The 56,211-nt window shown below is 70.1% G+C and carries 49 protein-coding genes, 1 tRNA gene and 1 riboswitch (2 of these 51 running past the window's edge); of the genes, 30 read left to right on the top strand and 20 right to left on the bottom strand.

The window, feature by feature from the left end:
- Positions 1 to 1,701: the 3' portion of a threonine/serine ThrE exporter family protein gene (locus ACTIMO_RS14260; RefSeq protein ID WP_448182816.1), read on the top strand. It extends 30 nt beyond the left edge of the window; 1,701 of the gene's 1,731 nt are visible here — the last part of the coding sequence; the start codon falls outside the window, past its left edge; its stop codon occupies positions 1,699 to 1,701.
- A gap of 18 nt (positions 1,702 to 1,719) precedes the next feature.
- Here ACTIMO_RS14260 and ACTIMO_RS14255 read toward each other — a convergent pair whose 3' ends face one another.
- Complete coding sequence (locus tag ACTIMO_RS14255; protein WP_448182815.1) at positions 1,720 to 2,358, bottom strand: uracil-DNA glycosylase; 639 nt, start codon at positions 2,356 to 2,358, stop codon at positions 1,720 to 1,722.
- 219 nt (positions 2,359 to 2,577) lie between these two features.
- On the opposite strand from ACTIMO_RS14255, the gene ACTIMO_RS14250 reads away from it, so the two are divergent.
- Together ACTIMO_RS14250 and ACTIMO_RS14245 are read left to right on the top strand one after the other, a co-directional pair.
- Positions 2,578 to 2,880 carry a DUF3263 domain-containing protein gene (locus ACTIMO_RS14250; RefSeq protein ID WP_055769498.1) on the top strand — a complete coding sequence of 101 codons (303 nt, stop codon included), beginning with the start codon at positions 2,578 to 2,580 and terminating at the stop codon, positions 2,878 to 2,880.
- A gap of 38 nt (positions 2,881 to 2,918) precedes the next feature.
- Entirely contained in the window at positions 2,919 to 3,542 is a 624-nt protein-coding gene (locus ACTIMO_RS14245) for a LytR C-terminal domain-containing protein (protein ID WP_448182814.1), read from the top strand.
- Between the two features lie 123 nt (positions 3,543 to 3,665).
- On the opposite strand, the gene ACTIMO_RS14240 is transcribed toward ACTIMO_RS14245, so the two are convergent.
- On the bottom strand, positions 3,666 to 4,295 hold the full coding sequence (locus ACTIMO_RS14240) for a TM2 domain-containing protein (protein ID WP_235498721.1): 630 nt from the start codon (positions 4,293 to 4,295) through the stop codon (positions 3,666 to 3,668).
- Positions 4,296 to 4,647: 352 nt separating this feature from the next.
- On the opposite strand from ACTIMO_RS14240, the gene groL reads away from it, so the two are divergent.
- The gene (gene groL / locus ACTIMO_RS14235) at positions 4,648 to 6,282 is read left to right on the top strand and encodes a chaperonin GroEL (protein ID WP_055769505.1); all 1,635 of its coding nucleotides are present in this window, start codon (positions 4,648 to 4,650) and stop codon (positions 6,280 to 6,282) included.
- A gap of 119 nt (positions 6,283 to 6,401) precedes the next feature.
- Here the strand turns inward: groL and ACTIMO_RS14230 are convergent, their stop codons facing one another.
- The 6 genes from ACTIMO_RS14230 to ACTIMO_RS14205 form a co-directional block, all read right to left on the bottom strand.
- Positions 6,402 to 6,692, bottom strand: coding sequence for a WXG100 family type VII secretion target (locus tag ACTIMO_RS14230; protein WP_055769507.1), 291 nt, complete (start codon positions 6,690 to 6,692; stop codon positions 6,402 to 6,404).
- Between the two features lie 63 nt (positions 6,693 to 6,755).
- The gene (locus ACTIMO_RS14225) at positions 6,756 to 8,297 is read right to left on the bottom strand and encodes a sensor histidine kinase (RefSeq protein WP_448182813.1); all 1,542 of its coding nucleotides are present in this window, start codon (positions 8,295 to 8,297) and stop codon (positions 6,756 to 6,758) included.
- A gap of 51 nt (positions 8,298 to 8,348) precedes the next feature.
- On the bottom strand, positions 8,349 to 9,059 hold the full coding sequence (locus ACTIMO_RS14220) for a response regulator transcription factor (RefSeq protein WP_055769509.1): 711 nt from the start codon (positions 9,057 to 9,059) through the stop codon (positions 8,349 to 8,351).
- Positions 9,060 to 9,118: 59 nt separating this feature from the next.
- The gene (locus ACTIMO_RS14215) at positions 9,119 to 10,774 is read right to left on the bottom strand and encodes a DNA repair helicase XPB (RefSeq protein ID WP_448182812.1); all 1,656 of its coding nucleotides are present in this window, start codon (positions 10,772 to 10,774) and stop codon (positions 9,119 to 9,121) included.
- Positions 10,767 to 13,181 (bottom strand): helicase-associated domain-containing protein, encoded by a 2,415-nt coding sequence (locus tag ACTIMO_RS14210; RefSeq protein WP_448182811.1) that lies wholly within the window; start codon positions 13,179 to 13,181, stop codon positions 10,767 to 10,769. The genes ACTIMO_RS14215 and ACTIMO_RS14210 overlap by 8 nt, the downstream gene beginning before the upstream one ends.
- A 98-nt stretch (positions 13,182 to 13,279) precedes the next feature.
- The gene (locus tag ACTIMO_RS14205) at positions 13,280 to 13,579 is read right to left on the bottom strand and encodes a hypothetical protein (RefSeq protein ID WP_055769515.1); all 300 of its coding nucleotides are present in this window, start codon (positions 13,577 to 13,579) and stop codon (positions 13,280 to 13,282) included.
- Positions 13,580 to 13,751: 172 nt separating this feature from the next.
- On the opposite strand from ACTIMO_RS14205, the gene ACTIMO_RS14200 reads away from it, so the two are divergent.
- From ACTIMO_RS14200 to ACTIMO_RS14190, 3 genes are read left to right on the top strand one after another with little or no spacing between them, the layout of a single operon-like run.
- Complete coding sequence (locus tag ACTIMO_RS14200; RefSeq protein ID WP_448182810.1) at positions 13,752 to 14,135, top strand: cold-shock protein; 384 nt, start codon at positions 13,752 to 13,754, stop codon at positions 14,133 to 14,135.
- Between the two features lie 9 nt (positions 14,136 to 14,144).
- Positions 14,145 to 14,819: a DUF3027 domain-containing protein gene (locus ACTIMO_RS14195; RefSeq protein WP_448182809.1), complete on the top strand. Its 675-nt coding sequence runs from the start codon at positions 14,145 to 14,147 to the stop codon at positions 14,817 to 14,819.
- Positions 14,820 to 14,853: 34 nt separating this feature from the next.
- A complete protein-coding gene (locus ACTIMO_RS14190; RefSeq protein ID WP_422391241.1) occupies positions 14,854 to 16,131 on the top strand; it encodes an MFS transporter in 1,278 nt (425 codons plus the stop codon).
- Between the two features lie 112 nt (positions 16,132 to 16,243).
- Here the strand turns inward: ACTIMO_RS14190 and serC are convergent, their stop codons facing one another.
- Positions 16,244 to 17,368, bottom strand: coding sequence for a phosphoserine transaminase (gene serC / locus ACTIMO_RS14185; protein WP_448182808.1), 1,125 nt, complete (start codon positions 17,366 to 17,368; stop codon positions 16,244 to 16,246).
- 249 nt (positions 17,369 to 17,617) lie between these two features.
- Between serC and ACTIMO_RS14180 the strand changes: the two genes are divergently transcribed.
- From ACTIMO_RS14180 to ACTIMO_RS14150, 7 genes are all read left to right on the top strand, one after another.
- A complete protein-coding gene (locus ACTIMO_RS14180; RefSeq protein WP_055769523.1) occupies positions 17,618 to 18,316 on the top strand; it encodes a metal-dependent transcriptional regulator in 699 nt (232 codons plus the stop codon).
- A gap of 233 nt (positions 18,317 to 18,549) precedes the next feature.
- Positions 18,550 to 18,718, top strand: a riboswitch (cyclic di-AMP (ydaO/yuaA leader).
- A gap of 5 nt (positions 18,719 to 18,723) precedes the next feature.
- A complete protein-coding gene (locus ACTIMO_RS14175; protein WP_448182807.1) occupies positions 18,724 to 19,611 on the top strand; it encodes an NlpC/P60 family protein in 888 nt (295 codons plus the stop codon).
- A gap of 23 nt (positions 19,612 to 19,634) precedes the next feature.
- Positions 19,635 to 20,531 carry an NlpC/P60 family protein gene (locus ACTIMO_RS14170; protein ID WP_448182806.1) on the top strand — a complete coding sequence of 299 codons (897 nt, stop codon included), beginning with the start codon at positions 19,635 to 19,637 and terminating at the stop codon, positions 20,529 to 20,531.
- A gap of 227 nt (positions 20,532 to 20,758) precedes the next feature.
- A complete protein-coding gene (locus ACTIMO_RS14165; protein ID WP_055769529.1) occupies positions 20,759 to 21,256 on the top strand; it encodes an HNH endonuclease in 498 nt (165 codons plus the stop codon).
- Positions 21,253 to 21,858: a molybdenum cofactor guanylyltransferase gene (mobA, locus tag ACTIMO_RS14160; protein ID WP_448182805.1), complete on the top strand. Its 606-nt coding sequence runs from the start codon at positions 21,253 to 21,255 to the stop codon at positions 21,856 to 21,858. The genes ACTIMO_RS14165 and mobA overlap by 4 nt, the downstream gene beginning before the upstream one ends.
- Before the next feature lie 16 nt (positions 21,859 to 21,874).
- Positions 21,875 to 22,159 (top strand): DUF6457 domain-containing protein, encoded by a 285-nt coding sequence (locus ACTIMO_RS14155; protein ID WP_055769533.1) that lies wholly within the window; start codon positions 21,875 to 21,877, stop codon positions 22,157 to 22,159.
- A complete protein-coding gene (locus ACTIMO_RS14150) occupies positions 22,156 to 23,415 on the top strand; it encodes a molybdopterin molybdotransferase MoeA (RefSeq protein WP_448182804.1) in 1,260 nt (419 codons plus the stop codon). The genes ACTIMO_RS14155 and ACTIMO_RS14150 overlap by 4 nt, the downstream gene beginning before the upstream one ends.
- 75 nt (positions 23,416 to 23,490) lie before the next feature.
- On the opposite strand, the gene ACTIMO_RS14145 is transcribed toward ACTIMO_RS14150, so the two are convergent.
- Positions 23,491 to 25,815 (bottom strand): FdhF/YdeP family oxidoreductase, encoded by a 2,325-nt coding sequence (locus ACTIMO_RS14145; protein ID WP_448182803.1) that lies wholly within the window; start codon positions 25,813 to 25,815, stop codon positions 23,491 to 23,493.
- 88 nt (positions 25,816 to 25,903) lie between these two features.
- Here ACTIMO_RS14145 and fdhD point away from each other — a divergent pair, with 88 nt between their 5' ends.
- Positions 25,904 to 26,731, top strand: a complete 828-nt coding sequence (gene fdhD, locus ACTIMO_RS14140) for a formate dehydrogenase accessory sulfurtransferase FdhD (protein WP_152816832.1) — start codon at positions 25,904 to 25,906, stop codon at positions 26,729 to 26,731.
- A 102-nt stretch (positions 26,732 to 26,833) separates the two neighbouring features.
- On the opposite strand, the gene ACTIMO_RS14135 is transcribed toward fdhD, so the two are convergent.
- Genes ACTIMO_RS14135 through ACTIMO_RS14125 form a run of 3 tightly spaced genes read right to left on the bottom strand, consistent with a single transcriptional unit; the run spans position 26,834 to position 29,121 of the window.
- Complete coding sequence (locus tag ACTIMO_RS14135) at positions 26,834 to 27,598, bottom strand: amino acid ABC transporter ATP-binding protein (RefSeq protein ID WP_448182802.1); 765 nt, start codon at positions 27,596 to 27,598, stop codon at positions 26,834 to 26,836.
- Positions 27,585 to 28,244 (bottom strand): amino acid ABC transporter permease, encoded by a 660-nt coding sequence (locus ACTIMO_RS14130; RefSeq protein WP_448182801.1) that lies wholly within the window; start codon positions 28,242 to 28,244, stop codon positions 27,585 to 27,587. Before ACTIMO_RS14130 ends, ACTIMO_RS14135 begins: the two co-directional genes overlap by 14 nt.
- A gap of 55 nt (positions 28,245 to 28,299) precedes the next feature.
- Positions 28,300 to 29,121: an amino acid ABC transporter substrate-binding protein gene (locus ACTIMO_RS14125; RefSeq protein WP_448182800.1), complete on the bottom strand. Its 822-nt coding sequence runs from the start codon at positions 29,119 to 29,121 to the stop codon at positions 28,300 to 28,302.
- A 218-nt stretch (positions 29,122 to 29,339) separates the two neighbouring features.
- On the opposite strand from ACTIMO_RS14125, the gene ACTIMO_RS14120 reads away from it, so the two are divergent.
- Positions 29,340 to 31,247, top strand: coding sequence for an ABC transporter ATP-binding protein (locus tag ACTIMO_RS14120; RefSeq protein WP_448182799.1), 1,908 nt, complete (start codon positions 29,340 to 29,342; stop codon positions 31,245 to 31,247).
- Positions 31,248 to 31,250: 3 nt separating this feature from the next.
- Here ACTIMO_RS14120 and ACTIMO_RS14115 read toward each other — a convergent pair whose 3' ends face one another.
- The 3 genes from ACTIMO_RS14115 to ACTIMO_RS14105 all read right to left on the bottom strand — a co-directional run bounded on the left by ACTIMO_RS14115 (position 31,251) and on the right by ACTIMO_RS14105 (position 32,458).
- A complete protein-coding gene (locus ACTIMO_RS14115; protein ID WP_448182798.1) occupies positions 31,251 to 31,664 on the bottom strand; it encodes an NUDIX hydrolase in 414 nt (137 codons plus the stop codon).
- Between the two features lie 57 nt (positions 31,665 to 31,721).
- A tRNA-Arg gene (locus tag ACTIMO_RS14110) sits at positions 31,722 to 31,798 on the bottom strand.
- A gap of 36 nt (positions 31,799 to 31,834) precedes the next feature.
- Positions 31,835 to 32,458 carry a hypothetical protein gene (locus tag ACTIMO_RS14105; protein ID WP_448182797.1) on the bottom strand — a complete coding sequence of 208 codons (624 nt, stop codon included), beginning with the start codon at positions 32,456 to 32,458 and terminating at the stop codon, positions 31,835 to 31,837.
- 139 nt (positions 32,459 to 32,597) lie between these two features.
- On the opposite strand from ACTIMO_RS14105, the gene ACTIMO_RS14100 reads away from it, so the two are divergent.
- The 7 genes from ACTIMO_RS14100 to ACTIMO_RS14070 all read left to right on the top strand — a co-directional run bounded on the left by ACTIMO_RS14100 (position 32,598) and on the right by ACTIMO_RS14070 (position 42,442).
- Positions 32,598 to 34,163, top strand: a complete 1,566-nt coding sequence (locus ACTIMO_RS14100; protein WP_448182796.1) for an alanine/glycine:cation symporter family protein — start codon at positions 32,598 to 32,600, stop codon at positions 34,161 to 34,163.
- Between the two features lie 117 nt (positions 34,164 to 34,280).
- Positions 34,281 to 36,770 (top strand): DNA helicase PcrA, encoded by a 2,490-nt coding sequence (pcrA, locus tag ACTIMO_RS14095; RefSeq protein WP_448182795.1) that lies wholly within the window; start codon positions 34,281 to 34,283, stop codon positions 36,768 to 36,770.
- 165 nt (positions 36,771 to 36,935) lie between these two features.
- On the top strand, positions 36,936 to 38,102 hold the full coding sequence (sucC, locus tag ACTIMO_RS14090; protein WP_055769551.1) for an ADP-forming succinate--CoA ligase subunit beta: 1,167 nt from the start codon (positions 36,936 to 36,938) through the stop codon (positions 38,100 to 38,102).
- A 10-nt stretch (positions 38,103 to 38,112) separates the two neighbouring features.
- The gene (sucD, locus tag ACTIMO_RS14085; RefSeq protein ID WP_055769554.1) at positions 38,113 to 39,015 is read left to right on the top strand and encodes a succinate--CoA ligase subunit alpha; all 903 of its coding nucleotides are present in this window, start codon (positions 38,113 to 38,115) and stop codon (positions 39,013 to 39,015) included.
- A gap of 279 nt (positions 39,016 to 39,294) precedes the next feature.
- The gene (locus tag ACTIMO_RS14080; protein WP_448182794.1) at positions 39,295 to 40,722 is read left to right on the top strand and encodes a sugar porter family MFS transporter; all 1,428 of its coding nucleotides are present in this window, start codon (positions 39,295 to 39,297) and stop codon (positions 40,720 to 40,722) included.
- A 75-nt stretch (positions 40,723 to 40,797) separates the two neighbouring features.
- Complete coding sequence (locus tag ACTIMO_RS14075; RefSeq protein WP_448182793.1) at positions 40,798 to 41,853, top strand: zinc-dependent alcohol dehydrogenase family protein; 1,056 nt, start codon at positions 40,798 to 40,800, stop codon at positions 41,851 to 41,853.
- Between the two features lie 133 nt (positions 41,854 to 41,986).
- The gene (locus tag ACTIMO_RS14070; protein WP_448182792.1) at positions 41,987 to 42,442 is read left to right on the top strand and encodes an SRPBCC family protein; all 456 of its coding nucleotides are present in this window, start codon (positions 41,987 to 41,989) and stop codon (positions 42,440 to 42,442) included.
- 45 nt (positions 42,443 to 42,487) lie between these two features.
- Here the strand turns inward: ACTIMO_RS14070 and ACTIMO_RS14065 are convergent, their stop codons facing one another.
- On the bottom strand, positions 42,488 to 43,585 hold the full coding sequence (locus ACTIMO_RS14065; RefSeq protein WP_055769559.1) for a VIT1/CCC1 transporter family protein: 1,098 nt from the start codon (positions 43,583 to 43,585) through the stop codon (positions 42,488 to 42,490).
- A 434-nt stretch (positions 43,586 to 44,019) separates the two neighbouring features.
- Here ACTIMO_RS14065 and ACTIMO_RS14060 point away from each other — a divergent pair, with 434 nt between their 5' ends.
- A complete protein-coding gene (locus ACTIMO_RS14060; RefSeq protein WP_448182791.1) occupies positions 44,020 to 45,747 on the top strand; it encodes a long-chain-fatty-acid--CoA ligase in 1,728 nt (575 codons plus the stop codon).
- Entirely contained in the window at positions 45,744 to 47,273 is a 1,530-nt protein-coding gene (locus tag ACTIMO_RS14055) for an AI-2E family transporter (RefSeq protein WP_448182790.1), read from the top strand. The genes ACTIMO_RS14060 and ACTIMO_RS14055 overlap by 4 nt, the downstream gene beginning before the upstream one ends.
- A gap of 172 nt (positions 47,274 to 47,445) precedes the next feature.
- On the opposite strand, the gene ACTIMO_RS14050 is transcribed toward ACTIMO_RS14055, so the two are convergent.
- Entirely contained in the window at positions 47,446 to 48,966 is a 1,521-nt protein-coding gene (locus ACTIMO_RS14050) for a sodium:solute symporter (RefSeq protein ID WP_448182789.1), read from the bottom strand.
- Between the two features lie 165 nt (positions 48,967 to 49,131).
- Here ACTIMO_RS14050 and ACTIMO_RS14045 point away from each other — a divergent pair, with 165 nt between their 5' ends.
- Positions 49,132 to 49,710 carry a cupin domain-containing protein gene (locus tag ACTIMO_RS14045; protein WP_152816845.1) on the top strand — a complete coding sequence of 193 codons (579 nt, stop codon included), beginning with the start codon at positions 49,132 to 49,134 and terminating at the stop codon, positions 49,708 to 49,710.
- Positions 49,711 to 49,715: 5 nt separating this feature from the next.
- Here the strand turns inward: ACTIMO_RS14045 and ACTIMO_RS14040 are convergent, their stop codons facing one another.
- Positions 49,716 to 51,524, bottom strand: a complete 1,809-nt coding sequence (locus ACTIMO_RS14040; RefSeq protein WP_055770672.1) for an APC family permease — start codon at positions 51,522 to 51,524, stop codon at positions 49,716 to 49,718.
- 397 nt (positions 51,525 to 51,921) lie between these two features.
- Here ACTIMO_RS14040 and ACTIMO_RS14035 point away from each other — a divergent pair, with 397 nt between their 5' ends.
- From ACTIMO_RS14035 to ACTIMO_RS14020, 4 genes are all read left to right on the top strand, one after another.
- On the top strand, positions 51,922 to 52,767 hold the full coding sequence (locus ACTIMO_RS14035) for a hypothetical protein (RefSeq protein ID WP_448182788.1): 846 nt from the start codon (positions 51,922 to 51,924) through the stop codon (positions 52,765 to 52,767).
- Between the two features lie 138 nt (positions 52,768 to 52,905).
- Positions 52,906 to 53,907: an agmatinase gene (speB, locus tag ACTIMO_RS14030; protein ID WP_448182787.1), complete on the top strand. Its 1,002-nt coding sequence runs from the start codon at positions 52,906 to 52,908 to the stop codon at positions 53,905 to 53,907.
- Positions 53,907 to 55,598 carry a thiamine pyrophosphate-binding protein gene (locus tag ACTIMO_RS14025; RefSeq protein ID WP_448182786.1) on the top strand — a complete coding sequence of 564 codons (1,692 nt, stop codon included), beginning with the start codon at positions 53,907 to 53,909 and terminating at the stop codon, positions 55,596 to 55,598. Before speB ends, ACTIMO_RS14025 begins: the two co-directional genes overlap by 1 nt.
- Before the next feature lie 72 nt (positions 55,599 to 55,670).
- Positions 55,671 to 55,874: a hypervirulence associated TUDOR domain-containing protein gene (locus ACTIMO_RS14020; RefSeq protein ID WP_422391264.1), complete on the top strand. Its 204-nt coding sequence runs from the start codon at positions 55,671 to 55,673 to the stop codon at positions 55,872 to 55,874.
- 52 nt (positions 55,875 to 55,926) lie between these two features.
- Here the strand turns inward: ACTIMO_RS14020 and ACTIMO_RS14015 are convergent, their stop codons facing one another.
- A protein-coding gene (locus tag ACTIMO_RS14015; protein WP_055769577.1) for a DUF3140 domain-containing protein crosses the window boundary here: on the bottom strand, positions 55,927 to 56,211 show its 3' portion. 60 nt of this gene lie beyond the right edge of the window; only the last 285 of its 345 coding nucleotides appear in the window; its start codon lies off the right edge, out of view — the gene reads right to left on this strand; the stop codon is at positions 55,927 to 55,929.

The following is a 56,211-nucleotide window of genomic DNA, read 5'->3' as shown; positions in this document are numbered from 1 at the left end:
CGATCGCCGGCCACCAATCCTTCGCCCGTGGCGGAGGCCCTGCCCGTGATCCGGCGCCCCTTCGACCCGACGGACGAGGAGAAGCGGAAGCTGGGTCGTGCGGCCGGAGAGGCTGCGGCAGCAGGTCCACCGGGGTCGGTGCAGCGGACGTCGCAGGACGGCGGTTCCAAGGGCGTCAAGGGTCGGACGCGCGCACCGTCGGACGGCAGGACCGGTCGGCAGGGGCGCCAGCGTCCGCCGGCCACCCGTCCCACGGACGCACTCCCCACCACGCCCCAGACCCTTCCGCCGTCGAGCCGGTCGAACGCCGCTGCCCGCAGCATGCTGCGCCGACTGGTGCAGGGCGAGGCCCCGCCCACCCAGGCCATGAGCATCGTCGAGCGCCTGGCCGGGAGTCCGTACGCGAACCCGATGATCCAGGCCGGCGGCCCGGATGCGAGCGCGCGGAAGGCTCTGGACTTCGCGCTCAACCTGGCCGAGACCATGTTCCGCTACGGGGCGGGAGCGCTCGAGGTCGAGACAAGCATCATCGCGGTGACGGCCACCTTCGGCCTGGACAACATCGAAGTGGACATCACCAACCAGTCGGTGGTGCTCAACTACTCCGCCGAGGGCCAGACGCCCACCACCGTGCTGCGCGTGGTCAGGTCCTGGACCAACAACTACGCGGGGCTGACAGCCATCCACCGGCTCGTGTCCGACATCGCGGACGGCGGTGTCTCCCGCACCGAGGCCGCCCAGCGCCTCGACGAGATCACGCACCGGCCCAAGCCGTTCCCCCGCTGGATGGTGACGGCCGCCTTCGGCATCTTCTCCGCAGCCATCGTCGCGTTCGTGGGCGGTACGCTCCTGGGCTCCCTCGTCGGCTTCGTCAGCTGCATCCTGGTCGATCTCGTCAGTCGCAGACTCGGCGAGTGGCGTGTGCCCGAGTTCTTCTCGGTCGCCACGTCCTCGGCGCTCGTGACGCTCATCGCCATGCTGTTCTGGTGGCTGCAGGTTCCCATCGCCCCGGCGTTCGTGGTGGTGGGAGGCATTCTGCTGCTCCTGCCGACGGGCCGGCTCGTCTCCGCCACCCAGGACGCCATCAACGGGTTCCCCGTCACGGCTGCCGGCCGGTTCCTCTCGGCCGTCCTCGTGTTCGCGGCCCTCGTCGCCGGGATCGCCGTCGCGCTCGTCGCCGGGAGCGCCCTGGGGATCCCCCCGCTCGAAGTCCTCGAATCCTCCGGCTCGCAATACCCCTGGCCCGTGGTGGCGGTCCTGATCTTCGTGGCGGTGGCGATGATCTGCATCGCCGAGCAGACGGACGTCAAGCTCGTGATCCCGACCTCGCTCGTGGCGGTCGCCGGTTACCTCCTGCTCATCGGGGCGACGTCCGCAGGTGTCGGGTACCGGCTCGCCCCCGCACTCGCAGCCGTGGTCATCGGGGCGCTCTCGCGCGTCGTCGCGCTCCGGCTCGGGGCGCCGCAGCTGGTGGTGGCCGTCCCTGCCGTCCTGTTCCTGTATCCCGGGCTGACCATCTTCCGGTCCATGTACATGCTCACGCTGGACGCCGACGTGGTCAACGACGGCGCCCTCGGACTCTTCAACGCCCTCACCGTGGTGCTCGCGATCGCGGCCGGCGTGGTCCTCGGCGACAACCTGGCGCGTCCCTTCACGCGCAAGCTCGGGTCCACCGAACGGCAGCGGAACCGGCGGCGCTGAGCGGTTCTCCCTCGCCCTTCAGATCCCGCTGCGGGTCCCCGTGGTGCGGGACCAGTCGACGGGACCGGCGCCCTGCTGCGTCAGGAGCTCGTTGGCGCGGGTGAAGGGCCGGGAGCCGAAGAAGCCGCGCGACGCCGAGAGCGGGCTCGGGTGCGCGGACTCGACCGTCGGCGTCGCGCCCAGCAGGGGCTTCAGCCGGAGCGCGTCCTTACCCCACAGGATCGCCACCAGTGGACCGCCCCGCGCGGCGAGGGCACGGACGGCGGCGTCCGTCACCTGTTCCCAGCCGAGCCCCCGGTGGGAGGCCGGTTCACCCGCGCGGACGGTCAGGACGCGGTTCAGCAGGAGCACTCCCTGCTCGGCCCACCCCGAGAGGTCCCCGGACGCCGGCACGCGGGCTCCGGTATCGGCGGAGAGCTCGCGGTAGATGTTGACGAGACTGCGCGGGATCGGCCGCGTCGCAGGATCGACGGCGAAGCTCAGGCCGACGGCGTGCCCTGCCGTCGGGTAGGGGTCCTGGCCCACGATGACCACACGGACGGCGTCGAGTGGGGTGCTGAAGGCCCGGAGGATGTCCCCTGGTTCCGGCAGGACGCGCTGCCCCGCGTCGAGATCGGCGGCGAGGGAGGTCGCGAGTGCGTGGAGTACCGGCTCCACGGGTTCGAGCGCCGCGACCGTCGGACGGGGCCGGCCCCGTCCGACGGTCGCGGCGGGGGGGCGGATCCACGGGAGGGAGGTCGAACAAGGTGCCGTCGTCGTGGGTCATGGATCCATTCTGGCCCGCCCGACCGGTGCCTCCCGCTCGAATGACACCGGTGTAATTCCCCACTACCATGGGGTGATGCATGTGCACTGTGACGGAAGGCGGTAGCAGACATGGCCGAGCCGCAGCGGCACGTCGATGACGGGCCGACCGAGGGCCGCACACTCGAACTGGGGGACCGCGAGCAGCGCATGCTCGCCCTCGAGCGTGAATGGTGGAAGTACGCCGGAGCCAAGGAGCAGGCCATCCGCGACCTCTTCACCATGTCCGCCACGCACTACTACCAGTTGCTCAACGCGCTCATCGACACCGAGGCCGCGTTGGCCCACGATCCGATGCTCGTGAAGCGGCTCCGCCGCCTGCGGTCGACCCGCCAGAAGACCCGGTCGGCACGCCGCCTGGGCGCGGACATCTAGACCACACCGGTCTCCACGAGCGAAGGACCCTCCCGCCCATGACAGAGCACCCGCGCGACGAGTTCGACAGGGTCCCGGAGACCTCGGAGCGCCAGGGTGTTCATCGTGAACGGCTCATCCCCGCCGGGTCGGGCGGTCTCGCCCTGAAGATCACCGTCGGGATCCTGGCCCTGCTGATCGGCCTCGGCGCCTATCTCATCCTGCCGAGACTCGGGCTCGTCGGTGGCGATGCTGCGGGAACTCCGGCAGCCGCCACGAGCCCCTCACAGGAGCCGGCAGTCGCCCCGTCGGGTTCCACAACGCCCGCCGACGGTGCCGCGGACGGCAACCCACCGACGGAGGCCGACGGCGCATCGACCTCCCCGTCGGACGACGACGAAGACGGCGTCGACCGGACCCGGACCGTCAACGTCCTCAATGGCACCGGCTCACCGGGACTCGCCTCGGTCGCCGCCGGACGCCTGGCCGAGGAGGGGTGGGGCTCGGTCCTCCCCGGGAACTGGGCGGGAGCCACCGTGGACTCGTCCGTCGTCTTCTACAACGGCGAAGAGCAGCGGATCGCCGCCGAAGCCGTGGCGGAGGACCTGGGGATCACGGATCTCGTCGACAGCGCCGACGTCTCGCCGGACGTCTCCGTGGTGCTCGGCCCCGAGTTCCGGTAGATCCACCGGGGAACCTCGAGGGTCCGCTCCAGGCACGCTCGCGTGGTCCGGGGTGCCGTGGACGACGGGTTCGTCGTCGGGACCACCCGCTCCGAGCGGCTGCGCCGCCCGGAGCCGTGAGGGTCAGTCCTTCAGCGGGATGCCCTGCGCGTCCCGGCGGAACTGCTCGGAGCCGACCAGGATCATGATGCCTTCGATGAGTCCCCAGATCCCCGCGGCGATGGCACTGAGCCCGAAGGTGAACAGGGCCCCGACGGTGGACATCAGGATCTGGATGACGCCGATCGTCGTGAAGCCGAGATAGAAGCGGTGGATCCCGAGCGACCCGAGGAGGATGCCGAGCACGCCAGCCACCACGCGGGACTTCTGCGGTGCGTAGGGCTGGCCGAACGGCCCCTGGTTGTAGCCGCCCTGGCCGTAGGGTGCCTGCGCGTAGGGCGCCTGCTGGTACTGGCCCTGGGGATAGGGTCCCTGCTGCTGCTGCGCGGGCGGGTACGGTGACGGGGCCTGGCCGTAGCCGGGCGAGGTGGTGCCGCCGTCGTATGTTGGCCGCGCGTCACCGGACTGGCCATAGCCGGGCGAGGTGGCGCCGCCGTCGTAGGCCGGCCGGACATCATCGCTCTGGCCGTAGCCGGGGTAGGGCGGCGTATACGGATCTGCCGGGGCCGGCACGCCTGCAGGCTCGCGACCCGTGCTTCCTGCGCCCTGCTCGTTGTGCTCCCCGTTGTCCGGGCCGGTTGCTGACGTCGACACGATGCCTCCCATGGCTTGTTGTCCGCCCAACCTATGCCCTGAGGGGAATCCGCGCTACGGCAGGCGCTGCCACCGGCTCGACCGGGCGGCGCGGAGGCGTCCGGGAGGCCCTGTGCGGGCGTCCCGACAGGTTGCACTCGGGGGGTGGGAGTGCTAATTATTGAGTTAGCACTCGCGCGCGCAGACTGCTAAGGATGCGCGTGGTGGGTGAAGCAGGCAAACCTCTGTGGTGGGGGTGGTGCCCCGGACGTGAAAGAGATCGTCCGAGTACTGCCCGGCCGTCGCGGGCACCACACGCAGGCAAGCATTCATGTGCTGAAATGCAACCGTCCCCGAAAGGACCTACGCCATTATGGCCAAGATCATTTCTTTTGATGAAGAGGCCCGCCGCGGCCTCGAGCGAGGCCTCAACATCCTCGCTGATGCCGTCAAGGTAACGCTCGGCCCCCGTGGCCGCAACGTCGTCCTCGAGAAGAAGTGGGGCGCCCCCACCATCACGAACGACGGCGTCTCCATCGCCAAGGAGATCGAACTCGACGATCCGTTCGAGAAGATCGGCGCAGAGCTCGTCAAGGAAGTTGCCAAGAAGACGGACGACGTCGCCGGCGACGGAACCACCACCGCCACGGTGCTCGCCCAGGCACTCGTCAAGGAAGGCCTGCGCAACGTCGCAGCTGGAGCGGACCCACTGAGCCTCAAGCGCGGCATCGAGAAGGCTGTCAAGGCCGTCACCGATGAGCTCCTCGCCTCCGCCAAGGAGATCGAGACCAAGGAGCAGATCGCCGCCACCGCCTCCATCTCGGCCGGTGACAAGCAGATCGGTGACCTGATCGCCGAGGCGCTCGACAAGGTGGGCAAGGAAGGCGTCATCACCGTCGAGGAGTCGAACACCTTCGGCCTCGAGCTCGAGCTCACCGAGGGCATGCGCTTCGACAAGGGCTACATCTCGGGCTACTTCGTCACCGACGCAGAGCGCCAGGAGACGGTCCTCGAAGACCCCTACATCCTGATCGTCAACTCGAAGATCAGCAACGTGAAGGACCTCGTCGCGGTCCTCGAGAAGGTCATGCAGTCCGGCAAGCCGCTGCTGATCATCGCCGAGGACATCGAAGGCGAAGCCCTCGCGACCCTCGTGGTCAACAAGATCCGCGGCACCTTCAAGTCCGTCGCCGTCAAGGCCCCGGGCTTCGGTGACCGCCGCAAGGCCCAGCTGGCAGACATCGCCATCCTCACCGGTGGCCAGGTCATCGCCGAGGAGGTCGGCCTCAAGCTCGAGACCGCCACGCTCGATCTGCTCGGTACCGCGCGCAAGGTCGTCGTGACCAAGGACGAGACCACCATCGTCGAGGGTGCCGGCGACGCCGACGCCATCGCCGGCCGCGTGGCCCAGATCCGCGCCGAGATCGAGAACTCCGACTCCGACTACGACCGCGAGAAGCTGCAGGAGCGCCTGGCCAAGCTGGCCGGCGGCGTTGCCGTCATCAAGGCCGGAGCCGCAACGGAGGTCGAGCTCAAGGAGCGCAAGCACCGCATCGAGGACGCTGTCCGCAACGCGAAGGCAGCCGTCGAGGAAGGCATCGTCGCCGGTGGCGGCGTGGCCCTCATCCAGGCCGGCGCCAAGGCGTTCGCCACCCTCGAGCTCACGGGCGACGAGGCGACCGGTGCGAACATCGTCCGCGTGGCCATCGACGCCCCGCTCAAGCAGATCGCCTTCAATGCCGGCCTCGAGCCCGGCGTCGTGGTCGACAAGGTCCGCGGACTGCCCGCAGGTCACGGTCTCAACGCCGCGACCGGCGAGTACGAGGACCTGCTGGCCGCCGGGGTCAACGACCCTGTGAAGGTCACCCGCTCGGCCCTGCAGAATGCAGCGTCGATCGCAGGCCTGTTCCTCACGACCGAGGCCGTCGTGGCCGACAAGCCGGAGAAGGCAGCTCCTGCCGGCGGCGGCGACGACATGGGCGGCATGGGCGGGATGGGCGGCTTCTAGCCCCCACCCACCGCTGATCGCACCTGCGCAGCACGAGAGGGCGGCACTCCCGGAAGGGGGTGCCGCCCTTTCTCGTTGCCGGTGCCGCGGCGTCGTGCTCCCGCGTGGAAGGGAGGGCGTCAGCTCATGAACATCCGGGCATTGCTCAGTTCCGCCTCCACGTACTGCTGCGTCGCAACGTTCAGCGCCTCGTTGATCCCGGTGAGGGATTCCTCGACCTGCTGCTGCGTGGCCCGCCACTGCACGATCAGGTGCTGGAAGTTGGTGGCGGCCTGGCCCGTCCAGAGGCCCTCGAGTTCCCGCAGGCCCGCCTGCATGGAGTTGACCTCTGCCTGAAGCCTGGAGATGGTGCCCTGGACCTGGCTGCTCTTCGCGGCCAGGCTGTCGGTGTCTACGTTGAAGAATGCCATGCTGTGCTCCCGTGTGCTCGCGCTTCCTTGACCCCCATGACGCTAGGGCAGGACGCTCCGGGATCAGGGGCCCTCGGGCCTCTTGTGGACAACCGGTCCGACGGGCGGCTCCTGTGGAGGAGAGAAGGCGTGCCGCTCGGCGGGTGCCTCCGAGGCGCCGGCCAGGGGCCCGCTGACCGCCGTACCAGCGGGGAGTTCCTGCCCGTGGTCCCCGGTGGGACCGGCTGGTGTGTGGGGCAGCCGGATGCTCAGCGTGGCGCCGCCGCCGGCCGTCTCCTCCAACCGCACCGTCCCGTCGTGCTGCGCGACCAGGGCCGCGACGATGGCGAGCCCGAGGCCCGTCCCGCCCGTCTCCCTGTACCGCGAGGAATCGGCGCGGTAGAAGCGTTCGAAGACCTTCGCGGCGTCATCCTCGGAGATGCCCGGACCGTGGTCGCGCACCTCGATGACGGAGTCGCTGTGTCCGTGCAGGACGGGCGCCACGCCGACGGCGATCTCGATCGGTGATCCCTCCGGCGTGTAGCGCAGCGCGTTGGTCATCAGATTGGCGATCACCTGGCGCAGGCGGGCCTCGTCACCTGCGGTCGGGGCCGATCGGGGGGTACCGCCGTCGAGCCCGATCACCGTGATGGAACGGTCGTGGGCCGTGGCACGGGCATCGAAGGCGGCGTCGTGGGCGAGCACCTTGAGATCCACGGGCCTGACCTCCAGGGGGCGCTGCTCGTCGATCCGCGCGAGGGTGAGGAGGTCTTCCACGAGTTGGCCCATGCGGATGGCCTCGCTCTCGATCCGGCCCATCGCCGCGGCGATGTCCTCGTCCTTCTGCAGGGCGCCGTGCCGGTACAGCTCCGAGTAGCCGCGGATCGTCACGAGGGGCGTGCGCAGTTCGTGGGACGCGTCGGAGACGAAACGCCGCATCTTCGTCTCCGACGCCGTGCGTGCGGCGAAGGCCCGCTCGATGTGGGAGAGCATGGCGTTCAGGGAACGGGAGAGGCGGCCGATCTCCGTGGCGGGCCGCTCGACGGCGACGCGCCGCGAGAGATCCCCGGCCGCGATGGCCGCCGCCGTGCGCTCGACGCGCGCCAACGGGGCGAACTGGCGGGTCACCGCGACGAACGCGATCAGGGAGGCGAGGGCCGTCGTGACGAGGCCGGAGGTGAAGATGATCTCGGTGGCCTCCTGCAGGGAGTCGTTGACCGTGTTCAGGCGCGTGGCGATCGCGACGTAGTTGTCCGCATTGCTGAAGGGGATGACGCGCACGCGCCAGTCCTGGCTCCCCTGTTCGGTGCTCGGGACGTCGAAGCCGTCCTGGTCGAGGTCGGCGATGCGCTCCCTGGTCAGGCCGGTGAGATCGGGCAGGTCGCCGCTGACGTCCGGCTGGTTCTCCGCGATGACCTGACCGTCCGCGTCGAGCAGCGCGCCGTAGTACCGCAGCACGGCGCCGTCCGACGTCTGCTCGGGCAGGTAGAGCTGGGCGGTGACGAGCCGGATGTTGTTCCCGAGTTCCTGGTCGAGGCGGTTCACCAGCCCGTCACGGAGGAGGGACACCGTGGCGAGGCCCGTGATGCCCACCGTGACGATCATGAGCAGCATGATGATCGCCACCAGCTGGGATCTGAGCGACGCCGCGCTCCACCGCTTACCCAAGGGGCAGCGCTACCGCTTGTCGGCGGTGCGGAGCAGGTAGCCCACGCCGCGCTTGGTCTGGATCAGGGCGACGGCGTCCGGGTTCCTGTCGATCTTGCGGCGCAGGTACGAGATGTAGGACTCGACGATCGAGGCGTCGCCGTTGAAGTCGTACTCCCAGACGTGGTCGAGGATCTGCGCCTTCGACAGGACACGGTTCGGGTTCATCATGAGATAGCGCAGCAGTTTGAACTCGGTGGGGGAGAGGTCGATGACTTCGCCTCCGCGCCTGACCTCGTGCGCGTCGTCGTCGAGTTCGAGATCGTCGACGCGGATCACGGCGTCGTCGTCCTCGAGGGGATGCGTCCGGCGCAGGACGGCGCGGATGCGGGCGACGACCTCGTCCAGGCTGAAGGGCTTGGTCACGTAGTCGTCACCGCCGACCGTCAGCCCGGTGACCTTGTCCTCGGTGTCGTCGCGCGCGGTCAGGAAGACCACGGGGAAGTGCCGGCCGGCGGCGCGCAGGCGCCGCGTGACGGTGAAGCCGTCCATGTCGGGCAGCATGACGTCGAGGACGGCGAGGTCCGGGTTGTGCAGTTCGGCGGCGGCGAGGGCATCGCGGCCATTACCGGCGGCGACGACCTCGAAACCCGCGAACCGCAGGGAGGTCGAGAGGAGTTCGCGGATGTTCGGTTCGTCGTCGACGACCAGCAGTTTCGCTTCGGGGCCAGTTTTCTTCACGCACACAGTATCCGCAGGTTCCCTGTGAGTTGTCTGGACCCATCCTGCGAGCAACCTGCTCACTCACTGGGCTTGGTGTCACCGAACGACGCCGCATCGAGGATGCGATAGGCATAGCCCTGCTCCGCCAGGAAGCGCTGGCGCTTCGCGGCGAAATCCTGGTCGAGGGTGTCGCGGGCGACCACGGTGTAGAACCGGGCCGCGCGCCCGTCCGCCTTGGGCCGCAGGAGCCGCCCGAGCCGCTGGGCCTCCTCCTGCCGGGAGCCGAAGGACCCCGAGACCTGGATGGCGACCGACGCCTCGGGGAGGTCGATGGAGAAGTTCGCGACCTTGGACACGACGAGCACATGGATCTCCCCGGACCGGAAGGCGTCGAACAACCGCCGCCGCTCCTTGACGGTGGTCTCGCCCTTGATCACGGGCGCGTCGAGGCGTGCGCCGAGGTCGTCCAGCTGGTCGATGTACTGCCCGATCACGAGCAGCTGCTCACCCTCGTGCGCGGCGACGAGGCGCTCCACGACGTCGGACTTCGTGTCCGACGTCGCGCACAGTCTGTACTTGTCGCCGTCCTCCGCCATCGCGTAGGCGACGCGCTCGTCGCGCGGCAGGTCCACCCGGACCTCCACGCAGTCGGCGGGTGCGATGTAGCCCTGGGCCTCGATGTCCTTCCACGGCGCGTCGTAGCGCTTCGGCCCGATGAGTGAGAAGACCTCTCCCTCCCGGCCGTCCTCACGCACGAGCGTGGCGGTGAGGCCCAGCCGGCGGCGGGCCTGCAGATCCGCCGTCATCTTGAAGATCGGTGCGGGCAGGAGGTGGACCTCGTCGTACACGATCAGCCCCCAGTCGTTGGCGTCGAGGAGCTCGAGATGCGGGTACAGCCCGCCCCGCTTCGTCGTGAGCACCTGGTAGGTGGCGATCGTGACGGGTCGGACCTCCTTGACGGCGCCGGAGTACTCGCCGATCTCCTCTTCCGTCAGGGACGTCCGCTTGAGCAGCTCGTCCTTCCACTGCCGCGCGGAGACGGTGTTGGTGACCAGGATGAGGGTAGTGGTCTGGCTCGTGGCCATCGCGGCGGCGCCGACGAGGGTCTTGCCGGCACCGCACGGCAGGACGACGACGCCCGACCCGCCCGACCAGAAGTTCTCGACCGCGAGCTTCTGGTAGGGGCGGAGCGTCCAGCCGTCCTCGGCCAGGACGATCGGGTGCGGTGTGCCGTCGACGTAGCCCGCGAAGTCCTCGGCCGGCCAGCCCAGCTTGAGCAGCAACTGCTTCAGCTGGCCGCGCTGGGAGGAGTGCACGACGACGGTCTCGCCGTCGATGCGCGGACCGAGCAGCGGCTGGATCTTCTTCGCGTGCAGCACCTCCTCGAGGACGGGGTAGTCCGTGGTGCGCAGGACCAGCCCGTGCTGGGGGTCCTTCTCGAGGCGCAGGCGGCCGTAGCGCGACATCGTGTCCTCGATGTCGATGAGGAGGGCATGGGGGACCGGGAAGCGCGAGTACTTCAGCAGGGTGTCGAGCACGCGTTCGGCATCGAGTCCGGCCGCCCGGGCGTTCCACAGACCGAGCGGGGTGAGGCGGTAGCTGTGCACGTGCTCGGGCGCGCGCTCCAGTTCCGCGAAGGCGGCGATCGCATGGCGCGCCTCGGTGGCCTGCTCGTGGTCCACCTCGAGCAGGATGGTCTTGTCACTCTGGACGATCAGCGGGCCGTCAACCATCGGATGGGCTCCCTTCGAGGATCTCCACGTCCATGACGCGGTGTACGGATACGACTTTCTCCACCTGGTTCTCGGGATCGAACACGCGCAGGCGGCCTCCCGAGACGGACAGGGGAACGAGGATCTGGCGCACGTGATTCCCCTCGCTGTCCGCCGTGCCGAGCCGGATACGGCTGCGGGACCTGATGGCGGCCCGCAGCGTCTCCAGGCCGAGCAGTGTCTCGCTGTCCGACGCCGCCGCGTGGTCCGCGGCTCCCGGCCGGGCCGAACGGAGCGTCGCCAGCTGTGCGGAGATCTCCTCCTCGGCGACCGACCAGGGGTTGAGTCGCGAACGCAGCTGCTCCGGGGGCATACGGAACTGGCCGGGCTCCCGGTCGGTATCGGTCCGCGGGGCGGTGGTGGCCGCGGAACCGGTGGCATCGGTGGCGGGGGAGAAGCCGAGATCACGCAGGAGTGCGACCAGTTCCTGCGGTGACGCGGCCGAGACCAGCACGGTCGGGGCGATCTGTACGATCCCCAGCACCGCGGCGCGGGGATCGGCGAGGACGGTGGCCGCGACGGCGTCGTCCTCGGTCCTCACGTAGCTGCCGGCACGCCCGACCCGGAGGCTCCCGTACCGGGAGGCGGTGTCCTCGACGAGATAGGTCAGCGCCTGCGGGATCTCGGTGGCCGAGTGCAGGGCGAGGAAGGCGAGGATGGAGGGTGCGTCCTCACCGGCGTCGAGTGCTCCGCGGATGGAGTCGGCGGAGAAGCGGTAGGTGGTGGCCGGCCCCTGACCCTCCGGGGTGGACATCCGCAGGAGCCCTCGCGCGACCTCGGGCTCCAGGTAGCCGGGCGCGACCGCGGTGAGGTCGGCCTGCAGGACCACGTGGGAGACAGGGGTGGGCAGGGCCTCGCGCACGGCCCGGGCGGCCTCCTCGAGCCGGCCTTCCGCGACGAGCCGACCGGCGTCCGTGAGTGCGCCGTCGCCGGTGAGGCCGAGCGACTGCGCCTCGGCGAGCATGCCGGGAAGAAGGCGGGTGAACCGGCGCTGCAGGCGGGGCTGGTGCCAGGTCGCGAGGGCGATGACGGCTTGGTCCGTGAGCACGGGCAGCCGGGGGGCGGACGGTTCCGCGCCGCCGGCCACCGACAGCTCGGTGGCCGCGGACAGCAGTCGCTGGCGCACCATCGGCGCATCGGGCCGCGACGCCTCGGCGGCGAGCGTGTTGATGCCCGTGCCGTCCGGCAGCCGGGATCCGACGAGGGCCGGGGCGCGGTCGACGGCGAGCCACCCCTCGACCAGCAGGAGCCACTGCTCGTCCCGTCCGAGCGCCTCCCAGGCGTCGAGCCGTGACGCCTTCCATCTCGAGTCGTCCGGGTCCAGTGTCAGGAGACCGACGGCGGCGGCGAGTTCCAGCAGCCATGCGGCGTCCGCTTCGTCCGCGCGCAGGGCGTCCCGCACCCGGCGCAGTTCGCGGACGCCGATCCCACCGGACCGGAGGGTGGTGACGGGGGTGGTTGCCACCGAGCCGAGGAGCGCGGTCATGAGCCGGAGCGTCTCGGCGATGGCCCCGAAGGAGGCGTTGTCCCGGAGCGCCGGCCGGGTGGTGCGCTCGACCTCGAGGGGTGGTGCGACGTCGAGAGTGGTGAAGACGGTATGGCCTCGCAGGGCGATCCCCACCCCGCGCGGCAGTTCGACGTGCAGTGCATCCAGGGGCGCGAGGAGGCAGCGATCCAGCAGCCACCGCACGGCCGGCGTGGCCCCGCCGTTCGGGGTGGTGTCGGTCGCCGTCGAACCCACCGGCGCATCCCGAAGCCTGACCAGCAGCGCGGAGGCTCCTTCCGGTGCGTCGGCGAGGACATCCTGCCAGGCCGCGGGCTGCGCTGTGATGCTGTCGATGATCCGTGCCGCGGCGGCCGACGTCAGGTCCTCGCTCGGGGAGTCGGGTGCGAGCAACGGCACGGCGCCGACGAGCGCCGGACCGAAGCGGGGGACGGTACGGGCGAGGGTGCGGAACGGGCGTCCGAGCCCTGCCGGGTACGGGCCGAGGGCGTCCGCCAGGGCGCCCACCGGGAGCAGCCCGCCCTCGGGAGCCACGGTCAGGAGGGCGCGTTCCACCAGCCCGGACAGGATGGCCTCCAGCGCGTCGCCGTCGGAGCCGGGCAGTGCGGCGGCCAGGGCGTCGCGGTCGACGGCTCCGCCGGCGTCCTCGCTGAGGACCGTGACGGTCTCGAGGACCTGTAGCTCCGGCCGGTCGACGTTGTCGAGGGCACGCTGCAGGCTGGCACGCGTGGAGGCCCGTGCCGCGAGCGCGGCGAAGTCGGGCACCGCGGGAAGGATGAGGTCGGGCCGGCGTGTGAGCAGTCGGCGCAGGTCGTCATCGCTCCGGCGCGCCAGCTGATCGGCCAGTGCTCGGATTGCGGACATCCCTCCAAGGCTACCCGGCGCCTCCGACAGAGCTGGGCGCGGGCAGCACGCCCGCTGCGTGCAGGACGCCGTGAGGGGGACCGGCGCCGGAGCCGGCGTCAGGACCGGCGCCGCGCCAGGGCGGACAGCACCACGAGGGTGGCCATGAGGAGGAACGCGATGGGAAGGCAGAAGTAGGACGCCAGGACGAAGCCGGGCCATACCGTCCCGCCGAGGAAGGCGGTGAGGAGGATCGCCGCGAGCGCGATGAGGCCGATCACGGCGCAGGCGACGGCGGCCACGGAGAGGACCAGTCGTCCACGACCCGCGGGTCCGCCGGGAACCTCGCCGTCGCGCTCGGCAGGGACGCCGACCGACCGCCGCGCGGGGGCGTCCTGGGCTGGTTCATCAGGGATCATAGCCGTCCAAGACTACAAGAACCACGGCCGGGGAGCTGCCGGAGAAGCTATATCCTAGGAGACACAGACTTCCCCGGCGGCGGCAGCCCGCCCCGGCACCAGGCGGTGCACGGACCCGGGACCACCACCGCAGGCGCTGGCCGCCCGGTTCAGCTAAGAAGAGGTAGACGACGTGCCCATCGGCAAAGTCAAGTGGTTCGACGTGGACAAGGGCTTCGGTTTCGTGGCCACGGATGACGGCAAGGAAGTATTCCTGCACGCCTCGGCCCTGCCCGCCGGCGTCAGCGAGGTGAAGGTCGGCACCAAGCTCGAGTTCGGCGTCGCCGACGGCCGCCGCGGACTGCAGGCGCTCTCCGCTCGGATCCTGGAGCAGGCCCCGTCCGTCGTGAAGGCGACCCGCAAGAGCGCGGATGACATGGCGGTCATCACCGAGGACCTCATCAAGCTGCTCGACGCCGTGTCCAACGGACTCCGCAAGGGGCGCTACCCGGAGAGGGCCCACGCGACGAAGGTGGCCGCGGTTCTCCGAGCGGTGGCCGACGACCTCGACGCGTAGGCTTCGACCATGACCACGACCAACCCGGACACCGCCGGCGACACCACGATGCCCGACGACGGCGACGCCGTCCTCCAGGTGCCCGTGGAGGCGCCGAAGAAGCCGCGTGCATCTCGTCGCATCCCGAAGTCCGACGCCGTGCTCGAGGCCGCGGTCGAGCGTGCCCGTGCGGCTGTGCTCGAGGTGGCCCCGGAGTCCCAGATCGGCCGGCACGTGTCCGCCGTGATCGAGGGCGAGCGCCTCGTCACCCACCGCTTCGAGGCGTTCATGCCGGGATACGGCGGGTGGCAGTGGTACGCGAGTGTGGCACGCGTGGCGAGGAGCAAGGACGTCACCGTGTGCGAGGTGGGCCTGCTGCCGTCCGCGGCGTCGCTCGTGGCGCCCGAGTGGCTGCCCTGGTCCGAGCGCGTGCGTCCGGAGGATTCCGCGACGGATGACGCCGGCCTGCCGGAGGGAGCAGCTCCCAACGCGGCGCCGCTGGAGGGCGTAGCCGGTACGGACGGGGCAGCGGAGGATTCCGCGGGCGGGGCCCCTGGTGCATCGGGTCCTGCGCCGTCGGCCCAGCGCGGGGACGACGACGTCGTCTCCGGGGTGGGACCCGCACCGACCGACACCGCAGCCGGAGAACCCTCGGCCACGGAGGACGGATCCGCCGCCTCCACGGGACAGCCCGACGACGAGTGACCGCCGTGGGTCGCCGGGGCGGGGAGGAAGGAGCATGAGCACCTTCCGCTCGCTCGGCATCCACAACTACAGGCTCTGGTTCATCGGCGCGCTGATCTCCAACATCGGTACCTGGATGCAGCGGACCGCCCAGGACTGGCTGGTCTACGACATCCTCACACCGCAGAACGCCTCGGCGCTCGGGATCGTGATGGCCCTCCAGCTGGGGCCGCAGCTCGTCATCGCGCCGTGGGCCGGACTGATCGCCGATACCGTCGACCGCAGGAAGCTCCTCGCCACCACGCAGATCGCCATGGCGCTGCTCGGCATCGGGCTCGGCCTCATGGTCCTCCTCGACGTCGCCGTCCTCTGGCACGTGTACGCGTTCGCGCTGGCGCTCGGCGTCGTCTCCGCCTTCGACGCCCCCGCACGGCAGGCGTTCGTCTCGGACCTGGTGCGTGACGACTACCTCCCGAACGCCGTCGCCCTCAACAGCGCATCCTTCAACGGCGCCCGCCTCATCGGCCCCGCCGTCGCCGGGCTGCTCACGGCGGGGGTCGGACCGGGCTGGGTCTTCATGATCAACGCCCTGACGTTCGGAGCGATGGTCTACGTCCTCCTGGTGATGCGCGCCTCCGAGCTCAACAGCCAGCCGCGGCAGGCGCCCGGCAAGGGCCGGATCCGCGAGGGCTTCCGTTATGTGCGGCGCCGCCCGGACCTGATGATCGTGATGCTGGCGATCTTCATCGTCGGCACCTTCGGGCTCAATTTCGCCGTGTTCATCGCAGCGATGGCGAGGACCGAATTCGGGCAGGACGCCGGTGTGTTCGGGGTCCTCTCGTCGGTGATGGCCGTCGGTTCGGTGGCCGGCGCCCTGCTCTCCGCCCGGCGGGAACGGCCGCGGCTCAGGTTCGTCTTCGGGGCCTCTGCGGCCTTCGGCCTGGCCTGCGTGCTGGCGGCCCTGGCCCCGAACCTCTGGCTCTTCGGGCTGGCACTGGTGCCGGTGGGACTGTTCGCGCTGACCCTGATGACCAGTGCCAACGCCTATGTCCAGACGACCACGGACCCCGGCATGCGGGGGCGCGTCATGGCCCTGTACTTCGCGATCTTCCTCGGTGGCACGCCGCTCGGGGCGCCCGTGGTCGGCTGGGTGTCCGACATGTTCGGGCCCCGCTGGAGCCTCGGCGTGGCCGCTGCATCCGGCCTGTTGGCCGCCGGGGTGGGCATCTTCTGGGCCTGGCGCTACCACGAGGTGCGGTTGCGGTACGACCGCTCGGCACCCCGGCGCCTGCGTCTCGACCACGAGGCGGGCGCTGCGGACTCCGGGGCGTAGGCGGAGAGTTCCCGCCAGTGTCCTGCATGCTTCGTCCGGCAGCTGCCGGAGGCGCGGCACCGGCGGTCCGGAGGAGGTGCTCCACGACGGCTGGAGAGGCGGTCCTGCCGGTCTAGAGGAGGTGCTCCACGACGTGGTCGATGCACGCGATCAGCGCGGAGACGTCGTCGGGCTCGATCGAGACGAAGGTGGCGATGCGCAGCTGGTTCCGGCCCAGCTTCCGGTAGGGCTCGACGTCGACGACGCCGTTGGCGCGGAGGATCGCTGCGATCCTCGACGCATCGACCGCGTCGTCGAAGTCCACGGTCACGATGACGTTCGAGCGGTCTTCGGCCCGGGCGACATAGGGCTCGGCGATCGGGGAGGCCTCTGCCCAGGCGTAGAGCCGGCCGGCTGAGTCCGCGGTGCGGGCCGCAGCGAAGGGCAGGCCGCCCTGGCCGTTCAGCCAGGCCACCTGGGCGTCGAGCGTCACGAGGGTCGAGAGGGACGGCGTGTTGTACGTCTGGTTCAGCCGCGAGTTGTCGATGGCCGTCTGCAGGTTCAGGAAGTCCGGGACCCAGCGGTCGCCCGCCGCGATGCGTGCGGCGCGCTCCAGGGCGGCGGGGGAGAAGAGCCCGAGCCAGAGTCCGCCGTCCGAGGCGAAGTTCTTCTGCGGGGCGAAGTAGTAGACGTCCGCCTGCGAGACGTCGACGTCGAGCCCCCCGGCCGCGGACGTTGCGTCGACGACCACGAGTGCGCTGTCGTCCGCTCCCGCCACCCGGCGGACGGGTGCGGCCACGCCCGTGGAGGTCTCGTTCTGCGGCCACGCGTAGGTGTCCACGCCGGCCTCGGCCACGGGATCGGGACGGCTGCCCGGCGCGGACGTGATGACACTCGATTCCTGCAGGAACGGTGCCCGGGTGGTGGCCGAGGCGAACTTCGACCCGAATTCCCCGAAGGAGAGGTGCTGGGCCCTCGCGTCGACCAGGCCGAACGTCGCCACGTCCCAGAACGCCGTCGAACCGCCGACGCCGAGGACCACTTCGTAGCCGTCCGGGGCGCCGAAGAAGGAGGACAGTCCTTCGCGCACACGCCCGACCAGGTCGCGCACCGGCGCCTGGCGGTGCGAGGTGCCGAGGAGCGTTGGTCCGGCGGCGACGAGCGCATCGATCTGGCCGCTCCGCACCTTCGACGGACCGGCACCGAAGCGGCCGTCGGCGGGCAGGAGGTGGTCGGGGATGCGGGGCGCTTCGCTCATGGGGTGCTCCAGCTGATCGGCGGGGGTATCGCCCTCATTCTGCCCCAGCAGCGGGTGGCCCTCCATTTGTGAACAGATGCCCGGGGCCCCTCCGCGCCCGCCGGGGACCCCCTCGGCGGGAATCACCGGAGCGGTCGCATGGGTTAACCTTGGGAGGCATGGGGCGGAACCGGCTGTGGCGGCCGCGGTGCCCCACCCGCGTGAGGCATTCCAGCCGCGCACCCGCACCGCACCAAGGAGCTGACCCGCATGACGGACCTCATCGACACCACCGAGATGTATCTGCGGACCATTCTCGAGCTCGAGGAGGAGAACATCGTGGCGCTCCGTGCGAGGATCGCCGAACGGCTGCGCCACTCCGGTCCGACCGTCTCCCAGACCATCGGGCGGATGGAGCGCGACGGCCTCGTGGTCGTCTCCGGTGACCGCCACCTCGAACTCACCGAACTCGGGCGGCATCGGGCCACCGGCGTGATGCGGAAGCACCGCCTGGCCGAGCGCCTGCTCAGCGACGTGATCGGCCTCGACTGGGCGTACGTCCATGACGAGGCCTGCCGCTGGGAGCATGTCATGAGCGAGCGTGTCGAGCGGCGGCTGTACGAACTGCTCGGCCAGCCCTCGGAGTCGCCGTACGGCAATCCGATCCCCGGTCTCGAGGCCATCGGCGGCATCCGGTCGGAGCTGTTCACGGACGGCGTCGTCACCCTGCTCTCGGCCATGGGTACCTACTCACCCGACAAGCGGGTGACGCTCGTCCGTCTCGCCGAGCCCATCCAGGTCGATCCCGAACTCCTCACCCAGCTGGACGAGGGCGGCTTGCGCCCCGGTGCGGACCTCGCGCTGGAGTCCGTGGGCGGGTACGTCTCCGTGCGTGTCCCGGGCGTCGAGGGAGCCCTCGAGCTGCCCCCCGAGGTCGCGTCGCACGTCTTCGTGTCCGTCGCCGCCTGACGGCTCCACCACCGGTCCCTGACGGCTCCACCGCGGGTCCCTGACGGTGCTTGGCCCCGGACCGTCACGGCGCCGGCACGGCGATTTCTTCGCGCCCGGGCGCGCCTCGGATGGTCGCCGTCACCAAGAACATACCGTTCCGTGACCGGAACGTGACATAGGGTGCTTTCTGTTGTAGCCTTCATCTCGTGCCAAATTCGCTCTAGATCCGGCACCCTCCTGCAAATCGCCTAGCTCTGCCATTGCCGGAGGTCCGTCCGCACCATCGCATGGCAGAGGCGGGGGAACCAATTTCGGGTTTCTGCACAGAAATCCTTGGGGTTAAGTCGCTTGCTCACGCAGCGGCCGGGTGACTCCCATCCGAATCCGACAGCTCACCTCGCAGGCGTTGGGAGAGGCAATCCACCGTGTCCACCAGCTCTTCGCTGGGCCGCCACCGCGCGCCCAAAACGGTCAGCCCGCTGACCACCCTGTCGACAGCAGTCGCATCCAACGCCGGTTCCGTCGGCCGCCAGGCAGCCGTCATCGTCGCCGCCTCGGGCCTGGTCCTCACGGCCGGCCTGCCGGCCCACGGCGTCACCACCGCGGACCGTGAGGTCCAGTCCTCCGCAGCCCTGACCATCAGCCGCGTCGTCTCCGCCGAGGTCACGGTCCCGGCCACGGCGAAGGTCACGTTCGAGCGGGTCGCCGTCGAGGTCACCCCCGCCCCCGAGTCCGTCGAGGAAGCCCCCGTCGTCGAGGAAGCCCCCGTCGTCGCGGCCCCCGCACCCGTCGCCGTCGTCGCGGCCCCCGCACCCGTCGCCGCCGTCGAGGCACCAGCACCGGTCGTTCCCGCTGTGGAGGTTCCGGTCGCAGCAGCACCCGTGGCCGCCGTCGCCGCGCCGGTTGCCGCGCCCAGCGCCCCGGTCGCCGCAGCGCCTGCAGCCGCCGCACCTGCTCCTGCCGCTCCGGCGCCCGCAGCCCCCGTGGAGCAGTCCGCTCCGTCATCCGGTGTCGCCGCCGGACTCGTGGCCTCCGCCTACGGCCAGATCGGCGTCGCGCAGGACTGCACCGCCATGGTCGAGACCGCCCTGCGCTCCGTCGGCAAGTCCGTCGGAGACCTGGCCCCGGGCCAGTTCTTCCAGTTCGGTGACGTCGTCGGCACGCCCGCCGCGGGCGATCTCGTCATCACCGGCGGCCATGTCGCGATCTACGTCGGCAACGGCCAGGTCATCAGCGGTGGCCTCAACGGCATGAACACCGACATCCACAACCTGTCAGACCTTCCCGGCGCAAGCTTCGTCCGCGTCCGCTGATCACCACACACGGAGAATCCCTTATGACTTCACGCACCACGATCGCCCGCCACCGCTCAGAAGCGCAGACCACTGCCGGCTTCTCCGCCCTCGCCGCAGCAGTCACCACCAACGCCGGCGGCATCGGCCGCCAGGCCGCCGTCATCGTCGCGGCCTCCGGCCTCGTCCTCACCAGCGGTGTCGCGGCCAACGCCGCCGACCTGCAGCCGCAGCGTGAGGTAGCCACCTCCAACGTCTCGGTCTCGTCGGTTCGCGCGGCCGTCGTCGCCTCGAACTCGTCCGTCGTGTCCTTCAACATGACGCCGGTCAAGGTCAAGGCCAAGCCTGTCGTCAAGACCCCGAAGGCCCCCGTCGTCGTGGCTCCCGTCGTCGAGGAGGTCGCCGTCCCCGTCGTCGAGACCGCTCCCGTCGTCGAGGCAGCACCGGTCGCCGCGGCAGCTCCCGCCGCCCCCGCCGTCGCCGCCCCGGCGGCCGTTGCGCAGGCTCCCCAGGCTGCGGCCGTCGCCGCTCCCGCCGTCGCCCCGGCTCCCGTCGCGGCACCGGCACCGGCGCCCGTCACCGCCCCCGCTCCGGCACCCGCGGTGTCCTCCGGTGTCGCCGCGACCATCGCGGAAGCTGCGAAGGGCCAGCTCGGCGTCATGCAGGACTGCACCCGCCTGGCGAGCAATGCCCTCGCCGCCGCCGGCATCAACTTCCACGGCTGGCCGGCCGGGTACCTGTCCCTCGGCCGCACGGTCAGTGCCGGCGAGGCCATCCCGGGTGACCTCATCTACTACGCCGACGGCGGCATGGGCATGGCCCACATCGCCGTGTACATCGGTGGCGGTCAGGCCGTCCACGGCGGATTCAACGGCAACACCACGGTGATCGCGCCCGCCGAGCTCGGCTCGGGCGGCGTGTACATCCGCGTCGGCGGCTGATCGCCCACCGAGCAGGACGGAAGGACCGGCGCATAGCGCCGGTCCTTCCGTGCATCCGGCACAGGAGTGCCGGAACCACCAGCTCGCGACACGTCACGTCCCGATCGGCGCCGATTAGCCCCCGTCCTGCGCCCGGCTTACCCTTGCAGTGTCAATCCGAAGCTCTTCTCCCGTACCACGGGATGGCACCCGGTTGCGGGGAACAGGTCAGCAAAGAGGAACGTGCCATGCGCACTCTTGTTCTGAATGCAGGGTATGAACCACTGGCGGTGGTCACCTTCCGCCGGGCGCTGGTGCTCGTGCTCACGGGGAAGGCCAGCGTGGTGGCCGAGGACGACGAGCCGATCGTGGGCCCCACGGAGATCCTCGGACGGCCCTCCGTGATCCTCCTGAACCGATACGTGAAGGTCCCGTACCGGTACGACGTCTCGGCCACGCGGCGAGGGGTCCTCCGTCGCGACAACCATCTCTGCGCCTACTGCGCGCGGCCGGCATCGACGATAGACCACGTGATGCCGCGCTCGCGCGGGGGCCAGGACACGTGGGAGAACCTCGTGGCCTGCTGCCTCACCTGCAACAACGCCAAGGGTGACAAGACCCTCTCCAGCCTGGGCTGGAGCCTGCGGATCGTCCCCCTCCCGCCGCGGGGGCCGCAGTGGCAGATCCGCGAGCTGGAGAAGCCGGCCCCGCAGTGGAACGAGTTCCTGTCCCAGCGGGCCGCATGACGCCCGCTCCCGTGCGGTTCGACGCGATCGTCCTCGCCGGCGGCAGGTCCTCCCGCCTGGGCGGCGTGGCGAAGGCCGGACTGCTCCTGGGCGGCCGGACCCTGCTCGAGCACACCTGCTCGGCGCTGGTCGACGCGGACCGCCTGGTCGTCGTCGGCCCGGACAGGGAGCCCGGTACCCTGGCCGGTGCGCCGACCATCGTCCGGGAGGATCCGCCCTTCGCGGGGCCGGCCGCGGGCCTCGTGGCCGGTTTCACCTCGTGGCGGGCACCGCGAGCGCCCTGGTGCGTCGTCGTCGCGTGTGACATGCCGAGGGTCGCGGACCTCCTCACGATCCTGCTGGCCGAGGCACGGGCAGAAGACGGGCAAGCTTCCCTCGTCGCGCTCGACGGCGGCCGCGACCAGCCGCTCGCCGCCGTCTACCGGAGCGCGGACCTTGCGGCAGCGATCGACGGCGTGCTGGCGCACGGAACTGCGCAGGATCTCTCGATGCGCAGCCTCCTTGCTAGTGTGAGGACCAGACCGGTCCCGGTTCCGCCGGGCACGACGCACGACGTCGACACCTGGAGTGATGCACGAGCGCTGGGCGTCGATGTCCCCTGAACCGCCCGGAGGGCTGATGGACGATCGCCAGAGACTGCTGCAGGAATGGACGGAGACGCTGCTCGCCGCGTTCGAGATCGAGGGGACGCACGTCGACATCGACGCCGTCCTGGAGCTCGCCGGCAAGGCGGCCCACGGCGTGGTCCGTCCCGCAGCTCCGTTGACGACCTTCGTGGTGGGGTACGCAGCAGGCCTGGCCGTGGGGAGCGGGCAGGCCGAGGAGCAGCTGGCCATCAGCTCCGCGATGGCGGTGGCCGACTCGCTCTGCACGGATGCGGCTGCGGACGGCGGGACCGCATGAGCGAGGCCGCCGGAGCACACGACGTCGACTGGACGGAGGCACGTCACCTGGCGCACGGTGCCGGGATGCCGCTGCCGTTCCAGACGGTCCCCCTCGCGGACGCCCTCGGGCAGACGCTGGCCGAACCCGTCCATGCGCTCCAGGCCATCCCGCACTACGCGTCCTCCGCCATGGACGGCTGGGCCGTGAACGGCGACGCCCCCTGGACGCTGGTCAGCCACGCGGTTCCCGAGGAGCACCCCCGCGGCAGGCCCGCACCGCACGCGGATTCCGGGGAGGTGTCCCTGGCGCCGGGCGAGGCGACCTTCATCCTGACGGGGGGTGTGGTGCCGCAGAACGCGCGGGGTATCCTCCGCACGGAGCACGGATCCATCCGCGGTGACGTCCTGGACCGCAACGAGGCCGCGCGTGCCGACGAGCCCTCGCAGTACGAGCACGTCCGGCCGGCGGGGGAGGAGGCCGAGGCGGGCTCCGAGGCCATCCCCGCGGGGGTGGTCCTCAACCCGGCGCAGATCGCCCTCGCCGCGGTGTGCGGGCATGACACGCTCGCGGTGCTCCGGGCGCCGCGGGTGTCCCTGCTCATGACGGGCGATGAGGTCATCGAGCACGGCCTGCCGCACGCCGGACAGGTACGCGACACCTTCGGGCCCCAGCTGCCCGGCTTCGTCGCGATGCTGGGCGGCCATGTCGACGTGGCGGGCCGCGCGAAGGACGACCTCGACGACGTCATCGCCGCCATCAGCGCCGAGGCGACCGACGAGTTCTCCCTCGCACGTGCTTCCGGGGACGTACTCATCACCACCGGTGGGACCGGGAGCTCCTCCGCGGACCACATCCGCCGTGCCCTCACCGAGCTGGGCGCCGAGCTGATCATCGACGGCATCGCGATGCGTCCAGGCCACCCGACGCTCCTCGCACGCCTGCCGGACGGCCGTTTCCTCGTGGGGCTGCCGGGCAATCCGCTCGCCGCGATGATGGCCATGCTCACCGTGGCCGGACCGTTGCTCGCAGGCCTGCGGGGCTCGCCCCTGGAAGAGCCGGTCACGGTGACCAGTGCCGACGCCTTCGGACCCCTGCGGGGCAGGAGCCGCCTCGTGCCGTACCGGCTCGAGGGCGGCCGCGCGGTGCCGAGCACACACCAGCGCTCGGGCATGCTGCGCGGACTCGCCGCGGCCGACGGCGTCCTCGTGGTGCCTGCGGAGGGTTGCTCGGCGGGCGACGCCGTCCCCGCCCTGTCCCTGCCCTGGCTGGCCTGAGGCCGGACCGGGGCCGCGGCGGTCAGGCCGGGACGAGGTCGGACCGGGGCCGCCCGCCCCGGTCCGACCCGCCCGTCAGGCGGGCTTCTCGACCCGGATGATCACGGATTTGGACGTCGGCGTCCCGCTGATATCCGCGGTCGAGTCCAGCGGGACGAGGACGTTCGTCTCCGGATAGTACGCCGCCGCGCACCCCTTCGGCGTCGAGTAGGCCACCACGCGGAAGTCCTCCGCACGCCTTTCCACGCCGTCCGACCACTCGGAGACGAGGTGCACCATGTCGCCGTCGTCGAGCCCGGCCTCCGCGATGTCCTGTGGGCTCAGGAACACGACGCGGCGCCCGTTGTGGATGCCGCGGTAGCGGTCGTCCTTGCCGTAGATCGTGGTGTTGTACTGGTCGTGCGAGCGCAGCGTCTGCAGGATGAGCCTGCCCGCGGGTACCTTCGGGTACTCCAGCAGGTTCGCGGTGAAGTTGGCCTTGCCCGTGGCGGTGGTGAAGGTGCGGCTGTCGCGGGGACCGTTCGGCAGCACGAAGCCACCGGGCTTGTCGATGCGGTCCTCGAAGTCGTCGAAGCCGGGCACCACGGCGCTGATGTGCTGCCGGATGACGCGGTAGTCGGCCTGCGCGGCCTGCCAGTCCAGCTGCGGGGCGTTGTCGCGGAACGGGCTGTCCTCGCGGGCGAACAGGCGGTCGCCCAACTCGCAGACGATGGCGATCTCCGACCGCATCTCGGAACTCGAGGGCTTCAGGCGGCCCGTCGACGCATGGACCGCACTCATGGAGTCCTCGACGGTGACCCGCTGGTCGCCACCCGACTGGGTGTCCCGGTCCGTGCGGCCGAGAGCCGGGAGGATGAGGGCCCGGGTGCCGGTCACGAGGTGCGAGCGGTTCAGCTTGGTGGAGACCTGCACGGTGAGCCGTGTGTTCCGCAGCGCCTGTTCCGTGACGTTGGTGTCCGGGGTCGCCCGGACGAAGTTGCCGCCCATGCCCATGAAGACCCGTGCCTTGCCGTCGCGCATCGCCCGGATCGCGGCCACGGTGTCGAACCCGTGCCGGCGCGGGGAGGCGAAGTGGAAGCGCTTGTCGAGGGCGTCGTGGAACGCCTCGGGCATGCGCTCGAAGATCCCCATGGTGCGGTCGCCCTGTACGTTGGAGTGGCCGCGGACCGGGCAGACCCCGGCTCCGGGCTTGCCGACGTTGCCCTGCAGCAGCAGCACGTTGACGACGTCGCGCAGCGTGGACACCGAGTGCTTGTGCTGTGTCAGGCCCATGGCCCAGCAGACGATGGTGCCGGGTGAGGCGATCATGCGGTCGCCGACCTTCGTGATCTCGGCCCTGGAGATGCCGCTCGCCGTCGTGATCTCCTCCCAGCTGGTCTCCCGGAGGCTTGTCAGGTAGTCCTCCAGCCCCAGCGTGTGCTCGGCGATGAAGGCATGGTCGAACACCGTGCCGGTCGCCTCCTCGCGCTCGAGGAGGTGCTTGCCGAGGCCACGGAACAGCGCCTGGTCGCCGCCGATGCGGATCTGCAGGAAGTCGTCCGCCAGGGCCGTGCCGCCGCCGAAGCGCGTGCCGAGCAGCCCCATGGGGTTCTGGGGGTTCTCGAAGCGCATCAGGCCGGCTTCGGGGAGGGGATTGATCGCGACGATCGCCCCGCCGTTCTTCTTGGCCTTCTCCAGCGACGTGAGCATGCGGGGGTGGTTGGTGCCGGGATTCTGCCCGGCGATGATGATCAGCGGCGCCGTGTCGAGGTCCAGCAGGGACACCGTGCCCTTGCCGACGCCGAGCGTCTCGTTGAGCGCGGAGCCCGAGGATTCGTGGCACATGTTCGAGCAGTCGGGCAGGTTGTTGGTGCCGATGCCGCGGACCAGCAACTGGTACACGAAGGCTGCCTCGTTCGAGGTACGTCCGGAGGTGTAGAAGACGGCCTCGTCCGGGCTGTCGAGCGCCGCGAGCTCGTCGACGATGACCTGGTTCGCCTCGTCCCAGGACACGGCGCGGTAGTGGGTGCCGCCGTCGTCGAGCAGCATGGGGTGCGTGAGGCGCCCCTGCTGGCCGAGCCAGTAGTCGTCCCGCGTCATGAGGTCCTCGACGGAGTGCTCGGCGAAGAACGTCGGCGGGACGGTGCGCCGCGTCGCCTCCTCGGCGACGGCCTTGGCCCCGTTCTCGCAGAACTCGGCGGTGTGCCGCTTGTCGCCCTCCGGCCAGGCGCAGCCCATGCAGTCGAAGCCCTTGACCTGGTTCACCGCGAGAAGGGTCTGCGCGCTGCGCACCGGCCCCATCTGGTCCATCGAGATCTTGAGGGAGTTGATGACGGCGGGCAGTCCCACCGCCCGCGTCTTCCGAGCTCCCACGGTCAGCTGGGACTCGTCGATATTGTCCTTCGGGGCCTTTGTTGCCACGTGTGCACATCCTCGTGTCGTCGTCGACACACCATGTGGTGTCTGGGGTCAACTAACCTCATCATAGGGCCGAGGTAAGGAGAGCCGAATGAACCGGGTCACACAGCGCCGCCGCATCACGAAGTTCCGCATCGGGGCACCGACCGGTCGCCGCGAGGATGTCCTCGCCGGGGAGGAACCCCTGGAGATCAGACTCGGGGGCAGCGCCTTCACCGTCACCATGCGGACCCCGGGGGACGACTTCGACCTCGTGGCCGGCTTCCTGGTCTCCGAGGGCGTGGTCTGGGAGCCGGGCCAGCTGCCCAGCCTGCGGTACTGCGCGGGCGTGGACGACGACGGCCGACAGACCTTCAACGTGGTCGAGGCGCAGCTGCGTCCCGGCGTGGAGCTCCCGGACACGGCGATGGAACGCCATGTCTACACCTCCAGCTCCTGCGGCATCTGCGGGACGGCGTCGATCGACGCCGTCCGGAAGTCCTCGCGGTTCGACCTGCACGAGGACACCGCGCCCGTAGACCTCGGGATCCTCGCGTCGCTGCCCGACCGCCTGCGGGAGAACCAGAAGCTGTTCGACCGTACAGGAGGCGTGCACGCCGCCGGACTCTTCACCGCCGAGGGCGAGCTCCTGTGCCTGCGCGAGGACGTGGGACGCCACAACGCCGTCGACAAGGTGGTGGGCTGGGCGCTCCGCGAAGGCATGCTGCCGCTGCGGGGCACCGTCCTGCAGGTCTCGGGCCGGGCGTCCTTCGAACTCGTCCAGAAGGCGCAGCTCGCGGGCATCCCGGTGCTCGCGGCCGTCAGTGCGCCGTCGTCCCTCGCCGCGGACCTGGCCGACGACGCCGGACTGACGCTCGTGGGCTTCAGCCGCGGGACGTCGCTGAACTGCTACTCACACCCGGACCGCATCGCGGCCTGACCGGGCCGCCCGCCGCCCGACGGGCCTGTGTCGGCCCGACGGGTGCAGGGCATCGTGCAGGGATCCGGCCGGCCCCGCCGCGGGGAGGCCGGCCTCGGCCCCCTAGAACGGGTTCAGCAGGCGCTGCACGAAGCGCCGCGTCCGTTCCTCACGCGGGGTGCGGAGCACCTGGTCGGGATGGCCGTGCTCGACGACGACGCCGCCGTCCATGAACACCACCTCGTCCGCGACCTCGCGGGCGAAGGCCAGCTCGTGCGTCACGATCACCATGGTCCACTTCTCCTCCGCGAGCTCCTTGATGACCGTCAGCACCTCACCCACCAGCTCCGGGTCCAGGGCGGACGTCGGCTCGTCGAAGAGCAGCAGGTCCGGCTGCAGGGCGAGGGCGCGGACGATCCCGACGCGCTGCTGCTGTCCGCCGGACAGGTTGAAGGGATGGTCGTTCCGCTTGTCGGCGAGGCCCACGCGGTCCAGGAGCCGTTCGGCGTCCGCGACGGCGTCCTTGCGGGTACGCTTCTGCACCCGGACCGGACCCTCGATGATGTTCTCGAGCACCGTCATGTGCGGGAAGAGGTTGTAGGTCTGGAAGACCATGGCACTGCGATCGCGGAGCGAGAGGGCCTCCTTCCGTGACATCTTCGCGCCGAAGTCCACCGACGGCCCGTCGCGGAAGGCGACCGTGCCGCCGTCGGGCGTCTCGAGTCCGTTGAGGCACCGCAGCACGGTGGTCTTGCCGGACCCGGACGGTCCCACGAGCGCTGTCACCTGCCCGTCCGCCAGGCTGAGGTCGATGGACCTCAGCACCTGGTTGCCGCCGAAGGACTTCTGCAGGCCGGTGACCGTCAGCAGGGCATCAGTGGGCGACATAGCGGTCCAATCTCTTCTCGAGGGCGGACTGGCCGCTGGACAGGACGAGGCAGAACACCCAGTAGATCGCTGCGGCCTCCATGTAGAGCAGGAGGAACTCCTGCGAGAAGGATGCGATCTGCTGGGCTTCGCGGAACAGCTCCGTCACGAGGATCAGCGAGGCCAGGGAGGTGTCCTTGACGAGGCTGATGAACGTGTTGGACAGCGGCGGCACGGAGACCCGCGCGGCCTGCGGCAGGATGATCCGCCGCAGGGTCAGGCTCCGGGACATCCCGATGGTGTGTCCGGCCTCCCACTGGCCCTTCGGCACCGAGAGGATCGCGGCACGCACGATCTCCGCCGCATAGCCTGCGACGTTCAGCGAGAAGGCGATGATGGCACTAGGCCAGGGGTTGATCGTCAGGCCGATGGACGGCAGGCCGTAGAAGATCACGAACAGCTGAACCAGCAGCGGCGTGCCACGGATGACCGAGACGTAGAAACGGGCGATCGCCGAGAGGACGGGTTGCCCGCTGATCCGCATGAGGGCGACGACGAGGGCCAGCGCCAGCCCGAGCGCGAACGAGGCGAGGGACAGCGGGATCGTGCCTGTCAGTCCGCCGGAGAGCATGGGCCAGAAGGACGTGCGCAGCAGCTCCCAGTCCATCAGTCAGCCCCTCCGCGTCGCGCTGACGATCGCCGCCACGGGCCGTGCGCCGGCATCACTCGCTGACGTCGGAGCCGAAGTACTTCTCCGAGATCTCGGCGAGTGTGCCGTCGGCGCGCAGCTCCTCGAGCGCGGTATCGATCGCGTCCACGAGCTCGGTGCTGCCCTTGCGGACGGCTACGGCGCTCTCCGAGGTCTCCTCGGTGGTGGCCGCGATCTTGATGTTCTCGTTGCTGTCGGTCTTCTGGTAGTCCAGGTAGGTCAGCTCGTCGTTGATGGTCGCATCCACGCGGCCCTGCTCGAGGAGCGTGATGGACTGCGCCCAGCCTTCGACGGGCTCCACGTTCGCGCCGCTCTCCTTCGCCAGGTCGTTCCAGTTGCTCGTCAGGGACTGCGCGGTGGTCTTCCCGGCCAGGTCCTCGAAGGAGGAGATGTCGCCGTTGTCCGCGGTCGTGACGATCACGCCGGCGCTCACCGTGTAGGGCTCGGAGAAGTCGTAGGTCTCCTTGCGCTCGTCCGTGATGGAGACCTGGTTGGCGATGACGTCGAAGCGACCCGCCTCGAGGCCCGCGAAGATCGCGTCCCACTGGGTCTCCTGGAATTCGGCCTCCACACCCATCTTCTCCGCGACGGCGGTGATGACCTCGACGTCGTATCCCGTGAGGTCGCCGCTGCCGCCCTCGTGGAAGCTGAAGGGCCGGTAGGTCCCCTCGGTCCCGACGGTGAGGACGCCGGAGTCCTGGATCTCCTGCAGCGAGGAGGGCGCGGCGGACTCGCTCGCCCCGCCGTCGGATGCAGGGGTCGACGACGAGCCGCATCCTGCGAGGGCGAGGGTGAGCGCTGCAGCGGCGCCGAGGGCGGACAGGCGGTTCTTCATGGGATTCCTTCGATCTGGTGAGGCGATCACGGCGGTAGGGAATGGTGGGGACCGACGAAGGCTTGAACCCTACGTACGTCCGCTCCACCCGGCCGGGACCGGAGTCGAACACTACTGGGGTCAACACCGGGGCACGCACTTATTGTTCCGAAGTATTGCGGCGGGGGTCCAGGAATCTGGGACCGGAGCCGGGACTGGCATCCTTGGAAGGAATGGCTATGAGCATGGAAGGCGCGGCCTGGAGCTCGCTCTACAAGATCTCCACGGCGAAGGACGGCCGGCACGGATTCTCGAAGGAGTCGGTCCGGCGCATCCTGACCTTCGCCGTGCCCTACCGCTCGAAGCTGATCATCTTCATCGTCCTGTCGGTCGCCGGGGCCTTCCTCGCCGTCGCGACGCCGGTACTCGCCGGGCAGGTGGTGGATGTCATCGTCGCGCAGGGTGAGGTCCGCACCGTGGTGTGGCTCGCCGTCGTCATCGCGATCGTCGCCGTGGCGGATGCCGCCGTATCCCTCGTCACGCGCTGGTACTCGTCCCGGATCGGGGAGGGCGTCATCCTGGATCTCCGCACAGCGGTGTTCAACCATGTGCAGAAGATGCCGATCGCCTTCTTCACGCGCACCCGCACCGGTGCCCTCGTGAGCCGCCTGAACAACGACGTGATCGGCGCGCAGCAGGCGTTCAGCGGGACCCTGTCCGGTGTGGTGACGAACCTCGTGGCGTTGATCCTCACGCTCGCGGTGATGCTGAGCACGTCCTGGCTCGTCACGGTGCTCGCCGTCGTCATGCTGCCCATCTTCCTCGTCCCTGCGCGTCGCATGGGCAGTCGCCTCGCAGCCCTCCGGCGCGAGGCCGCGGACCACAACTCGGCCATGAGCACGCAGATGACGGAGCGCTTCTCCGCCCCCGGCGCCACCCTGGTGAAGCTGTTCGGCAGGCCGGACGAGGAGGCCGAGGAGTTCCGCGTCCGTGCGGCCCGCGTGCGGGACATCGGCGTGCGGACCGCGATGCTGCAGTTCGTGTTCTTCACGGCCCTCATGCTGGTGTCCGCCCTGGCGCTCGCGCTCGTCTACGGTCTGGGCGGCTTCCTGGCCCTCCAGGGGCAGCTCGACACCGGTGAGGTCGTCACGCTCGCGCTCCTACTGACGCGTCTCTACGCGCCGCTCACCAGCCTGGCGAACGCCCGCGTGGAGATCATGAGCGCCATCGTCAGTTTCGAGCGCGTGTTCGAGGTCCTCGACCTCGAGCCGCTGATCCAGGAGAAGGCCGACGCCGTCGCCGTGCCCTCCGGTCCGGTCGCCGTCGAGTTCGACGACGTCCGCTTCGCCTACCCGTCCGCGGACAAGGTGTCGCTGGCCTCGCTCGAGGAGGTCTCGACACTCGACACCCGCGGCGGGGACGAGGTGCTCCACGGGATCTCCTTCCGCATCGAGCCCGGCCAGACGGTCGCCCTCGTGGGCACCTCGGGAGCAGGGAAGTCGACCATCGCGCAGCTCCTGTCCCGCCTGTACGACGTCGACAGCGGGGCCGTGCGGCTCGGCGGCACGGACGTGCGCGACGTGACGTTCGCGTCCATGCGGCACACGCTCGGCATGGTGACGCAGGACGGGCACCTCTTCCACGAGACCATCCTGTCCAATCTCCGCCTGGCACGCCCCGAGGCCACGGAGGGCGAGGTCTGGGACGCCGTCCGCCGCGCCCGCCTCGAACCGCTCATCCGATCCCTGCCCGACCAGCTGGACACCATGGTGGGGGAGCGCGGCTACCGGCTGTCCGGTGGTGAGCGCCAGCGCATGACCATCGCCCGCCTGCTCCTCGCCCAACCGCGCGTCGTCATCCTCGACGAGGCGACGGCGGCCCTCGACTCGACATCGGAGGCGGCAGTGCAGGCCGCCCTCAGCGAGGCCCTCGAGGGGCGCACCGCGATGGTGATCGCGCACCGGCTGTCGACGATCCGCAGCGCGGACCTCATCCTCGTGGTCGAGGACGGGTCGATCGTGGAGCGGGGTTCGCACGACGAGCTGCTGGCGCACGGAGGCCGGTACGAGGAGCTGCACCGGACGCAGTTCGCCGTGCAGAAGAACATGGCCGCGGAGGAGGAGCCCGAGGCGCTCACCGGCGTCTGACGGTCATCCCCGCAGTGCCAGCAGCGCGGGGACCACGTAGTCGGTGAGCAGCGGGGCGAGGTCGCCCCGGAGTCCGGCTGCATCGAGGTCGAGCCAGTCCAGCTCCTCGATCTCGGCCGCCGGACGCGGCTCGCCGGCCAGCGGGCACAGGAAGACCGTGGCGATCAGGCGGGTGTCCGCCTCGTTCGCGGCGGGTCCCGACCAGGTGCCGAGCAGCGTCAGCTCCTCCGGGCGCACGGTCAGTCCCAGTTCCTCCTGCAGTTCACGGGAGCCCGTCCGGGCAGGCGTCTCTTCCGGCTCGGGTTTCCCGCCCGGCTGCATGAACACGGAGGTCCCACGCTTGCGGACCAGCAGCAGGCGCCCGTGGGCGTCCAGGAGGCAGAGCGCCGTGACCGTGATGACGGGCGTGACGCGCACCGCGGGTCCCTTCGACGCAGAGCGAGGACGGGCAGGGAAGCCCGTCCTCGGTCGTGGTGGTGCCCCTGGCCGGAATCGAACCGACGACCTTCCCTTTAGGAGAGGGACGCTCTATCCTACTGAGCTACAGAGGCGCGGGATCGGTGGAGCACCGATCCGGCGGTCCCAGCTTACCCGGTCCGCGGGGTCGTGTCCGCGCCGGAGACACCCCGCAGCCGTCGCGGCAGGAACACCGCCGCCGCCCCCGCCACGAGGCTGACGGCCAGCAGGATCCACCGGGACAGCGTCAGCACCGAGGCCAGTGCGACGGCGGCGGGTTCGGGGACGGCCTGGGCCAGCACCGTGTCGATCGCGATGTTCTCCCAGAGGTCGGCCACGGTGAACAGGATCACGGGTGACCACAGCAGCCACCGGAGCCACCGCCGCCCGACGTTGAGCTGGACGAGCAGGAGCCAGGCGAACGCGAAGATCAGGGGGAAGAGCGTGCCGGCCGTCCTGTGCAGGTAGCTCAGCTGGCCCCGGGCGTCGTCATCCATCGACCCGCGCAGGCGCTCCACGTAGGCCGCGTCGTACCCACCCACGAGCATGTCCGGCATCGTGAGGCCGTCGGAGAGCTGCGTCATCTGGCCCAGCGTGAGCAGGTGGAGGTACCAGAAGAGGAACAGGGAGGCCACGGCGGCTGCGACGAGGACGAGCGAACCGTTGTCCTTCCGGCTCCCGCCGCTCGGGGGAGCCTCCGGCACAGGGGTGCCGGTCGCGTGCTTGCGTGCTATCTGCGCCCTGGTCTTCGCCACCGTCCCAGTATGGGCGACGCCGGAGGACCACCACGCCGGGCTGTGAACACCATGTGAACTGCGTTGCGATCGGATGACGTTCCCCCGCCGGCTGCCCGTTGTGATTGCCTTCACACCGGAAAAGCGGTTCATTGGTGGGATGCATATTCACACCGCACTCCCCATGGCGACGGTCACCGAGGACGTCGGCTGGCTCGCCGCCATCGACGAGGCGATCAACAACGCCTTCGCGAGACCCACCGAGATCTTCTCCAGCATCGTGTTCTTCCCGATCACGATCGGCGACGTCAGCTTCCCCGCCGTCGTCGCCTGGCTCATCCTTGCCGGGATCATCTTCACGATCTACTTCGGGGTGCCCCAGCTCCGCGGCCTCAAGGTCGGCTATGAAGTCGTGCGTGGGCGTTACTCCTCCAAGGACGATCCGGGCGAGGTGCCGCACTTCCAGGCGCTCACCTCGGCCCTCTCCGGAACCGTCGGGCTCGGCAACATCGCCGGTGTCGGTGCTGCCATGGCCCTCGGTGGCCCGGGCGCCACGTTCTGGATGATCTGCGCCGGACTGATCGGCATGGCGACCAAGTTCGCCGAGTGCACGCTCGGCGTGAAGTACCGCGAGGTCCACGAGGACGGCACCGTGAGCGGCGGTCCGTTCAAGTACCTGCCGATCGCCTTCCAGAAGCTCGGCCGCATCCCGGCCAAGATCCTCACAGGGATCTTCGCGGTCGCGATCCTCATCTTCGGCATCGCCGGCGGCAACATGTTCCAGGCCAACCAGACCTTCGCCCAGGTGCAGAACGTCACGGGCGGTGCGGACGGCTTCCTCGGCAGCGCCGGCGCGGCCCTCATCTTCGGACTGGTCCTCGCCTTCTTCGTGGCGATCGTGATCCTCGGCGGCATCAAGTCCATCGGCGCCACGACGTCGCGCCTGGTGCCCGCGATGGGCGGCATCTACGTCCTCGCCTGCCTCTTCGTGATCATCGCGAACATCGACCAGGTGCCCGGCGCCTTCGGGGCGATCATCACCGGTGCCTTCAATCCCCAGGGAATCGCCGGAGGCATCCTCGGTGTCCTGATCGTCGGGTTCCAGCGGGCCTCGTTCTCCAACGAGGCAGGCGTCGGTTCCGCCGCCATCGCCCACTCCGCCGTCAAGACCCGCCGTCCCGTGAGCGAGGGCTTCGTGGCCCTGTTCGAGCCGCTCGTCGACACCGTGCTCATCTGCACCATGACGGCCCTCGCGATCGTCATCGCCGGTGCGCCGAGCCTGCAGGCGGGCATCGATCAGGTGCAGAGCGGGGGAGACACGCCCGACGGCGTCATCCTGACCTCGGACGCCTTCGCCACCGTGCTGCCGTGGTTCCCCATCGTCCTCGCCATCGCCGTCGTCCTCTTCGCCTACTCGACCCTCATCACGTGGTCCTACTACGGACTGAAGGCCTGGGAGTTCCTCTTCGGCCGGGGCAAGACGGCGGAGATCACCTACAAGATCGTGTTCCTGTTCTTCACGGTCGCCGGCTGCGTGCTCACGTTCAGCCAGGTCATCAGTTTCGCCGATGCCGCGCTGTTCGTCTGCGCCTTCGTGAACCTGCTCGGCGTCTACTTCCTGCTCCCCGTGATCAAGCGGGAGATGCGGGAGTACCTCGCGGACCGCAAGAGCGGCAAGCTCCTCATCCTCGGGATCGAGAAGGACGAGCTCCGGGCGGAGAAATAGCCCCTCCGCCCGCTGTACGCACCGCCCCCGCAGGGTCTCCCGGCGGGGGCGGTGCCGCGTGCGGGGCCTGCCGGGCCGGGCGGACTGTCGGGGTCACGGCCTAGACTTGGAGGCATCATGGACATGCTCTTCGATCCCTACGTCTCCCCTCCCACCCCTGCCGAGAAGAAGCGGGCACGCGAGGCCGCGATGGCCACCGCGGTGCCGCGTGCGGGGACGGGTCCGGCCTCGGGAGACCCTGCCGCGGACCACGTGCCGGCGCGCGCGGGAGTGGACGAGCAGCGCGCGCACGAGCTCCTGCTGGGCATGAATCCGCAGCAGGAGGAAGCCGTCAAGCACGGCGGCTCACCCCTGCTCATCGTCGCGGGTGCCGGGTCCGGCAAGACCCGCGTGCTGAGCCACCGGATCGCCTACCTCCTGGCCACGGGCCGTTCGCATCCCGGCCAGATCCTCGCCATCACCTTCACCAACAAGGCCGCGGCGGAGATGCGGGAGCGCATCGAGGGGCTCATCGGGGACGTGGCGAAGCGCATGTGGATCTCCACCTTCCACTCCTCCTGCGTCCGCATCCTGCGCCGCGAGGCGGCTTCCGTGGGACTGAACTCCAACTTCTCCATCTACGACTCCGCGGACACCCTGCGCCTCATCACGCTCGTGGCCAAGGGGCTGGACCTGGACCCGAAGAAGGTTCCGCCCAAAGCCATCCAGCACAAGATCTCCGCCCTGAAGAACGAACTGGTGGACGAGGAGTCGTTCGCCTCGACGGTGAACCTCGCGGATCCGTTCGAGCAGGCCGTCGCCGAGGTGTACACGGGATACGCGCAGCGCATGCGCCAGGCCAACGCCATGGACTTCGACGACCTCATCGCCCAGACCGTCTACATGTTCAGGGCCTTCCCCGGCGTCGCGGACTACTACCGGCGCCGCTTCCGCCACGTCCTCGTGGACGAGTACCAGGACACCAACCACGCGCAGTATGCGCTGGTGCGGGAGATCGTGGGGGTACCCGGCGAGTCCACCGACGATCCCGCGGAGCTCACCGTGGTGGGCGACTCCGACCAGTCCATCTACGCGTTCCGCGGGGCGGACGTGCGCAACATCGTCGAGTTCGAGAACGACTACCCGAGCGCCCGCACGATCCTGCTCGAGCAGAACTACCGCTCCACGCAGAACATCCTCAGTGCGGCGAACGCCGTCATCTCGCGCAACCCGAACCGGCCCGAGAAGCGCCTGTGGACCGCCGAGGGCAGCGGCGAGAAGATCGTCGGCTACGTCGGCGAGAACGAGCACGAGGAAGCACGCTTCATCGCCGAGGAGATCGACCGCCTCCAAGACGAGGACGACCTGCGCCCCGGTGACGTGGCGGTCTTCTACCGCACCAATGCGCAGTCGCGGTCCATCGAGGAGATCCTGCTGCGGGTCGGGCTGCCCTACAAGGTGGTGGGCGGCACCCGCTTCTACGAGCGCAAGGAGATCAAGGACGCGCTCGCGTACCTCCGCGTCCTCGTCAACCAGGACGACGTCGTCAACCTGCGCCGCGTGCTCAACGAGCCGAAGCGCGGCATCGGCGATCGCGCCGAGTACGCCATCGCCGCCCTCAGCGAACGGGAGCGGATCAGTTTCATGGAGGCGCTGCGGCGCGCCGACGAGGCGCCCGGCATGGCGACGCGATCGGTCAACGCCGTGACCGGGTTCGTCAAGCTCATCGACGACCTCGCGGAGGTGGCCGCCGGCTCGGGCGCGTCGGCGGCCCTCGAGGCCGTTCTCGAGCAGACCGGCTACCTCGAGCAGCTGAGGACCAGCAGCGACCCCCAGGACGAGTCGCGCGTCGAGAACCTCGCGGAGCTCGTCGCGGTGGTGCGGGAGTTCGAACGCGACAACCCGGAGGGCACCCTGGGGGACTTCCTCGAGCAGGTGTCACTCGTCGCGGACGCCGACCAGATCCCCGATGCCCCCGACGGGTCCGCGGCCGACGTCCAGCGTGCGGTCGAGGAGGCCCGCCGGCAGGGGGTGGTCACCCTCATGACCCTGCACACCGCGAAGGGGCTCGAGTTCCCCGTGGTCTTCCTGACCGGCATGGAGCAGGGGATCTTCCCGCACCAGCGCTCGGCCACGGATCCGAAGGAGCTGGCCGAGGAACGCCGGCTCGCCTACGTGGGTCTCACCCGTGCACGCCAGCGCCTCTACATCACCCGCTCCGAGGTCCGCAGCATGTGGGGCCAGAGCCAGTACAACCCGGCCAGCCAGTTCGTCGGCGAGATCCCCGAGGAGCTGATCCACTGGAAGCGGGAGGGTGCCGCGAAGCAGTCGTGGGGTTCGTCCGGCGGGAGCACGAGCGGTCCGCGGTTCAGCGGCTCCTACTGGGGAGCGAGCGGAGGAGGCTTCGCCGGCGGGAGCGTCGCCCCCGCGAAGGCGATCGGCCGCGTCCAGCCCCAGAAGGAGGTCGTCTCGGTCGTTGTGGGGGACCACGTCAACCACGCGAGCTTCGGCAACGGGACGGTGCTCGCGGTCGAGGGCGCGGGTGACAAGACGGTCGCGAAGGTGCGCTTCGACGCCGGCGAGAAGAGGCTGCTGCTGCGCTACGCGCCCCTGACGAAGGTGGCCTGATCGCCGGAATCCCGCACTTCTCGGGAATACCAGAACAGGCCCGAATTCTACAAAAGATAGAAGTGTGGGCTTACTCACTAAACCGATAGTCTGGAAAGGGCCCTCGGGTCGAGGGGGCTAAAGTTCCCTCTGTAAACCTACTTCGACGTAGAAGGACTCTAGCCCGTGGACCTGTTCGAATATCAGGCGCGCGATCTCTTCGAGGCACACGGAGTTCCCGTGCTCGCCGGAATCGTTGCGCACACCCCAGAAGAAGCAAAGGCGGCAGCCGAGAAGATCGGCGGCGTCGTCGTCGTCAAGGCCCAGGTCAAGGTCGGTGGCCGCGGCAAGGCCGGCGGCGTCAAGGTCGCGAAGACCCCCGACGAGGCCTTCTCCTACGCTTCTGACATCCTCGGGATGGACATCAAGGGGCACACGGTCCACAAGGTGATGATCGCGCAGGGCGCTGACATCGCCGAGGAGTACTACTTCTCCGTCCTGCTCGACCGGTCCAACCGCAACTACCTGGCCATGTGCTCGGTGGAGGGCGGCATGGAGATCGAGCAGCTCGCCGTCGAGCGGCCCGAAGCGCTCGCGCGCATCGCCGTCGACCCCGCGACCGGCATCGACCAGGCCAAGGCCGAGGAGATCGTCGACGCCGCCGGGTTCGCGCCCGAACTGCGTGAGGGCGTCATCCACACCATCCTCAAGCTCTGGGACGTCTTCGTGAAGGAGGACGCCACGCTGGTCGAGGTCAACCCGCTCGTCAAGACGGGCGCAGGGGACATCCTCGCCCTCGACGGCAAGGTCACCATCGACGAGAACGCCGAGTTCCGCCACGCGGACCACGCCGCGCTCGAGGACAAGGACGCCGCCGATCCCCTGGAGGCCAAGGCCAAGGAGAACGACCTCAACTACGTCAAGCTCGACGGCGAGGTCGGCATCATCGGGAACGGTGCCGGGCTGGTCATGTCCACGCTCGACGTCGTCGCCTACGCCGGCGAGGCCCACGGCAACGTGCGGCCCGCGAACTTCCTCGACATCGGAGGTGGAGCGTCCGCCGAGGTCATGGCCGCCGGCCTCGACGTGATCCTCAACGACTCGCAGGTGAAGAGTGTCTTCGTCAACGTCTTCGGCGGGATCACCGCCTGCGACGCCGTGGCGAACGGGATCGTCAAGGCCCTCGAGATGCTGGGTGACGAGGCCAACAAGCCTCTCGTCGTGCGCCTCGACGGCAACAACGTCGACGAGGGACGCCGCATCCTCGCCGAGGCGAACCACCCGCTGGTGACCCTCGCCGACACCATGGACGAAGGCGCCGACAAGGCCGCCGCGCTGGCCTACGGAAAGTAAGGGAACACCCGTGTCTATCTACCTCAACAAGGACTCCAGGGTCATCGTGCAGGGCATCACGGGCGGTGAGGGCACCAAGCACACCGCCCTCATGCTGAAGGCCGGTACGCAGGTCGTCGGCGGCGTCAACGCCCGCAAGGCCGGCACCAGTGTCACGCACGGCGACGTCACCCTGCCGGTGTACGGCACCGTCGAGGAAGCGATGAAGGAGACCGGCGCCGACGTGTCGATCGTCTTCGTCCCGCCCGCCTTCACGAAGGACGCGGTCGTCGAGGCGATCGAGGCCGGCATCGGCCTCGTCGTCGTCATCACCGAGGGTGTCCCGGTGCAGGACTCGGCCTCCTTCTGGGCGCTCGCCCAGTCGAAGGTCGACGCCGACGGCAACCAGGTGACGCGCATCATCGGCCCGAACTGCCCCGGCATCATCACACCCGGGGAGTCCCTCGTGGGTATCACCCCGGCGAACATCACCGGCAAGGGCGGCGTGGGCCTCGTCTCGAAGTCCGGCACCCTGACCTACCAGATGATGTTCGAGCTGCGCGATCTCGGCTTCTCCACGGCGATCGGCATCGGCGGTGACCCCGTCGTCGGGACCACCCACATCGACGCCCTCGCCGCGTTCGAGGCCGATCCCGAGACCAAGGCCATCGTCATGATCGGCGAGATCGGCGGGGACGCCGAGGAGCGCGCCGCCGAGTTCATCAAGGCCAACGTCACCAAGCCGGTCGTCGGCTACGTGGCCGGCTTCACGGCACCCGAGGGCAAGACGATGGGCCACGCCGGCGCGATCGTCTCCGGCTCCGCGGGAACTGCGCAGGCCAAGAAGGAAGCGCTCGAAGCAGCAGGGGTGAAGGTCGGCAAGACGCCGTCCGAGACCGCCAAGCTCCTCCGCGAGGTCTACGCGACCCTCTGATCCATGCTCGTCCGGCAGCCTCCCCCGCACACCCGCGGGGGAGGCTGCTGTGCGTTCGGGGGGCGTCCGGGGGACGTTCGGGGCACGGTCACGGGCCCGGGCGGGGGCGGCGGCTCGGGCGTCCGCCGGTGTCGACCGGGCTCCAGGGATCCTCGCTGCTGCGGATCGGACGTGCAGGAACTAGCGTTGGCGCGCAGGGCGTGCGGCGTCAGGCGGCAGCACACACCACCAGGACACCACCACGACACCCCCAGGACACCCGCAGGAGATGCACCGACGATGAGCGACGCGACGAGGAGCAGTGCGGTCGACACGGCGGAGGCCGACGGCGGCCGGCAGCGGAGGTACCTGCGCCGTGTCACCTGGGTGGCCACCCTCGGCGGCCTGCTGTTCGGCTTCGACACGGGCGTGATCAACGGCGCGCTGCCCTTCATGGTGGACGACCTCCGCCTGACCCCGGTGACCGAGGGGCTCGTGGCCAGCTCGCTCGTGTTCGGCGCCGCGTTCGGCGCGCTCGCCGGCGGACGCCTCGCGGATGCCTACGGGCGCAGGAGGATGATCATCATGCTCGCCGTGGTGTTCCTCGTCGGGACGCTCGGCACGGCCCTCGCGCCGGACGTCACGGTCATGGTCACCTCGCGGCTGGTGCTCGGACTGGCGGTGGGTGGCGCGTCCGTGATGGTGCCGATCTTCCTCGCGGAGCTCTCGCCGGCCGCGCGCCGTGGGCAGACCGTCACCCGGAACGAGCTCATGATCGTCACGGGCCAGCTGATCGCCTTCAGCACGAGCGCCGTCCTCGGCACCGTGTTCGGGGACAGCCACGGGATCTGGCGGTGGATGCTGGTCCTAGCGACCCTCCCCGCGATCGGCCTGTGGATCGGCATGTACTTCGTCCCGGAGAGCCCGCGCTGGCTCGCGGCGCACGGGGCCTTCGGGTTCGCCCTGAGGGCGCTGCAGCGACTCCGCCCGCCGGCTGCCGCCCGCATCGAGTACGAGGAGGTGAAGGCCCTCGCCCTGGAGGACCGCGAGAAGGACAAGGCCGGGATCCGTGATCTGCGCGAGCCGTGGCTGCGACGCATCGTCGTGGTCGGGCTCGGCCTCGCCGTCATCCAGCAGATCACCGGCGTCAACTCGATCATGTACTACGGCACGCAGATCCTGGTGGTCGCGGGCTTCGGTACCCAGGCGGCGCTGACCGCCAACATCGCGAACGGCGTCATCTCCGTCGCCGCGACCTTCGTCGGCATCTGGCTGCTCGGCAGGGTGGGGCGCCGACCCATGCTGCTGGTCGGCCAGATCGGGACGACGGCGGCACTCCTGGCCATCGGGCTCGTCTCGCTGCTGGTGCCGGAGGGAACCGCACGGGGGTTCCTCGTCCTTGCGCTCACCGTGACCTTCCTGGCCTTCCAGCAGGGCGCCATCTCGCCGGTCACGTGGCTCATGCTGTCGGAGATCTTCCCGATGCGGCTGCGCGGGCTCGGGATGGGAGTCGCGGTGTTCGTGCTGTGGATGGTCAACTTCGCCGTCAGCCTCAGCTTCCCGATCCTCATGGATGCCATCACCATCTCGAACACGTTCTTCGTGTTCGCGGTCCTGGGTGTCGCGGCGATCGTCTTCGCCCGGCGCTACATCCCCGAGACGCGGGGACGCACCCTGGAGGAGATCGAGCGCCGGTTCAAGGAGGACGCGGGCAGCTCCGTGCGATAGGGCGAGCCGCCCGTGGCTTGTAGTGTGGCGACGGGGGACCACCGATTGCGTCAGGCAAGCTTCCAGGAGGACATCATGCGCGCCACCATCATCCACGGGCCCGGCGACATCCGCGTCGAGGACCGCGACTACCCGACGATCATCCGGTCGACGGACGCCGTCGTCAGGATCACCGCGTCCTGTGTCTGCGGGTCGGACCTGTGGCCCTACCGCGGCGTCCGCCCCACGAAGGAGCCGAAGGCCATCGGCCACGAGTTCGTCGGCGTCGTCGAGTCGGTGGGCGACGACGTCCGCGACCTCGCCGTCGGCGACTTCGTGATCGCGCCCTTCGTCGACAGCTGCGGGACGTGCCCCCAGTGCCTCAACGGGGTCACCGTCGCCTGCGACCACCTCGCCGGCTGGGGCAGCACCGACGAACACGGTGACTTCCTCCAGGGTGGCCAGGGGGAGGCCGTGCGTGTCCCGCAGGCGGACGGGACGCTGCGCAGGGTCGACGGCGTCACCGAGCCCGACGCGGCCCTGACCGCGAGCCTCCTCACCCTCTCCGACGTCATGTCCACGGGCCACCACGCCGCCGTCTCGGCGAACGTGGGACCGGGCAGCACCGTCGTCGTCGTCGGTGACGGCGCCGTGGGACTGTGCGGGGTCCTCGCGGCCAAGCGCCTCGGCGCGGAGCGCATCATCGCCATGTCGCGGCACGCGGACCGGCAGGCCCTCGCGCGCGAGTTCGGCGCGACGGACATCGTGGCCGAGCGGGGCGACGAGGGCGTGGCGAAGGTCCGCGAACTGCTCGGCGGAGTGCTCGCCGACTCGGTGCTGGAGTGCGTCGGGACCAAGGAATCGATGGACCAGGCGCTGCGCAGCACGCGGCCGGGCGGCCACCTCGGGTTCGTCGGCGTCCCCGCCGGTGGTCCGGAGCTCCCCATCGGTGTGCTCTTCGCGAAGAACATCACGGTAGGTGGCGGCATGGCCCCCGCGCACACCTACATCCCCGAACTGCTGAAGGACGTCCTGGCCGGGACCATCAATCCCGGCCGCGTGTTCGACGTCGAGATGCCGCTCGAGGACGCCGCGGAGGCGTACCGGGCCATGGACGAGCGGCGCGCCATCAAGGTGCTGCTCAAGCCCTGACCCGCACCATCCACCGGAGGGCCCGTCCGTGGACGGGCCCTCCGTCGTCGTCGGACGGCGCGCGGGCCCACTGTCCGCCGGTCCCCTCCGTCCGACGGCGTGCCCCGACCCGGCGACCGGGCAGAATGGGGGCATGACACCCACGCCCTACCTGATCTCGCGCGAGCGGCTCATCGACGCCCCTGCGGACCGCATCTTCGAGGTGCTGGCGACGCCGGCCCTGCACAGCGTGATCGACGGTTCGGGAACGGTGCGCGGGGAGCAGCCCAACGGTCCGGCCCGGCTGTCCCTGGGCGCGAGATTCGGGATGGACATGCGCATGGGGGCCCCCTACAAGATCCTCAACCGGGTGGTGGAGTTCGAGGAGGGGCGCCGCATCGCGTGGCGGCATTTCTCCGCACACGTGTGGCGCTACACGCTGGAGCCGCGCGGTACGTCCACGCTCGTGCGGGAGGAGTGGGACGGCAGGGCCGTGAGGTGGCGTTTCGTCTTCCGCCTCACGGGCTTCACCCGGCGCCACCCGGCCAGTATCGAGGCCACGCTCGGACTCCTCGAGGACCATGTTCTGCAAGAGCGGGACGCGGCCTGATGCCCACGCGGGCCGCGTTCCCGGCAGGGCTACGGGGCCGGCCCTCTAGGCGATCGACGTGCCGAAGAGCAGCCCGAGGAGATAGGTGACGCCCGCCGCGCCCAGTCCGATCGCCAGTTGCCGCAGCGCCAGCCGCAGCGGCGAGGCTCCGGACAGCAGGGCGACCACGGCGCCGGTGGCCAGCAGCGCGAGTCCCACCAGCACGCAGGCGACGACGACGGCGGTCGGCCCGGCCAGGCCCACGAGGTAGGGCAGCACCGGGATGATGGCGCCCGAGGCGAAGAAGCAGAAGCTCGACGCCGCCGCCCCCAGCCCGGTGCCCACCGCCTCGTGCTCGTCGACGTCGTCCTCGGCCTCGGGCCGGAGCGAGAAGCTGGGGTCGCAGTCGCAGCTGTAGAGGCCGAGGCGCTCCGCCGCGCGGTGCTCCGCCGCGGCGGGCGTCATCCCGCGGGCCCGGTACACCAGTGCCAGCTCGTTGGCCGCGATATCGAGTTCCTTCGCGGCGGTCAGCGTGATCTGCGTGGGACGGGTGGCGGAGAGCAGCTCCCGCTGGGACCGCACGGAGACGTACTCCCCGGCGCCCATCGAGAGCGCGCCGGCCAGGAGCCCTGCCAGTCCGCTGACCAGGATGAACGCGGTGGACGCGCCGGTGGCACCGATACCCATGATGAGGGCGAGATTGCTGACGAGGCCGTCGTTGGCGCCGAAGACCGCAGCCCGGAAGTTGCCGGAGAGCCTGTTGCGGCCGCGGGTCGCCAGCCCGCGGACCACCTCCTCGTGGATCTGCTCGTCCGCCACCATCGCGCTGGTGGCCGAGGGGTCCGTGGCGTAGGGGGAGCGGCCCTCGGCGCGCTGGGCCAGCGCGAGGACGAACACGGAGCCGAAGCGCCGAGCGAGCACCCCGAGGATCCGGTTGCGCAGGGACGGTCGCAGGGGCCGGCCCACCTCGTGGCCCAGCAGTGCGAGCCAGTGCGCCTCGTGCCGGCCCTCGGCGTCGGCGAGCCCGAGGAGGATCTCGCGCTCCTCGCCGGTCCTGCGGCGGGCGAGGTCCCGGTAGGTCGCGGCCTCGCCACGTTCGTCGGCGAGGTACTGCCGCCAGCGTCGGACGTCGTCGCGGGAGGGGGAGTGGTCAGGGGATGTCACGCGGTGCTCCGGATTCTCGGGTGCGTGCGCACGTCGGCCGGAGCGGGAGGCTTCGGCCGGGTACGCAGGGGCGTCGGTTCGGCCGAAGGTCTCGCTCGCCGGATGAACCGGTGGATAGCCGGGCGCCGTTGGCGCCAGTATGTCGACAGGCCGCACATCCTCGCGGACGCGGAGCTACTCCCCTTCGACCGACCATCCTACCCGAGCGTTACCTGCTGCGTCCGCGCCCGGCCTGTCCGGGGGCCGTCGGCCGCGAGTGGCGCGAGTGCCGCGGGCGCCACGGACGGCACGGACGGCACGGACGGCACGGACGGCACGGACGGCACGGACGCCAGCGACACCGCGACCGCGGTGGGCCCGGTAGGGTCGGGAGGTTCGGGTACCGTGGCTCGACGAGCCGCGATACAGTCGGAGCAAGAACAGGAAGCAGGCTTATGGATCTGGCAGCCCGGCCCTGGGTGGCGAGCTACGCACCCGGCGTGCCCCCGACGTTCGGTGTTCCCGAGGGCACGCTCACCGACCTGCTCGAGACGTCGGTGCGCACCTACCGCACGGGGACGGCCCTCGAGTTCTTCGGTGCGGCGACGAGCTACCGCGAGCTGGGCGACGCCGTCGACCGCGCCGCGGCAGGCCTGCGGGCCCTCGGCATCCGCGCGGGTGACCGGGTGGCCCTGGTACTGCCCAACTGCCCGCAGCACATCATCGCCTTCTACGCCGTCCTGCGCCTCGGGGCGATCGTCGTCGAACACAACCCGCTCTACACCGACCGCGAGCTGCGCCACCAGTTCGAGGACCACGGTGCCACCGTGGCGATCGTCTGGGACCGGGTGGCACGGCAGATCCAGCAGCTGCCGGCCGACATCCCGGTGACCGCGCTGGTGACGGTGGACCTCGTCAGCGCCATGCCCGTGTCGCGACGGCTGGCCCTGCGCCTGCCCATTCGCCGGGCCCGTGAGGCGCGGAGGGCGCTGACGACGACGGACAGGCCCACCGGTCCCCGGAAGGTCCTCGGCTGGGGCGAACTGCTCCGCCACCGACCCCTCCCGCACAAGCATCCGCGCCCGTCCGCGACGGACACCGCCGTCCTGCAGTACACCAGCGGGACGACCGGGGTGCCCAAGGGCGCCGTCCTGACGCACCGGAACCTCCTCGCCAACGCGGCCCAGGGCCGGGCCTGGGTCCCCGGTCTCGAGGCAGGGCGCGAGACGGTCTACGCCGTGCTCCCCATGTTCCATGCGTACGGGCTCACGCTCTGCCTGACCTTCGCGATGAGCATCGGCGCGAAGCTCGTCCTGTTCCCCCGGTTCGACGTCGATCTCGTCCTGGCCGCAGCGAGGAAGAGCCCGCCCACCTTCCTGCCCGCCGTCCCGCCCATCTACGAGCGGCTGGCAGCAGGAGCGGCCGCCCGTGGCGCCGACCTGCGCAGCATCCGCTTCGCGATCTCCGGTGCCATGAACCTCCCCGAGTCCACCGTGGAGACCTGGGAGGCGGCAACCGGCGGCTACCTCATCGAGGGCTACGGACTCACCGAGACCTCCCCCGTGGCCGCCGGCAACCCGATCGGCCCGACCCGCCGTCCGGGTACCGTCGGCGTCCCGTTCCCGGGCACCGACGTGCGCATCGTCGACCCCGACGATCCCGGCGCCGACCGCCGGCCCGGTGAGGCGGGCGAGCTCCTCCTCCGTGGACCGCAGGTGTTCCAGGGCTACTGGCGCAAACCCGACGAGACGCACGCCGCGCTCCTCGACGGCGGCTGGTTCCGGACGGGGGACATCGTCCGGATGGACGAGGACTGCTTCATCACGATCGTCGACCGCATCAAGGAGCTGATCATCACGGGCGGCTTCAATGTCGCCCCCTCCGAGGTGGAGGACGCCCTCCGGGCGCATCCGGACGTCACCGACGCCGCCGTCGTCGGACTGCCCCGCGAGGGCGGCGGCGAGGACGTGGCCGCCGTCGTCGTGCTCGCCGACGGTGCCGCACTCGACGTCGAGAGCCTTCGCTCCCACTGCCGTGGCGCGCTCGCGGCCTACAAGGTCCCCCGCACCATCGTGCAGGCCGAGGACCTGCCCCGATCCCTGATCGGCAAGGTCCTCCGGCGCGAGGTGCGCACCCAATTGCTCAACGATGGCCCCCGTGCCGAAGGACGTGACAGTCGATGACCCAGCACACGCAAGCCCGGGCGGGGACGCCCGCCCCGAGAGGTCCGTGGCGCGACAGCCTCGGCAACGCCAGCATCCGTGCGGGCCAGGTGCTCATCCTCCTGGTGCTCGCCGTCGTGGCTATCTACGCCCTGATCCAGGTGCGGCTCGTGGTCATCCCGATGCTGCTGGCGCTCATCCTGGCCGCCGCGATCGGGCCCTTCGTCAACTGGCTCCGGCGCAAGGGCTGGGGCGCCTCCCTCGCCACGGCCGTCTCCTTCCTGCTGCTCCTGCTGCTCTTCGGCGGGCTCATCACGGGCATCGTCTTCGCCGTGATGGGTCAGGCCGGTGAGCTCGTCTCCAGTGCCACCGAAGGCTTCGACCAGCTCTACGCCTTCGCACAGAACGGCCCCATCCCCATCGACGACGCGCAGATCCAGCAGGCCCGTGACTGGGTGGTGGACTTCGCGACCTCGAGCACCGTCGGCGCGGGTGCCATCTCCGGGCTGAGCGCAGCCGGCAACTTCTTCGCCGGGGCGCTGCTCATGGTGGTCATCCTCTTCTTCTTCCTCAAGGACGGCGAGAAGATCTGGGCCTTCATGCTCCGGGCCTTCAAGGGTCGCCGCCTGGTCAAGGCCCGGCGGGTGGGCTACAGCAGCATGTTGGTCCTCGGCGGCTATGTCCGCGGGACGGCGATCGTCGCGCTCGTGGACTCGGTCTTCATCGGGCTGGCCCTGCTGCTCCTCAATGTCCCGCTCGCGCTGCCGCTGGCGGCGATCGTCTTCATCGGGGCGTTCATCCCGCTGGTCGGGGCAACCCTCGCCGGCGTGCTCGCCGCGCTGATCGCCCTCGTGGCCAACGGGCCGTTCGTGGCCCTCATGGTGATCATCGCGGTGATCGTGGTCAACCAGCTCGAGGGCAACTTCCTGCAGCCCGTGGTCATGGGGCGCACCCTGCAGGTGCACGCACTCGTGATCCTGGTCGCCCTGACGGCCGGGACCATCCTCGCCGGGATCATCGGCGCCATCCTGTCGGTCCCGGTGGCCGCTGTCGGCTGGGCCGCCATCAAGGCGTGGAACCAGGAGAAGGACGAGAACATCACCGACGAGGAGGTCGAGGAGGCGGAGAAGCTGACCGCCCTCGACGAGACCGGTCACGGCCTGAGCTCCACGCCGAAGGAGGACCACGCCCGCAAGAAGGAGGAGGCGGGGATCGCCGTGCACGAGGCGGACGATCGGCCCGGGACGCACGAGCGCAGGGTCGAGGGTCAGGGCGGCGACGACGAGCCGGAGAGCAGCATGGCCGGCGATCCGCATGCCCCCACGTCGGTCAGCACCGCGACCGCGGGTTCGGCCGGCACGTCCGCCGCGACGGCCGCGCACACGTCGGCTGGCGCACCCTCCGCGACCCCGGCCGGTGCCCCTGACGGACGTCCGTCCGGCGCCCCCGACGCGAGCACCCCGACCGGGGAGACCGCGGGCGAAGGCGTCGACGGGCGGCGCGGGCGGCGCGGTCGCAGGGGAGGCTCGTCGACCCCGACGGGCTGACAGGCCGCTCCGGCCACGTACCGGATCGTGGTGGATCCACGAACGAGGAAGGGCTTCCGACCACTGTCGGGAGCCCTTCCTCGTCGTCGGGTGCGTGGTGCCCGGCAGGCGACACCGGCACCCGACGTCGTCCGGACGCCACGCTCCCGGTGCGGGAGCACAGGCGGCGAGGTCAACGGACCGGCACGGGGGCGTCCTCCGGCACCTCGCCGGCCACGCGCCGGTCCCAGGCCCCCATCACGTGGGGGTCCGTCGGCCGGGTCGCGAGGGACACCACCGCGTACACGAGGAGCGAGGCGCCGAGCCCGTAGTAGATCGGGTAGTTCGAGTAGATGCCGTCGTACCGGACCTCCGCCGTGATCTCCAGATAGGTCATCACCCCGAGGGTGACGAGGGTTCCCGCCGCCATCGACGCTCCCGCGCCGATACCGTTGCCCCGGCGCCACACGAGTCCGCCGAGGATCGCGACGAGCAGCCCGCCCACGAGGATGTCGTAGGCGATGGTCAGTGCGGCGACGACGTCCTGCACCACCACGGCGAGGGCGATCGTGACGATCCCCAGCCCGAGGACCCACCAGCGGCTCGAGGCGACGTCGTGCTCCGCCGTCGTACCCTCCCCGGTGGCCCCGGTGACGTCGTGGTCCGTCGCGCCCCTGCCGAACCACCCGGCGACGAACGGCACGACGTCGGTGCGCGCGACGGTCGCCGCGGCAATCAGGGCTCCCGACGCCGTCGACATCATCGCGGCGACCGCCGCGGCGAGCACCAGCCCGCCCACGCCGATCGGCAGGACGTTGAGGGCGACGTCCGCGTAGACGTCGTCGCGCGACTCGATCGCAGGGAGGATGACGCTCGCACTCATGCCGATGACGGCGCCCGCGACGCCGTAGAGGATGCAGTACACGCCCGCGGCCGAGCCGCCCCAGCGGGCGACCACCGGTGTCCTCGACGTGAACACGCGCTGCCAGATGTCCTGGCCGATCAGCAGGCCGAGCGTGTAGACCACGAAGTAGGTGATGATGCTCTGCGCGCCGATCCCGGTGATGCTGAAGAACTCCGCCCCCGCCCGGTCGCGGATGCCGTCGAATCCACCGGCGGCGGCGAGGGAGAAGGGCAGCATGAGGGCGAAGACGCCGATGGTCTTGATGACGAACTGCGCCATGTCCGCGAGCGTGATGGACCACATCCCGCCGATCGTGGAGTAGATCAGCACGATGGCTCCGCCGACGGCGATGGACAGCGCGCGGTCCCAGCCGAAGAGGACCACGAAGATGGTGGCGTAGGCGCCGGTGGACGTGGCGCAGAGCATCAGGGTGTAGGCGAGCATGACGATCCCCGAGACGCGCGTGGCACGGTGGCCGTAGCGCAGGGTGAGCATCTGCGAGACCGTGTAGATCTTCAGCTTCTGGATGGTGGGGGCGAAGAGGAGGCTGAGCAGCAGCACGCCGGTGCCGATCGCCACGACCAGCCACATGCCGGAGATGCCGTACTGGTAGCCGAGGCCTACGCCCCCGACCGTCGAGGCTCCACCCAGGACGACGGCGGCCATGGTGCCGGTGTAGAGCAGGGGACCGAGGCGGCGGCCCGCCACGAGGTAGTCGCTGGCATCACGCGTCCGGGACTTCCCCCACCAGCCGAATCCGAGCATGGCGACGAGGTAGGCGACCACGATGGCGATGTTGAGTGCTTGCATGGGAGTCCTTCGACGATCGACCGGGCGGGATGCCTGCTGGGCAACCGATGATGCCCAGTAAGCTACTCGTGGCGCGAGTCACGCGTCAATCGTCGCAGGGCCGTGTGACACCACGATGAGCGCCGTGTAACGGCTATGCTCGATCGCCCCGAGGAGAGGACCCGCATGAAGGCGCTGCCCGTCGAGCCCACCAACGCTCCCGTCGCCATCGGATCCCGCATCAGGGCCGCGCGGCAGGGGCAGCGGATGACGATCGAGCAGGTCGCGGACGCCACCGGCCTCACCAAGGGATTCCTCAGCCGCGTGGAGCGGGATCTGACCTCGCCCTCGGTCGCCTCCCTCGTGACCCTCTGCCAGGTGCTGTCCATCTCGATCGGGGACCTGTTCCTGGTGCCGGAGACGCACCTGACCAGGCTCGACGACGCCCCGCGTATCAGCCTCGGCGGCCAGGGCATCAACGAGCGCCTCATGACTGCGCGGTCGGAGCGGCGGTTGCAGATGATCCGGGCCGTCGTCGAACCCCGTGGTCGGGGCGAGGACGAGCTCTACTCGGTGGACTGCGAGGTGGAGACCCTGCACGTGGTCTCGGGGCGGTTCGTCCTCATCTTCCCCAATGAGCGGTATGAGCTCGAGGCGGGCGACACCGTGACGTTCCCCGGCCGCGAACCGCACTCCTGGCTCAATCCCGGCGACACCGAGGCCGTGGTGCTCTGGACCCTCGTGCCGGCGGCGTCCGGCTCGTAGCGGCCTCAGCCGACATGCACCCAGGGCCGCTTGGTGACATCCGGCTCGGCGCCGCGCAGTACCTCCCGGGTCACCGGGGCGATCTCGCCCTCGCCCGTGAAGAGGAACTTGAAGAGGTTCGCCACGGGATCGCCCTCCGTCCAGCGGAAGTAGACGTGCGGCATGAGGCCGGTGACGTCGCGGATGTGCAGCATGACGGCGGCGATCGTGTTGGGCACGTTCGAGCTGTGCACCTCCAGGATGCGGTAGCCATGGCGGACGACGCCGCGCACCCGCAGCTCGGTCTCGAAGTCGGAGGAGTCGTCGACGGTCACCTCGATGAACAGGGGCCTGGACGCCACCGGGAAGTGCGATACGGCGCAGGCGTGCTGGAGCTTGTGCCGGTATGCCGCGCTGCTCAGCCGCTTCGGCTCGTGGGCGATCAGGAGGATGTCGCCGTCGTCCTGTGCACTCACGAACGAGAGCGCGGCCTCGTCCATCCTGATGCTCGTGGCCCGCAGCTCGAAGGCGCGGCGTGACCGGGAGACGAACGAGATCACGATGATCCCGAGGATGAAGAACAGGGCGATCTTCAGGCCGTCGGGCCGCTCGATCATGTTCACCGCCGTCGTCAGGACGAAGACCACGGTGGCGATGCCGAACCCGAGGGTCAGGCCGCGCTGGTGCTTGCGGTGGGCGGACAGCGTCACGGCCACGGAGGCCGAGGTGATGAGGGCCAGGACGCCGGTGGCGTACGCGCCGCCCTGCGCCTCGACGTCGGCCCGGAAGAAGAACGTGACGATGATCGCGATGAGCGTGATGACCAGGACGAGGGGGCGGACGGCCTTAGCCCAGGCCGGTGCCATCCCGTAGCGCGGCAGGTAGCGCGGGACGAGGTTCAGCAGGCCGGTCATGGCGGAGGCGCCCGCGAACCAGAGGATGCTGATCGTCGAGATGTCGTAGACGGTGCCGAAGCCGTCGCCGAGGTACAGGTGCGCGAGATAGGCCAGGGCCCTGCCGTTCGCCGGACCGCCCTCCTCGAACGCCGCGGCCGGGATGAGCAGGGTCGTGACGAAGCTCGACGCGATGAGGAAGCCGCTCATGATGAGCGCCGCGGATGTGAGGAGCTTGTGTGCGCCGGCGATCCGACCGGCCGGGTCCTCCTCCGTGTCGCCGGGCCTGCCGTCGATCTGGGGCATGACGACCACTCCCGTCTCGAAGCCCGAGAGGCCGAGGGCGAGCCGCGGGAAGATGAGGACGGCCAGGCCGACCATCACCAGCGGGTTGCCGTGCTGGGTGGTGAGCGCCGTCCACCAGTCGGTCACGAGGCCGTCCTGCGCCATGATCTGCCCGACCGAGACGACCACGACCACCAGGTTGAGGACGAGGAACACCGCGACGATCGCCACGGCGATACCGATGGCCTCGCGGAAGCCGCGGAGGAAGACCGCCGAGAGCAGCACGAGGAAGATCACGGTGATGAGGATCTCCTGGCCGTGCAGCCATGAGGGGGCGAACGGGTTCTCGACCAGGTGGGCGCTGGCATCGGCCGCCGAGAGCGTCATGGTGATGAGGAAGCTCGTCGCCGCGAAGCCGAGCAGCACGAGCACGAAGATCTTGCCGCGCCACTTCGGCAGCAGCTTCTCGAGCATCGCGATCGACCCCTCCCCGCGGGGGCTCTCCGAGGCGACGCGCTTGTACACGGGCAGGGCGCCGAACAGGGTCACGGCCACGAGGATCAGGGTGGCCAGGGGAGAGAGGACGCCGGCGGCAGCTGCCGCGATGGCCGGCTGGTACCCGAGGGTCGAGAAGTAGTCGACGCCGGTCAGGCACATCACCTTCCACCAGGGCTGCGTGCGCTCCGTCTCGGGTTGGTGCGCGGTGGGCTGGCTCGACTCGTTGAGGAGCCAGCGCTCGAGGTTCTTCCGGCCCTGATCGCGGGTGCGGGCGGGAGTCTGGAGGTGTACGGATGAGCTCACTGCATCACGGTAGGCCCGTGCGGGCGCTCATCGGGGCGTCTTGATGGATCCTTAACGGGTGGGTCCGGGAGCGGTCGTGCGGTGCGTCGCCCCGTCCCCCCGGTGGCAGTTCGGGGCCGCACCAGGATCGTCATTGAACTGGTGCCGGGCCGGGACCGGGAGGAGCATCGAGCCGCCGGAGCGGGCCTTGGTGTGGAATCGACGGACTGCCGCTCGTGGGTCCGCAGAGCGCGACTCACGGGGGACGACAACCATGAAGAACACCAGCCTGCTCACTCTCGCGCTAGCCGCAGCGCTCGGACTCGCAGGGTGCGCGGCGCCCGCCACCGAAGCAGGTCCGGGGACGACGGCGACGGCGACCACCTCCTCGGCGACGGCGACCACCTCCTCGGCGACGGCGACCACCTCCTCGGCGACCTCGTCCACCCCCTCCGCGACCTCGTCCGCGTCGCCGGGGCCGTCCGCGTCGTCCTCGCCGACCCTCCCTGCGGCCGGCGGGACCGGGGCTGCCTCCGCCACGGCGGCGCCCGAGGTCGGGCTCTCCCTGGCCGACCCGTCGTCATCGCTGTTCACGACGTCGGACGGACTGTATTCCTTCATGCTGCCGGCGGGCTGGACCACCACGCCCCTCGAGCCGAGCACCGCCCCCGACTACGGCGTCCCGCTCAGCAGGACCGCCTACAGCATCCTGGATGGCGAGGGCCGGGAGATGGCCGTCTTCGCGGGCGGAGTGCCGGGTGATGGTGCCGCCCTTCCCAGTCCCGGACACGTGCCGCTCGACGCCGAGGAGCTCCCCGCGCTGTCGGCGCAGGTCGACAAGGTCGAGCTTCCGGTGAGCTACGTGTTCGACCACTACAAGGATCCCGTCACCGGGGAACGGGTGTACCTCGCGCGGTACCATCTCGGCCCCGTCCCCGAGGACGGGCTCTACGGCGTGCCGCTCGGTCTGCTCCCGTTGGGGGAGAACGGGCTCGTCGTCTTCACCGCCACGTTCGGCACCGATCGCTTCCCCACCCCCGCGGACGCCGAGGCCTGGCTGGGCACGGAGGAGTACGCCGGGCTCCGCGGGATGTTCACCAGCCTGACCTACAACGGCTGACCGCACCGGGAGCGGATGCGTGCCCCGATCCGGACCGCATACCTTGACCGCCGGTGCCGCCCAGCAATAGCCTTATGCAAAACCTTTGATGCATATTGGGCAACTCCGCCGGGTGCGGGCCCGGATGGGACGGACACTGTGGAAGAACTGCGCGTCACGGGAGGCGGTCGGCTCGGACCCATCGACTCCTCCCGCATCCCCCGGTACGCGGGAGCGGCGACCTTCGCCCGCCTGCCCCGGCTCGACCAGGTGGACCGGGCGGACATCGCCGTCGTCGGCGTCCCCTTCGACTCCGGTGTCTCGTACCGGCCCGGCGCCCGCTTCGGCGGCAACCACATCCGCGAGGCCTCGCGCCTCCTGCGGCCCTACAACCCCGCCCTCGACGTCTCGCCCTTCGAGCGCGTGCAGGTCGCCGATGCCGGTGACATGGCCGTGAACCCGTTCAACATCGGCGAGGCCATCGAGACCGTGCAGCAGAACGCGCTGGACCTCACCGCCGACGGCGCCCGTCTGGTCACGCTGGGCGGCGACCACACCATCGCCCTGCCGCTCCTCAGGGCTGCCGCGGAGCGCGCGGGTTCGCCCGTGGCCATGCTGCACTTCGACGCCCACCTGGACACCTGGGACACCTACTTCGGGGCGGAGTACACGCACGGTACACCGTTCCGCCGGGCGGTCGAGGAGGGCATCCTCGACACCGAGGCCATCTCGCACGTCGGCACCCGCGGGCCGCTCTACGGGGTCCGCGACCTCGAGGACGACCGGCGCTTCGGCTTCGGGATCGTGACCTCCTCGGACGTCTACCGGAAGGGCGTCGACGAGATCGTCGACCAGCTGCGCCAGCGCATCGGGAACCGCCCGCTCTACGTGTCCGTGGACATCGACGTCCTCGATCCCGCGCACGCGCCGGGTACGGGCACCCCCGAGGCCGGCGGCATCACGTCGCGGGAACTCCTCGAGATCCTGCGCGGGCTCCGCGGGCTGAACCTCGTGGGCGCCGACGTCGTCGAGGTGGCCCCTGCCTACGACCACGCCGAACTCACCGGTGTCGCCGCATCCCATGTCGCCTACGATCTCGTCACCCTCATGGCCGACACCCTGACCCCCGCCACGCCCGCGCCGATTGCCGAGGACCACTGATGGAGATCACCGACGGCGCCGCCTCCGCGCCTCCCACCCGCCTCACCGGCCAGCGGAACGGCGGGGACCTCGTCGTCGAGACCCTGTCCGCCCTCGGCGCCACGACGGTCTTCGGCATTCCAGGACAGCACGCGCTGGGGCTCTTCGACGCCCTCTCGCGCTCCGACCTCCGGTTCGTCTCCTCGCGCGTCGAGAACAACTCGGCGTTCGCGGCCGACGGCTTCTCCCGGGCCACGGGCGACGTCGGTGTCCTCTTCCTCTCGACCGGACCCGGCGCCCTCACCTCGCTGGCGGGCCTGCAGGAGGCCTACGCGACCGGCGTGCCGATGGTCGTCGTCGCCAGCCAGATCCCCCTCGAGGGTCTCGGGGCCCGACGGAAGGGCATGCTGCACCAGCTCGACGACCAGAAGGCGTCCGCCGCGAACGTCACCAAGAGCCAGCGGCTGATCCAGCACGCCTCCGGTATCCCCTCGGCGATCCAGGACGCCTGGACCGAGGCCGTGTCCTCCCCCCAGGGGCCCGTCTGGATCGAGGTCCCCCAGAACGTGCTGCTGGACCCCGTGATGGTGCCACGGGTGGAGGACGCGCTCGCGGAACCGTTCGACAACCCGCCGCGCATCGAGCTCACCCGCGAGGCCCTGACGTGGCTCAGGGAATCCAGGCGCCCGGCCATCGTCGCGGGCGGCGGCGCGCGCCGTGGCAGGGCGGAGTCCTGGCTGCTGTCCATCGCCGAGAAGCTCGGCGCCCCCGTGGTGTGCTCGCCCGGCGGCAACGGCGCGTTCCCCTGGACGCACGAGCTGTCCCTGCAGTCGTGGGTCGAGGACCGCCACGTGACCGAGGTGCTCGAGGACGCGGACGTCCTCCTGGTGGTCGGATCGTCCCTGGGCGAGGTGACGTCGAACTACTTCACCCTGGAGCCGCGCGGGCGCATCATCCAGATCGATGCCGAGCCCCGCGTGCTGGAGTCCAACCGGCCGGCACTCGGGATCAGGGCGGACGCCGGGCAGGCGCTCGCGGCCCTCGACGAGGCGCTCGAGCCGCTGCCCAGGGACCGGGAGCCCGGGTACGACGCCGTCGCGCTGGTGGCCGATACCCTCGCCCGGGTCGCCGCACGGCTCGAGGGCCAGGACCTCGGCAAGGAGCTCGCCTTCATGCGGGATCTCCGCGAGGCCGTCCCTGCAGGGATGCAGACCTTCTGGGACATGACCATCTCCGCGTACTGGGCCTGGAGCTGCTGGGACGCGCGTGAGGGTCAGTTCCACTCGGCCCAGGGTGCCGGCGGTCTCGGCTTCGGCTTCCCCGGCGCGATCGGCGGTGCCGTGGGGCTGGAGTCCCGTGGCCTGCCCGCCCGCGTCCTCGCGGTCTCCGGTGACGGGTCCGCCATGTACTCCATCGCGGAACTCGCCACCGCGCGGCAGCACGACATCCCGGTCACCTGGCTGATCGTCGACGACGGCGGCTACGGGATCCTCCGCGAGTACATGGAGGGGGCCTTCGGCAAGGCGACGGCCACCGAACTCGCGCGGCCGGACTTCGTGGCGCTCGCCGAGTCCTTCGGGGTGCCTGCGCGACGAGTGGGTCCGGAGGGGATCGGCGAGGCGCTGCGCGCGAGTCTCGCAGGCGAGGGGCCGAACGTCGTGGTCGTGGAGACGCTCATGCGGCTGTTCGCACCCACGCATCTTGATCAGTAGGCTTCCCTTTTCCGCCGGGTGGTGGCAGTGTCGGAGGCACTGCTCGAACCACGGCTCCGAGGAAGGAACGCTATGACATTCAGCAAGGGCGACAAGGTCACCTGGAACACGTCGCAGGGCGAGACCGAGGGCAAGGTCGTGGAGAAGCACGACGAGGAATTCACCTTCGACGACCAGAAGTTTAAGGCGTCGAAGGACGAGCCCTACTACACGGTGGAGAGCTCGAAGTCCGGCAAGCAGGCCGCGCACAAGGAAAGCGCGCTGTCGAAGAAGTAGCCGGCCGCCACACGCGAGGGGGCTCCGCTTCGGCGGAGCCCCCTCGTGTGTCTCACGTCAGGGGATCGTGGCCCCAGTTCATCAGCGAGTAGCGCCACTTGGAGGACTCGATGTCCTCCTTGGACGGCTCCTGCGCGAGATGCCGGTGCACGTAGCCGACCACCTTGTGCATGTGTTCGACATCGTCCGTCGTGAGGTCGTCGCGCTTCGTGTTCAGGATGTCGATGATGCGCTTGCCGGACTTGTGCCCCACCGATTCGACGGCGCCCGATTCCTTGTAGCCGACCGCCTGGGACTCCTCGGTGTCCAGCCAGGTCGTCAGCTGCGAGGCGCTCAT

The organism is Arthrobacter sp. CP30 (assembly GCF_053470025.1).
This window is presented reverse-complemented; position numbering and strand designations above follow the sequence as displayed.

What these genes read in the sequence shown, in the direction of transcription:
- ACTIMO_RS14250 (WP_055769498.1), top strand. Translation starts at nt 2,578, where the DNA reads ATGGCCGAGCCGCAGCGGCACGTCGATGACGGGCCGACCGAGGGCCGC.
- ACTIMO_RS14130 (WP_448182801.1), bottom strand. Translation starts at nt 28,244, where the DNA reads ATGGACTGGGAGCTGCTGCGCACGTCCTTCTGGCCCATGCTCTCCGGC.
- ACTIMO_RS14040 (WP_055770672.1), bottom strand. Translation starts at nt 51,524, where the DNA reads ATGTGCCTGACCGGCGTCGACTACTTCTCGACCCTCGGGTACCAGCCG.
- ACTIMO_RS14050 (WP_448182789.1), bottom strand. Translation starts at nt 48,966, where the DNA reads ATGCAAGCACTCAACATCGCCATCGTGGTCGCCTACCTCGTCGCCATG.
- ACTIMO_RS14150 (WP_448182804.1), top strand. Translation starts at nt 22,156, where the DNA reads ATGAGCGAGGCCGCCGGAGCACACGACGTCGACTGGACGGAGGCACGT.
- ACTIMO_RS14020 (WP_422391264.1), top strand. Translation starts at nt 55,671, where the DNA reads ATGACATTCAGCAAGGGCGACAAGGTCACCTGGAACACGTCGCAGGGC.
- ACTIMO_RS14190 (WP_422391241.1), top strand. Translation starts at nt 14,854, where the DNA reads ATGAGCACCTTCCGCTCGCTCGGCATCCACAACTACAGGCTCTGGTTC.
- ACTIMO_RS14055 (WP_448182790.1), top strand. Translation starts at nt 45,744, where the DNA reads ATGACCCAGCACACGCAAGCCCGGGCGGGGACGCCCGCCCCGAGAGGT.
- pcrA (WP_448182795.1), top strand. Translation starts at nt 34,281, where the DNA reads ATGGACATGCTCTTCGATCCCTACGTCTCCCCTCCCACCCCTGCCGAG.
- groL (WP_055769505.1), top strand. Translation starts at nt 4,648, where the DNA reads ATGGCCAAGATCATTTCTTTTGATGAAGAGGCCCGCCGCGGCCTCGAG.
- ACTIMO_RS14205 (WP_055769515.1), bottom strand. Translation starts at nt 13,579, where the DNA reads ATGATCCCTGATGAACCAGCCCAGGACGCCCCCGCGCGGCGGTCGGTC.
- ACTIMO_RS14180 (WP_055769523.1), top strand. Translation starts at nt 17,618, where the DNA reads ATGACGGACCTCATCGACACCACCGAGATGTATCTGCGGACCATTCTC.
- ACTIMO_RS14245 (WP_448182814.1), top strand. Translation starts at nt 2,919, where the DNA reads ATGACAGAGCACCCGCGCGACGAGTTCGACAGGGTCCCGGAGACCTCG.
- ACTIMO_RS14080 (WP_448182794.1), top strand. Translation starts at nt 39,295, where the DNA reads ATGAGCGACGCGACGAGGAGCAGTGCGGTCGACACGGCGGAGGCCGAC.
- ACTIMO_RS14215 (WP_448182812.1), bottom strand. Translation starts at nt 10,774, where the DNA reads ATGGTTGACGGCCCGCTGATCGTCCAGAGTGACAAGACCATCCTGCTC.
- ACTIMO_RS14135 (WP_448182802.1), bottom strand. Translation starts at nt 27,598, where the DNA reads ATGTCGCCCACTGATGCCCTGCTGACGGTCACCGGCCTGCAGAAGTCC.
- ACTIMO_RS14120 (WP_448182799.1), top strand. Translation starts at nt 29,340, where the DNA reads ATGAGCATGGAAGGCGCGGCCTGGAGCTCGCTCTACAAGATCTCCACG.
- ACTIMO_RS14210 (WP_448182811.1), bottom strand. Translation starts at nt 13,181, where the DNA reads ATGTCCGCAATCCGAGCACTGGCCGATCAGCTGGCGCGCCGGAGCGAT.
- ACTIMO_RS14035 (WP_448182788.1), top strand. Translation starts at nt 51,922, where the DNA reads ATGAAGAACACCAGCCTGCTCACTCTCGCGCTAGCCGCAGCGCTCGGA.
- ACTIMO_RS14195 (WP_448182809.1), top strand. Translation starts at nt 14,145, where the DNA reads ATGACCACGACCAACCCGGACACCGCCGGCGACACCACGATGCCCGAC.
- ACTIMO_RS14060 (WP_448182791.1), top strand. Translation starts at nt 44,020, where the DNA reads ATGGATCTGGCAGCCCGGCCCTGGGTGGCGAGCTACGCACCCGGCGTG.
- mobA (WP_448182805.1), top strand. Translation starts at nt 21,253, where the DNA reads ATGACGCCCGCTCCCGTGCGGTTCGACGCGATCGTCCTCGCCGGCGGC.
- ACTIMO_RS14075 (WP_448182793.1), top strand. Translation starts at nt 40,798, where the DNA reads ATGCGCGCCACCATCATCCACGGGCCCGGCGACATCCGCGTCGAGGAC.
- fdhD (WP_152816832.1), top strand. Translation starts at nt 25,904, where the DNA reads ATGAACCGGGTCACACAGCGCCGCCGCATCACGAAGTTCCGCATCGGG.
- ACTIMO_RS14045 (WP_152816845.1), top strand. Translation starts at nt 49,132, where the DNA reads ATGAAGGCGCTGCCCGTCGAGCCCACCAACGCTCCCGTCGCCATCGGA.
- serC (WP_448182808.1), bottom strand. Translation starts at nt 17,368, where the DNA reads ATGAGCGAAGCGCCCCGCATCCCCGACCACCTCCTGCCCGCCGACGGC.
- ACTIMO_RS14125 (WP_448182800.1), bottom strand. Translation starts at nt 29,121, where the DNA reads ATGAAGAACCGCCTGTCCGCCCTCGGCGCCGCTGCAGCGCTCACCCTC.
- ACTIMO_RS14070 (WP_448182792.1), top strand. Translation starts at nt 41,987, where the DNA reads ATGACACCCACGCCCTACCTGATCTCGCGCGAGCGGCTCATCGACGCC.
- ACTIMO_RS14100 (WP_448182796.1), top strand. Translation starts at nt 32,598, where the DNA reads ATGCATATTCACACCGCACTCCCCATGGCGACGGTCACCGAGGACGTC.
- ACTIMO_RS14155 (WP_055769533.1), top strand. Translation starts at nt 21,875, where the DNA reads ATGGACGATCGCCAGAGACTGCTGCAGGAATGGACGGAGACGCTGCTC.
- ACTIMO_RS14170 (WP_448182806.1), top strand. Translation starts at nt 19,635, where the DNA reads ATGACTTCACGCACCACGATCGCCCGCCACCGCTCAGAAGCGCAGACC.
- ACTIMO_RS14230 (WP_055769507.1), bottom strand. Translation starts at nt 6,692, where the DNA reads ATGGCATTCTTCAACGTAGACACCGACAGCCTGGCCGCGAAGAGCAGC.
- ACTIMO_RS14025 (WP_448182786.1), top strand. Translation starts at nt 53,907, where the DNA reads ATGGAGATCACCGACGGCGCCGCCTCCGCGCCTCCCACCCGCCTCACC.
- ACTIMO_RS14165 (WP_055769529.1), top strand. Translation starts at nt 20,759, where the DNA reads ATGCGCACTCTTGTTCTGAATGCAGGGTATGAACCACTGGCGGTGGTC.